Origin of the sequence: Mesorhizobium koreense (assembly GCF_031656215.1) — a bacterium.
GTDB lineage: Bacteria > Pseudomonadota > Alphaproteobacteria > Rhizobiales > Rhizobiaceae > Mesorhizobium_L > Mesorhizobium_L koreense.
This window is the reverse complement of record NZ_CP134228.1, coordinates 2,494,812-2,551,205: the sequence shown is the minus strand read 5'-3', so window position 1 is coordinate 2,551,205 and position 56,394 is coordinate 2,494,812. Positions and strand designations below refer to the sequence as shown.

Sequence of the window (56,394 nt, the reverse complement as noted above, 5' to 3'; positions counted from 1 at the left end):
GCCCTTGGCGACGATCTGGTCCACCCCCATTTCCTTCTCGACAAGGCATTCCAGGATTTCATCGAGGACCGGATAGGGCGGCAGTGAATCCTGGTCGGTCTGGTTCTCGCGCAATTCGGCGGACGGCGCCTTGTCGATGATGTTTTGCGGAATGACCTCGCCGGACGGGCCCAGGGCACCGGGGGGAACCTGCCCGTTCCGCCAACTGGACAGCGCATAGACCTGCATCTTGTAAAGGTCTTTCACTGGGTTGAAACCGCCGTTCATGTCGCCGTAGAGCGTGGCGTAGCCGACCGACATTTCCGACTTGTTGCCGGTGGTGACCACCATCGAGCCGAATTTATTGGAGATGGCCATGAGGATCGTACCACGAGCGCGGCTCTGCAGATTCTCCTCGGTGATGCCCTCTGTCGTCCCCTCGAAGAGTTGCGAGAGCGCGTTCAAAAAGCCCTGCACGGGGTCCATGATCGGCACGATATCGTATCGGCAGCCGAGCGCGCGGGCGCAATCCTCGGCGTCCTTCAGCGATTCCTTCGAGGTATAGCGGTAAGGCAGCATGACCGCATGGACCCGCTCCTCGCCCAGCGCATCGACTGCGAGCGCTGCGCAGAGCGCCGAATCGATACCGCCCGAAAGGCCGAGCACCACGTTCTTGAAGCCGTTCTTGTTCACATAGTCGCGCAAGCCCAGCATGCAGGCGCGGTAATCGGCTTCCTCCCGCTCCGGAATCTGTGAGACCGGCCCTTTTTCGCAATGCCATGTATCGCCATTGCGCTTCCAGCGGGTGACTGAAACCGCCTCCTCGAACTGGCTCATCTGGAAAGCAAGCGTGCGATCGGCCTGGATGGCGAAGGACGCGCCGTCGAAGACCAGTTCGTCCTGGCCGCCGAGTTGATTGGCGTAGATCAGCGGCAAGCCGCTCTCGATGACCTGGCGGATGGCGACCTGATGGCGCACATCGACTTTGCCGCGATAGAAGGGCGATCCGTTCGGCACCAGCAGAAGCTCCGCGCCGCTTTCGGCCAGCGTCTCGCACACGCCCATGTCGCCCCAGATATCCTCGCAGATGGGGATGCCGAGACGCACACCACGGAAATTGATCGGTCCGGGCACGTTGGGCCCGGCTTCGAACACACGCTTTTCATCGAATTCGCCGTAATTGGGCAGATTGACCTTGTAGCGCTCGGCGACGATCCTGCCGCCGTCGAGCAAGGCTACCGAATTATGGATGCCGGAGGAGCGTTTCAGCGGCGTTCCGATGATGACGGCCGGGCCGCCGTCCACCGTATCCGCGGCAAACTCGGTAATCGCGCGCTCGCAGGCAGCGAGGAAAGCCGGCCTGACCACGAGATCTTCCGGCGGATAGCCGGCGATGAACAATTCCGTGAAAAGGATGAGGTCCGCGCCCTGTCTGGCCGCGTCGGCGCGGGCGTCCCGCGCCTTGGCGAGATTGCCGGCGATGTCGCCGACGACCGGGTTAAGCTGGGCGATAGCGATGGCAAGTGTGTGGGGAGATGTCATGCGCGACGTGTAGCTTGACCGTCCGGATGTGGCAATTACCTACTCCTCGCCCCTCAGACGACTCCTCAAAGCCTCGAGCGAACGGTTTTCGCCGATCGACATCGCGAGGATGCGCGATAAATGAGCATAGGGCAGCCCGCTCGCGCCGGCCCAGCGGTTCATCTGCTCCTGGACCGTCGCCAAATCCTTTCGCGAGGACGGCGCCTCGGCAATGTCGAGCCCGGCATCGCGAAGGGCAAGCACCACGTCGGACGACAGGATGAAGGCGTCCCACCCGGTCCAGCGCAGGAAATACTGGCCCGTATTGCCGCCGAGCCGGGTCCCGTTCTTGCCGAGGAAGCCCATCAGTCCGATCTGGTCGTTCTTCGGCCAATTGGCCAGGAATTTTCCGAAAGAACCGTACTCGGCAGAGATACGGGTCACCAAAGCGGCATTGTCGCGTACCGCCCTGATCTTCTGCGGATTGCGTACGATACGCTTGTCCGAGGCCAGATCGTACCAGTAATCGTCCGGCTGGAAGAGCAGGCGTTTCGGCTCGAAGCCGAGGAACGCTTCCTCGAAGCCCGGCCATTTCTCGCGGATCACGCGCCAGACGAAGCCGGCCGAGAAGATGCGCTCAGCCATCAGCGAGAGAGCGCGGTCATCGGGCAAGCCGGCAAGGGACGCATTGTCGGGAACGGGCCCGAGCAGCGACTGAAGGACCGCATCGCCTCCCTTACGCCCGGCGGCGCGCGCCATGATCTTTTCGAAACTCATGATCGAACGCGCCATTACTGTCGTCTTCACCCGTTTCAAACAGCCGCTTTGCGGCTCCGCAAATTGCCTCTACTTCTGCAACATGCGCAAGAGGTTGCGTGGCCAGACGGTGGAAGGTGCGATCATGAAAACCATACCCGAACTCGCGTTTTACTGGTTGAAGCGCGGCCCGGACGCCCTTACTCACGGCGAGCGGAATGTCCTTCAGAGTACCATGGAAAGGCGCCCGGTCTCGCGCGACACGAACGAAGCCTATGAGCGGCATCTTTCCGTCGGAGATCGATTGGCGGACGCCATCGCCCGAATTGGCGGTTCCTGGAGCTTCATCGTCAGCTTCTGCGTGTTCCTGGCTATTTGGGCGCTCAGTAATATCTGGTTGGCGAAAGAGGCTTTCGACCCATATCCGTTTATCTTCCTTAACCTGCTCCTGTCGATGCTCGCCGCAATCCAGGCGCCGGTCATCATGATGTCGCAGAACCGGCAGGCGGAGCATGACCGCCTCGACGCCACGCATGATTACGAAGTGAACCTTAAATCGGAAATCGAGATCATGGCCCTGCATGAAAAGCTGGATCAGCTCCGCAACGACCAGCTTGTGACCATCCTCGATCGCATCGAAAAGCTGACAAAAGACATCCAGCGGCTCGAACGCGGCCGCAAGCAGCGAACGGCGAACTGACGGGAAAATCCCTACAATGGGAACCCGCCTACTCGCTCGGCGATTGCCAGTATCCACACGCCCGCGACAAGAGCCACGGCTAACAGCACGGCCAGCGAGCCGCAGTCCTTGGCGAGCTGGATATCGGCGTTGAACTCGCGCGACAGGGCATCGCATGCCGCCTCGACCGCCGTGTTCAGAACCTCGACGATCATCAGGACGACCAGCGAGCCAACCAGCAAGGCATAGCCTCGCCAGGTATCGGCAAGGAACCAGCCGACGGGAAGAGACAGGAGCAGGAGGACGACCTCCTGCTGGAAGGCGGTTTCGGACCGTGCGAGCCAGCCGAACGCCCGTGCCGAATTCCTGAACGCCTTGATCAGCCGCTGCATGGCTCCCTCCAAATGCTCCGATGCTCTATCGCCCATGGCCCTGAAAGGAAATGGCCAGCGAGCGAAGGCAGAAAGAGCGGCAATGCCACTCTCTTGCCATCATTCTTGCCTGTTCCATATCAGCAGCGAGAAAGGAATTCGAAATGTCGGCAAAAAGATTGGTGCTGGCGGTGGCTGCGGCGATACTCGGCTTCTCCCTTGCGGGATGCGTGGATGGTGGCCCCTACTATGGCTCTTACACCTATTCCGACTACGGTCCTTATTACGGCCCGGGATATTACGGCGGTGCGGTCTATGGTGGATATTACACCAGCTACCGTCGCCCTTATCGGCGGCACTACGATCGGTATTATCGCTCCGGACATTACAGTCATCGTTCCCACTATAGGCGCGGCGGTGATCGGGACAGTACCGTGTATCGCACTCGTGACCGAAGCCGGCGGGACGGACGAGATGATAGCTCACGTCGCACGGTCACCCGCAGTTCGGTCAGCCCTACATCCTACCGCGACGGAAATCATGGCAGCCGTCGGCATGTCCGTCGGAACGATGAGCGGCAGTGAGTTTATGACGGTATCGATTGGTCGTGCTGCGGAAGCTCGTCCGTGATCGTGTAGTAATCGCCCTTGTCGGCCACGAAGATATGGGAGACACCTTCCAGCCCGGAAGGCTGATTGAAGGAGCCGGCAAGGACCGACACGTAGTCCGATCCGTCACGTTTCCAGAAAAGCGTGGAGCCGCAGATTCGACAAAAACCGCGTTGCGCCTCCGGCGAGGACCGATACCAGCTTACGCTTTCAGCTCCCTCGATGACGATGTTCCCGTCCGGCACGTTCGTCGCGGCATAGTGGTGCCCCGTCTGCTTGCGGCATTGCGAGCAATGGCAGTAGATCACGCCGCGCAAAGGTCCGCGTGTCGTGAACCGTACCGCGCCGCACAGGCAGCTTCCCGTATGCCTTTCATTGTCGCTCAACGGTTCCTCCCCTTTTTGACAAGGCTACGCTCCTAAAGTGCGACAAGACCATCGCAAATTGCTGAACGTTGGAATCAGGCAAATGCGACAAAGACCAAACAAAAAGGGCGCCGTCGATGCGGCGCCCTCATTCAGTCGATCCGGTCGTTCTACCCGTTGACCGCAGTCTTGTGCGGTAATCCAACGCGATTCTTGTTTAGGAGTTCGGCCACCAGGAAAGCGAGCTCAAGCGCCTGGTCGGCATTCAGCCTGGGATCGCAATGCGTGTGATAGCGGTCCTGCAGTTCCTCCGCCGTAACCGCGCGGGCCCCACCGGTGCACTCGGTGACGTTCTTGCCTGTCATCTCTACATGGATGCCGCCTGGATGCGAACCCTCGGCGCGATGCACGTCGAAGAAGGTCTGCACTTCCTTCAGGATGCGCTCGAAGGGGCGCGTCTTGAAGCCGGCCGCCGTGATCGTATTGCCGTGCATCGGGTCGCACGACCACACCACCTTGCGGCCTTCCTTCTGGACCGCCCGCACCAGCTTCGGCAGGTGCTCTGTGACCTTGTCGGCGCCGAAGCGCGCGATCAGCGTCAGCCGGCCCGGCTCGTTTTCCGGGTTGAGCAGGTCGATCAGCTGGAGCAACCCGTCAGCCGTCAGCGAGGGGCCGCATTTCAGGCCGAGCGGGTTCTTGATGCCCCGGCAATACTCGATATGCGCGTGGTCCGGCTGGCGCGTCCGGTCGCCGATCCAGATCATGTGACCGGAAGTCGCGTACCAGTCGCCAGAGGTGGAATCGACGCGGGTCATCGCCTCCTCGTAGCCGAGAAGCAGCGCCTCATGGCTGGTGTAGAAATCCGTCTCGCGCAGCGAGGCGTTGCTTTCCGAAGTGATGCCGACCGCGCGCATGAACTCGATCGTCTCGGAGATGCGGCCCGCCAGCGCCTGATAGCGCTCTGCCTGCGGGCTGTCGGCGACGAAGCCCAGCATCCATTTATGCACGTTGTCGAGGCTGGCATAGCCGCCCTGCGCGAACGCCCTCAAGAGGTTCAGCGTCGCCGCCGATTGCCGATAGGCCATGATCTGGCGCTGTGGGTCCGGCACGCGCGACTTTTCATCGAACTCGATGCCGTTGATGATGTCGCCACGGTAAGATGGCAGCGTCGCCCCGTCCTTCGTCTCGCTGTCGGACGAGCGCGGTTTGGCGAATTGACCGGCTATACGGCCGACCTTCACCACCGGCTGCGAGCCGGCGAAGGTGAGCACCACAGCCATCTGCAGGAACACGCGGAAGAAGTCGCGTATATTGTCGGCGCCGTGCTCGGCGAAGCTTTCCGCGCAATCGCCGCCCTGGAGCAGGAAGCTCTCGCCGTTCGCTACGCTGGCAAGCGCGCGCTTCAGCTTGCGCGCCTCGCCCGCGAAAACCAGCGGCGGGTAGGTGGAAAGCTGCTTTTCGGTGGCAAACAGGGCGTCGGTGTCCGGGTAGGAGGGAACCTGCTGGATGGGCTTCGCCCTCCAGGAGTTCGGGGACCATTTCCCCGATGACCGCATGTTTGTCATTTTCGCACCCGTTACTTGCTCGACGGCTCCGCCGCCCCATTTCTCCGTCATTACGCCGGAAAACGGCCTCTTACACGATGCCAGGCCCCTATACTATGCCTTTTCCGCCGGCGGGCGAAGAACAAGTGTCGCGTCTTAAACGTATCGGCATTCAGCCGGCGGCCAAGCGCAGTCCGTGTTCGCCATAAAGTGCGTCGAAGAGAGCCCGCTCGGTATTCGAGAGTGTGACGGCGCGCGGATAGGCCGGCTTCTCGCGGTCGGGCCGGATCGGTATTTCCGTGAAGCCTGTCGTCTCGGTGAGAAAGCGACGCAGGCCCTCCTCCCCATGCATATGCAGAAAGCCCTGCATGACGGCATCGAGATAGGATTGCAGGATCAGCGGTGGATCGCGATGCGGCGGAAGCTCGGGATCGGCCTCATAGACATAGGCCGGGACATAGGCCGAAGCGCCACCTTCAAGTGTCGGAGAAATCTCAACTTCCCGCGATTCCAGCCGGACCCTGCGATAGCGCGCTTCCCGTTCGTCCACAGCGGCCAGATTCTCGGCGCGATCGACGATCAGGACGCCGTCGCAAACGCTGCCCGGCTCGCGTCGCACCGTCAACAGGGCAGCGGGAAATCCGGGCATATCGGGTCGTGGCCGCCAGATACGCCGCCAGCCGACGAGCCGCGCGGGGGCAATGGCGACAATATCCGTCCTGAGCGTCGCACGATTGACCAGTGAGCCGTAGCCGAAATAGGCGACATGCGTACATCCAGGATCAGTTCCCGCCGCGCCGGCAAATTGCTTTTCCATCACTGTTCCGAGACTGATAGACCAAAAGCTACGTTTCCGCCACATTCCCGATTGACTCGCATGGGAACGGGTATATCTACGCTTTGCTCGATTTTCCCACCTGTGGGAAGGGCACAACGAAAGGATCACGCCGCCATGCCTGGCGACAGTCACAGTCGAACGCAATCGCCGTCTGCGGCAGGCGCCTGATCCGTCTATCGGCTCGCGCACCGCCCGGACGGCAGTGGAGCGAGCCATGAATGAAATCCCGGTCATTGCCGGCGAAGTCCGGCTGGATATCGCCGAAACGTCAGCAAAGCAGCATGTCGCCGACCTGGTCGACGCGCTGAACGCCGACACGCGCGAGGAAGCGGCACAGATTATCGCGTCGCTCCCGTTCGAGCGCGCCGTGGAGGTGTTCGACCAGCCCGGCCTTGACGCGCCGGACGCGTTGATCCGCACCCTCCCTCACCCGCAGGCCGCCGCCATCCTGTCGGCGATGTCGGCCGACCGTTCCGCCGACGTCTTCCGCGAACTCGATGCCGTTTCCCGCGATGCGCTGCTCGAAGCCGTAGACGCGGACGCCAGACGAGCCGTGATCCGCATCCTGGGCTACCCGGAAGACAGCGCCGGCGCGATCATGACGACGGAGTTCGTCAGCGTACCCTCCAACTGGACCGTGAGCCGCACGCTCGACCACATCCGCAAGGTGGAACGGACGCGCGAGACGGTCTACGCAATCTACGTCACCGATCCGAAGAGCGGCAAGCTGGTGCGTTCGATCGGGCTTCGCCGCCTGGTGGTGAGCGACCCTTCCAGCCGCATCGTGGATATCGCCCGGAGAACGAGACCCATCGCCGTCAGCCCGCTCGCCGACCGCGAGAAGGTGGCGCAGTTGATCTCCAAATACGATCTGCTGGCGGTGCCGGTAGTGGAAAACGGGCACGTGATCGGCATCGTCACCGTGGACGACATCATTGATGCCATCCTCGAAGAGACGACCGAGGACGTCCAGAAATTCGGCGGCGTGGCGGCCCTCGACGAGCCCTACATGAAGATCGGCTTCTTCGAGATGATCCGCAAGCGCGGCGGCTGGCTGCTTGTGCTGTTCCTGAGCGAGATGCTGACGGCGACGGCCATGCAGGGCTACCAGGCGGAACTCGAAAAGGCGATCGTGCTGACGCTTTTCATCCCGCTTATCATGAGCTCCGGTGGCAACTCCGGCTCACAGGCGACGTCGCTGATCATCCGCGCCATCGCCTTGAGGGAGGTCGGCCTTTCCGATTGGTGGCGAATCGCCCTGCGCGAAATGCCGACCGGGCTGGTTCTCGGCGCCATGCTTGGCTTTGTTGCGATTTGCCGTATCGTCGCATGGCAATATCTCGGCCTTTACGACTATGGCCAGCATTGGCCGCTGATCGCGCTGACCGTCGGGATCGCTCTCGTCGGCATCGTCACCTTCGGCACGCTGGCAGGTTCGATGCTACCCTTCCTGTTGAAGGCGCTGCGCTTCGATCCGGCAAGCGCATCGGCTCCTTTCGTCGCAACGCTCGTCGATGTTTCCGGGCTGGTGATCTATTTTTCGGTGGCCCTTGTCATCCTGCGCGGCACGATGCTGTGAGCTTGCGCCGTCCGGCGGCGTTCAATCGACGCGCTCGCCATCCTTCACCCGAAAGGTCGGCGCGTACATGGTCACGAGTTCCTCCGCCATCGTCGGGTGGACCGCCATCGTGCGGTCGAAATCGTCCTTGGTGAGACCGGCCTTGATGGGGATGGCGAGAAGCTGCGCCGTCTCGCCGGCATCCGGCCCGAGAATATGGGCGCCGAGCACCTTGCGGCTCTTGGCGTCCACGACCAGCTTCATCAGCATCTTCTCGTCGCGTCCGGCGAGCGTATGCCGCATCGGCCGGAAGGAAGCGCTGTAGATCTCCAACTCGTCGAATTTCTTTGCCGCGACCTCCTCGGTCAGGCCGACCGTCCCGATCTCCGGCTGCGAGAACACCGCCGTCGCGATCGTATCGAAATCCGGACTGGTGGGGTTGCCTTTGAACACCGTCTCCACGAAGCACATCGCCTCATGGATTGCGACCGGCGTAAGCGGCACCCGGTTGGTGACATCCCCGATCGCCCAGATATTGTCCACGTTGGTACGCGAATATTCGTCGACGACGATCTCGCCGGTCTTCCCCGTCTCGACGCCAGCGGCCTCCAGCCCGAGGCCTTCGGTGTTCGGCACACGGCCGAGCGCCAGCATGACCTGGTCGACCACCAGCGTGCCGCCGTCCGACAATTTCGCATGCAGCCTTCCGTCGGGCGCACGGTGGACGCGCTCGAAAATGCTCTGGCAAAGGATTCGGATACCTTTCTTTTCCATCATCTCGTGCAGGCGGTGGCGAAGGTCGTCGTCGAAGCGGTTGAGGATTTCCTTGCCGCGATAGACCAGGGTCGTCTCGACGCCGAGCCCATGGAAGATGTTGGCGAATTCGACGGCGATATAGCCGCCGCCAGCGATCGCGATCGCCTTGGGCAGTTCGGCCAGATGGAAAGCTTCGTTGGAACTGATGCAGAGTTCGTGGCCCGGAAGCGAGGCGTGCGGGTTCGGGTGGCCGCCATTCGCCAACAGGATGCGCTCCGCCGTCACCGTCCGGTCCTGCGAGAGCAGCCGGATGGTATGCCGGTCAACCAGTTCGGCCCTCGTGTCGAAAATATCCGCGCCCGCCTTGTCCAGCCCATGGCGGTAGAGCCCTTCGAGCCGCGCGATCTCGCGATCCTTGTTGGCGATCAGGGTCGGCCAGTCGAAACGCGGCTCCGGCACCGTCCAGCCATAGCCGGCGGCATCCTCGAAATGTTCGGAGAATTGCGAGGCATAGACGAAGAGCTTCTTCGGCACGCAGCCGCGAATGACGCAGGTGCCGCCGAAGCGGTATTCCTCCGCGATGCCGACGCGCTTTCCGAGCGAGGCGGAGAGACGGCCGGCCCTCACCCCGCCCGAGCCGCCTCCGATGACGAAGAGATCGTAGTCGTATTTTGCCATCGGCTTTGCCTATCTACCGGAATAACAACGCCACGGTCTAAGAGGGTAAAGTCGAAAAGAAAAGCCCGGCGCTAGCGCCGGGCTCCGGAGAAAGGGAAGCGGATTCCCTTAATCTACTGCTTATTCGAATCGTCTTGCTTCGGCTGGTCGGTGCCGCCATTGGCCGCAGCGGGCGCCGGCGCTGCCTCCTTGATGGGATGCTTGGCAGCCATTTCCTTTGCCACCGCCTCCGCCAGATCGCGGGCAATGCCGCGCTGCCAGATTACTGCGGCGCGCCCAATCTCGGCCGTCACCTGAGGACCCTTTTCCAGAAGCGTCTTGCCGGCGGGGGAGTTATAAAACGTGGCGATTGCCTTCAACTCGTCCTCGGTGAAGGCCTTCGCATAGTCGGTCGCCGATTCGGTTTCCAGATCGGCGCGGCGCTGCGCGAGCGCGAGCGTCTGCTTGTCGACAATGCTGATGATGTCTTCCTGGAAATTGGGGTCCTTCTGGATAAGCTGACCCTTGAGCGCCTGGGCGGCCGCCGGCAATATCCGATCAAACGCATCCGTAGCGTGGATGGCGGAAAGAGCGTCCCGCGCGGCCTGCAAATGCGTCTCGGATATGTCGTCCGCATGGGACGGCACCGCGCTGACCGCCAGAAGGACAGCCGCCCCCGCAGCGGCAAGCATGTTGCGAAACTTACCCGTAGAAATCATGTGTGCTGGAACTCCCGATTGATCACTGGATGGCATGGAGGGTTCTGACCCCCTCGGCCCCCGCGACGATCGCGGTATCCGCCATCCCCAAAAACAAACCATGCTCCACGACGCCTGGAATGGCGAAGAGAGCGTTCGACAGCGCTCTTGTATCCGGAATGCGGCCAAAAGATGCGTCAACGATGAAATGCCCGCCGTCTGTAACAAAAGGCTCACCGTTCGTCATCCTCAATGTCAGCGGTCCGGCGAGGCCGAGCTTCCCGGCGGCTTCTTCGATCGCCAGCCGGGTCGCAAAGAGGCCGAAGCGGTTTACCTCCACCGGAAGAGGGAACCGGCCGAGCGTGTCGACGAGTTTCGAATCGTCGGCGATCACGATCATCCGGTCCGCCGCCGCGGCGACGATCTTCTCACGCAGCAGCGCCCCGCCACCGCCCTTGATCAGCGAAAGGCGAGGATCGATCTCGTCGGCGCCGTCTATGGCGAGGTCGAGATGCGGCGTCTCGTCGAGGTCGGAAAGCGGCACGCCGGTCTCACGGCAGAGCGCCGCTGTTCGCTCGGAGGTCGGCACGCCGATGATACGGAGCCCTTCTGCGACGCGGCCGGCCAGCAGGCGCACGAATTCCTCCGCGGTCGACCCGGAGCCGATGCCGAGCCGCATGCCCGTCTCGACATGGTCCAGTGCGGCCCGCGCCGCTTCGGTCTTCGCCGCTTTCGCGTCCATCAGCAGAAACCCCGATCCAGCTTCGGACCTATCATTTTTATTCGATCCGTCAAAGGTTTGTCGTGACGCACCGGGCGGTTGCTTGCTCTCGTCGCCCGGGCGCGTTATGCCCGCCCGCGTCTCGCGCAAGGATGGAAATCCGATGGCTGAACCTATCGTCGTATTCGACCTCGACGGCACACTGATCGACACGGCACCCGACCTTCTGGACAGCCTGAATCGCTGCCTGGATACGGTCGGCCTGAAGCGGACGGATCCCTCCGAACTGCGGCGTTTCGTCGGTTTCGGCGGGCGCGTCATGATCGAGCGAGCCTTCGAAGCTCACGGCAAACCACTGGTCGACGGTCAACTCGACCGGCTCTATGGAATGTTCATCGAGGACTATCTCGGCGGTATCCCAGGCAAATCGGCCCCCTACCCCGGCGTCGTCGACGCGTTGGACCGGCTCTCCACCGCCGGCTACCGGCTGGCAATCTGCACCAATAAGATGGAACGGCATTCGAAGCTGCTGATCGAGGCGCTCGGCCTGACCGATCGGTTTGCGGCGATATGCGGCCAGGACACCTTCCCCTACCGCAAACCCGACCCGCGGCACCTGTTCGGCACCATCGAGGCAGCGGGCGGAGACGTCGAGCGCGCCTTGATGGTGGGCGATTCGCGAACGGACATCGACACAGCGAAGGCTGCCGGCATCCCTGTCATCGCGGTCGATTTCGGCTATTCCGACCGGCCGGTGGGGGATCTCGAGCCGTCGAAGGTGGTCTCGCATTTCAATGAACTGACGGTTGGGCTTGCAGGCCGCCTCATCGACGCTGCGCGAAGTCCGGCCCGCGCCTGACCTCTCGGAAACCTTGAAATCTCTTAGCTAAGGAAGCGAAGCGATGGTGGGCGATACTGGGATTGAACCAGTGACCCCACCCGTGTGAAGGGTGTGCTCTCCCGCTGAGCTAATCGCCCGTTCGCGGCTGTCCGCCGAACGCCGCCGGATATAAGGTGCGTGGGCTTGGCAAGTCAAGCATACCCGGCGCAGCAATCATGAGTGGAAATAGGTCGGCGTGCACCTGGGTTATTGCCGACCGCCGGATTCAGCCCGCTCAGTCTCGGATTGAACCGCGGCATCAAAGGTTCGCTTGGCGCACTCAGGCTCGGCGGCCGCGCTCCAACGCGGACGGCGAATGCCTGGCCTGCCATTGCCCCTCGACGGAACCTGTCTCCGCCGTCTTGCCGAGATCGATGACACCGACCGTTTCCAGGTTCTCGAAGCTCAGATGGGCGTCGAACTTGCGCGCCAGCGCCCTCATGGCGAGATTGCCCGGATGTGTCGTGACGCGTAACTTCTCGTAGCCAAGGCCGCGTGCGTTTGAGATGAGCCTCTCGAACAGCGCGCTCCCGATACCCCTGTGCTGAAGCTCGTGCTCAACGCTGAAGGCGATCTCGCCGGTCGGCTCGGGCAGGTCCGGGCGCTCATGCAGTTCCGCTGCCCCGAGTACCTTGCCGTCCTCGACATAACCGATCACCGTCGTACCATCGTGAAAGGAGCGCTCGGCATAGGTCGAGATATAGGCGTCGTTGGTGACACCGTTGAAGCGGTCGTGACGGCTCTCGGCGTCGAGACGCAGCAAATGCTCGCGGAACCTTGGCAGGTCCGAAGGTCTGAGCTGCCTGACGACCCCGCGCCAGGGCTCATTTCTTCTGGGGTAACGTACCATCGTCGTTTTCTCTCAGGTTTCCTCCCGGAGCCTACGACTCTTCCAGACGTGATATTGTGCACCGCAATAAGGTTTGCAAGTGCCCTGCACAAAGCCCCTGACACACATTGACACTTGCCGCCTGGAAAGGTGCGGCAAGCTGGCTCAAGCGTCCAGCATTTCCTTCACCACCGTCGCCAGTTGCTTGAGCGAAAACGGCTTTGGCAGGAAGCCGAACTGGGCGTCCGCCGGCAGGTTTTTGGCGAACGCATCCTCGGCGTAGCCCGAAACGAAGATGAATTTGATGCCGGGATTCACTTTCCTGAGTTCGCCGAGCAAAGTCGGCCCGTCCATTTCGGGCATGACGACGTCGGACACGACGATGTCCACCTTGCCTTCGAGCGATTTGTACACCTCCAGCGCCTCGACGCCGGACGAAGCCTCATGCACCGTATAACCGCGCGAGGTAAGCGCGCGCATGCCGCCCATGCGCACGGCATCCTCGTCCTCGACCAGAAGGACGGTTGCGGAACCGGAAAGGTCGCGTGGCGTCTCTTGCGCCTTGGGCGCCACCGCCTGGTCGGCGGCAACTTCGGCATCGACCGCGCCCGCCTGGGCCACGTGACGCGGCAGGAAGATGCGGAAGGTCGTGCCCTTGCCCACCTCCGAATCGCAGAAGATGAAGCCACCCGTCTGCTTGACGATGCCATAGACCATGGAGAGCCCGAGGCCGGTACCCTTGCCGACCTCCTTCGTGGTGAAGAACGGCTCGAAGATCTTCTTCAGCACCTCGGGCTCGATACCCGTTCCGCTGTCCACGATCTCGACCAGAACATAGTCCGCCGATGTCAACTCGCGTTTGTTGTAGGCCTCACACTCGGCCGCGGCGACATTTTTCGTCCGGATGGTCAGGTCGCCGCCGCCCGGCATCGCGTCTCGCGCATTGACGGCAAGATTGACGACCACCTGTTCGAACTGGCCGATATCCGCCTTCACCGGCCACAGGTCGCGGCCGTGGTCGATCTTCAGGTGAACCTCGCTGCCGGTGAGCCGTGCCAGAAGCATCCTGAGGTCGGCGAGCACGTCGGTCAGGTTCAGCACCTCCGGACGGAGCGTCTGGCGGCGCGAGAACGCCAGGAGTTGACGCACCAGCGAGGCGGCCCGGTTGGCGTTCTGCTTGATATTCATGATGTCGGGGAACGACGGGTCCGACGGCCGGTGGTTGGTCAGGAGCAGGTCCGATGACATGATGATGGCGGTGAGCACGTTGTTGAAGTCGTGCGCGATGCCGCCGGCAAGCTGGCCGACGGCTTGCATCTTCTGGCTTTGCGCCATCTGGGCTTCGAGCGCCTTCTGCTCGGTCGTCTCGACCGCGTAGACGATCGCCGCCTCCTCCGCGCCCTCGGCCGCCGTGCCCTCGGCGACCGCGTTGACGTAAAAGCGGATGTTGCGCTCCTCGTCATTGGGCAGCACGGTGTCGATGGGGCTTATGTCGGCCTGCCGCTGGCGTGCCTGTTCGAGAGCAGCAGCGAACCGTTCCCGATCGCGCTCGTGGATCACGGCGTCGAGTTTGAGGTGACGATCCACCGCGTCGCGGTCGACGACACTCGAAAAGAGCGAAAGGAAGGGCGCGTTGGTCCGCAGGATGCGACCCTCGGCATCAACGCCCGCGATCGCCATCGGCGTCGAATTGAAGAAGCGCGTGAAACGTATCTCGGAAGCCCTGAGATCAGCGGAAGAATCCTCGCCCTGCGTGCGGTTAAGCACGATGGTGCGGCTGGCGCCGGGCGAACCGTCGCGGCCCGTAGCCGCGCGGTGCATGAAGCGCACCGGCAGGACGGCACCGCTGACGGTCGAAAGGTCGAGGTCGATCACCGCGTTGCGGGTAGAGCCCGGATCGGCCTTAACCGCGCGGATGAGCGCCATGCCGTCTCCGGCAACGATCTCCGCCAGGCTCGTCGCACCCGGAGTGAAGCTCGCCAGATCGATGCCAAGCCATTCCGCGAGCGTCGCGTTGATATAGGTGACACGACCGTCGGGATCGGCGGAGAAGAAGCCGGCAGGCGCATGGTCGAGATGATCGATGGCCTTCTGCAGATCGAGGAAGAAGCGCTCCTGCTCCGCCCGCTCGCGTGAGATGTCGGCAAGCTGCCAGGCAAGGAGCGGCTGGCGCCGGCCGGGCGCCTTGAAAGTGCGCGCGCCCACCCTGTACCAATGAGCGCCGGGTTCCAGGCCGGGCCGAATGGCCTGGGTCAGCCTGAACTCACCGTCGCCGGAGCGTCCGTCGGCGAGACCGGCAGCCAGACGGCTCACCACCGGCGCCGCCTCCGGATTGTCGGACAGCAGGTTCTCGACGGTACGGATATCGGCCGCCGAGGTACCGCCGGTGAGTTCCGCATAAGCCTTGTTCGCGTAGACGACCTGTCCCTTGGTGTCGGTCACTACGGCGCCCGCGTCCATCGAGCCCAAAAAGGCCTTGGACAACTCATCGGCCGTCGAACGGGGCGCGATCTGCACGAAGCCGATCGCCGTGGCGAAGAGATAACCGATCCCGATCATCGCCATGATGCCGAGCATGCCGAGCAGGAACGGATCGCCGAAGCGGTTGCGGAAAAGAACGAACAGGATAGCCGCGGCGGTCAGAACGGCGATGAAGATGACCAGCCGGGTTATCACGCCGGGCCCCATGCTCTGGTCGACCACCGATTCGGGATAGAATTCCGAGCGGGTTTCCCTGGCCATTTGCTCCCCTGCCTGTCGTCCCCTGCGGCCGTCCCCGAAGGAGTATGCCGGCCGACGCACACCCGCCGTATGAATCACATTCTCCCTATACCGAAAAGGCCCGCCGATGAAACCGGCATGAAAAACACATAATCCTCTGTCAGACGAAAACTTGCGGCGACCGTGGCCAGCATCATACTCTTGCAGCCTGATCAAGCACGATGGAGGCCCTCTTGGGTGAATGGTTGAACAATATCGCCGGGCCGCAATATGCGTCGGCCGTGATGTGGACCGTCGGAGCGCTGATCCTTCTGGTGATTGTGCTCTTCCTGGTCCGCGCCATCCGGGGCGTCTCGTCCGGCACCTTCGTCGCCGGCGGACGCAACCGCCGTGCCCGCCTGGCCGTCATGGACGCCGCCGCCATCGACAATCAGCGGCGCCTCGTGCTGGTACGCCGAGACGATGTCGAGCACCTGATCCTGATCGGGGGGCCGACGGATGTCGTCGTCGAACAAAACATCGTGCCGGGAGCAGCACTCCATACGCCGCCACTCCAGGCAGGAAGCAACCTGCCGAACGGCCGTGACAACCCTCCGGCGCCGCGCCCGTCACCGGCGGCCCATGAAGAGGCGCGCGCGCTCCGCGAGGAGCCCGCATTCACCTTCGAGGAGCCCGAACCGCAGGCACCGAAGCCCGTTTCCGCGCAGACGCAACGATCCGAACCCGCCATTTCGGCCGGCCCGCAAGTGCCCGTCGCGGCACAGCCGCCCACCCAGCGAGGCAGCGGCGGATCGGCCGCTCATTCGGGAAGCGTTCATTTCCTCGACCAGGCCAGAATTGGACCTGCGCCCCAGGCGGCAAGCGTGGCTCCCCTTGCTCCCATAGGCGAAAGGCCAAACGGGAGCGAAACAACGCGGTCGGCCGAAATATCGACGCCAAGACAGGAAGCTGCTCCGCCCGTCCTCAGCGAGGCGGATCGAAAGGTTGAACCGCTTCGTCACGAGGCGCGTGGCGGCGATCTGGACAGCGCATTACGGGAAGAACTGAAAGCGCCCCTCGTCAACGAGCCTGAGACACGGCCAACGGCCGAGCCGTCGCTCGAAGAGGAGATGAAACGGCTTCTCGGCGAATTGTCGGTGCCGGCGCGAGGCTGACGGTCGCGACCGGCACAACCTTCTCGCCGGCTCCTGCAATCAATCGTCGCGGTAGATTTTCTCGCGCCGCTCGTGCCGTTCCTGCGCCTCGATGGAGAGCGTGGCGATCGGCCGTGCGTCGAGGCGCTTGAGCGAGATCGGCTCGCCCGTCTCCTCGCAAAAGCCGTAGGTACCGTCCTCGATCCGTTGCAGCGCAGCATCGATCTTGGCAATCAGCTTGCGTTGCCGGTCACGGGCACGAAGTTCGATGGCTCTATCGGTCTCGGAGGAGGCGCGGTCAGCGAGGTCGGGGTGGTTGGCGTTTTCCTGCTGCAGGATTTCCAGCGTTTCGCGGGCTTCCCGGAGGATGTCGGTCTTCCATAGGACCAGCTTGGCCCGGAAGTAGGATTTCTGCCGCTCGTTCATGAACGGCTCGTTCTCGGAGGGTATGTATTTGGCGTCAACGAGTTCGTTCATTCGACTCACCCCACTGTTACAACCCGGCGCCTATATATTCGGCACCCCCCTGCCGCACAAGACGAAAAGACCAGCGCGCCCATCCATCTTTCCTGCCTATTCGGGTTGCCTCATGGATGCGTCAAATGGCCGAATTTGGGCAGTACCCGGCCACCTGTCCCGGGAACTTGCCAATACATCTTAAGGCGCATTGCGGGGTTACCATCGCGCGACTAACCCTTTTGGAGCCTCTGACAACCTGGAAGAACCGATGAACCGGCTCTACCTGCTTCGGCATGCCAAGGCGGGATGGGCCGACCCCGGCACCCGCGATTTCGACCGGCCGCTGACGGAACGCGGCAGGCGGGACGCGGCCGCGGTCGGCATGGCCATGCGCATCTCCGGCTTCGTCCCGGACCTTGTCTTGTGCTCGACCGCGCGGCGGGCGCGTGAGACATGGGAATGCGTGGCCGGCACGATCGGCCCCATGCCGGCATCGCCGGCCTTCGTCGACAGCCTCTACAGTTGCGATGCGGCGGGCTATCTCTCGATCGTGCGCAAAACCGCGGACGGCATGTCCTCTCTGCTCGTTGTCGGTCACAATCCGATGATCGAGGATGTCGCGATCGCTTGCGCGGCCGAAGGCGACGACACCGAACTCGCCGCGCTTGCTTCCGGCTTCCCCACTTCCGCGCTTGCCGTCATCCAGTTCCGGCAGCCGCTTGCCGAGGCCGCACCAGGAAGCGGTTCATTGACGACGTTCCTGACGCCCGCGATGCTGTGAAGCGAAGGCCCAGCCAGGTTGGACTTCGGCTTGCGCCCCCAACTGACTTCCGACAGTCAGGCAGCTTTCCAACCGGATCCGAATATTAAACCGGCCAGATGGGCTGCAACGGTACCCTTTGCTATTCTCGATGTGGGCACTTCCCTCGACGGAGGATAGAATGGTCAGTCCTACAAGCTACAAAGTCTGGATTGCAGCGGCGATCTCAATATGCCTCGGAGCCACGAACGGTTTCGCCGAAGATGCTCGTCCGGCCAAAATTGCCGTTGCGCATTTCGATTTCCTCGACACCTCGGGCGAGGTACAGGACGAAACAGCACGGCATGAAAAGCAGCTTCGCCAATTCGAAACCGAGATGCGGGAAACACTTTCACAGGACAACGCTATCGATCTCGTCGCGTTGCCATGCAAGTCGGATCGCTGCTCGCTGGGAGATCCGGGCATAGATCAACTCAAAAAACAGGCCAAAACGGCGAAAGCGCAGTTTCTTCTCGTAGGCGGCCTTCACAAGATGAGCACGCTGATCGGCTGGGCTAAACTCGTGGTCGTCGATCTGGAAAAAAGCGGTCGAACCTGCGACCGGCTTTTAACTTATCGTGGAGACACCGAAGAGGCTTGGCGTCGAGCGGCCAAGTTCAGCGCGGAAGATGTCATCAGGAACTGCTTTCGCTGACATTCGACTGCGTAGGTGGGCTGCGTGGGCAGAGGATCGGGTTGGTTCAACCGGCGATTCAGGCTTCAGGCACAACGCGGCCCTGAAACGAGCCCGCATAAGGTACTGGCGTGGCGTATCGGGGATCGCTGTGAAGCGCCCAGTAACGCTCGCGGACCTGTCGTGTCATCGAACCGGGCTTGCCGTTCCCCAAGGGTGATCCGTCGACGCGAGCGATAGGCATGATGCCCCCAGCCGTACTGGTCATGAATGCTTCGTCGGCATGCCTGAGTTCATCGGCCGTAACCGGGCGCTTCTCGACCGCCACCCCCATATCTTGCGCGATCTCCATAACCGTGCGCCGCGTGATCCCCTCGAGCACGCCACGATCGGGCGTAGCCATTCGCCCGCCGCTCACGACGAAGAGGTTGAAGCCCGGCCCTTCCAGGACGTGGCCGCCTGCATCGATCAGCACGGCTGTCTCGCCGCCCCGGTCGTAGGCTTCGAACAGCCCCGAAACAAAGTCGAGCCAGTGATAGTTCTTCACACGCGGATCGACAGCTTCCGGCGCAATCCTGCGGATGCCGCTGACCACGATGTTTATACCTTCTTCCTGCTTCTCAGGCGAAACGATCCAGACGAAGGGAATGGCGAATGCATAGAACCTGTTCTTCGCGTCTCTCGGGTCACGCGAGCCTGCCGGCGGTACTCCGCGGGTGCACATCATCTCGACATAGGCATCCTGCAGCGCCGAAAGACGGACGCACTCGAACAGGATTTCGCGCATCTCGGAGCGCGTAAGCGGCAGGCTCATGCGCAAGCTCGCCATCCCACGCTCGAACCGATCCATATGATCGTCCAGGCGAAAGAAGGCGCCCTGCCGGACATGGGCTACATCGTAGGTCGCATCCGAATGCAGCAGACCCCAGTCGAGTATGGAGATCGAAGCCTGCTCCACCGGCACAAACCGCCCGTTCACATAAGCCGCGCCCGAACCGAAATCTGATTTTCCACCGGCCATGTCGTCGTTCATTCCTGTGAGGAGATGGGCATTGCGCAGGATTTTCTCATGCGCGAACGTCTCCTGCCCATCCATAACCGAAATTCGACTGGCGGTCAGCGCCGCATCCCCCCTGCCGTCGCCAGCCTACCCGCCATTTCAAATCCACGCTTAATTCCCTATATCGGTTGGGATTTGACCAACGGGATTGGGCCTTGGCCTCGCTGACTTCCTTCGCCGACGAGGCGCTGATCGCGCTCGATACGCTGGCCGACCGTGCTTCGGGTCTCGTCGCGCCTTCGCTGAGGCTGGGCGTCACCGGACTGTCGCGGGCGGGGAAGACGGTCTTTATCTCCGCTTTCGTGCACAATCTCGTCCATGGCGGGCGCTTGCCCCTCTTCGAGGCGCAAAAGTCCGGCCGCATCGCGCGCGCCTTCCTGGAGCACCAGCCCGACGACGCGGTGCCCCGCTTCCAGTACGAAGACCATGTCGCCGCCCTTGTCAGCGAACGCGTATGGCCGGATTCGACCCGGGCTATCTCGGAACTTCGGCTCACCATCCAGTATGAATCCGCATCCGGCTGGGGGCGGCTGTTCTCGTCGGGAAAGCTCGCGGTCGATATCGTCGACTATCCCGGCGAATGGCTTCTCGACCTGCCGCTGCTCGGCAAGGATTTCCGCGCCTTTTCAGCCGACGCTTTCGAACTCGCCAACCTGCCGGTGCGCGCCGATATTTCCGAGAAATGGCGGCAGGAAGCGTCGGTGATCGAACCGGCGGCCCCATTCGACGAGATGACGGCGCGCAAGCTGGCGGAAATCTTCACCGCCTATCTCAGTGCCTGCAAAGCCGACCACCGTGCGCTTTCGACCCTACCGCCCGGCCGCTTCTTGATGCCCGGCGACCTCGACGGCTCGCCGGCGCTGACCTTCGCGCCGCTGCCCGACCTCGGTGACGGGCGCTTCCCTTCCGGCTCGCTCGCCGCCACGATGGAGCGGCGCTACGAGGCCTACAAGACCCATGTCGTGAAACCCTTCTTCCGCGAGCATATCGCCCGGCTCGACCGCCAGATCGTGCTGATCGACGCGCTGCAGGCACTGAACGCCGGTCCTGGCGCCATGGCCGATCTGGAACGCGCGCTCTCCGAAATCCTCGCCTGTTTCCGGCCTGGGCGTGGCAGCATCCTGACCGATCTCTTTTCACGCAGGATCGACCGCATCCTCGTCGCCGCGACCAAGGCCGATCATCTCCACCACGAAAGCCACGACTGCTTGCAGGCGATCGTCCGCCGGCTGGCGGACCGTGCGGCGAGCCGGGCGAGCCTTTCCGGCGCTACGGTGGACGTACTGGCAATGGCGGCGGTGCGCGCCACCCGCGAAGGCACGGTGAAGCAGGGCCGGGAAACTCTGCCTGTCATCATCGGCACGCCGCTTGCGGGCGAGACGATCGGCGGCGAGACGTTCGACGGTGAGACCGAAACCGCCATCTTCCCCGGCGACCTGCCCGCCGATCCCGAACGCGCTTTCAGTGAACCCATAGTAGAATCCGTCACAGGGAAGCCCGAAGAACCGCCGATCCGCTTCGTGCGCTTCCGTCCCCCGAAGCTGGAAAGGACTGCCGAAGGCGTGACACTTTCCCTCCCTCACATCCGCCTCGACCGCGCCCTCCAGTTCCTGATCGGAGACCGCCTCGCATGAACAGCGACCGAAAACCGGCCGCCTTCCGCCTGCCCTCCGATCCTGTGGAGCGGCCAGAACCCGAAGAGGAAGAGCGCGCCGCCGTAACGCCGGCCGTCCGGAGGCACCCGCGTGCGGTGAAAACTGCCTCCCCGCCGGTGATCACGCCGGCCGAAGAGGATTTCTTCGCGCTGGAGGAAACCGGAGCCGGCGACCCGCCCCCAGCCACCCCTCCGCGCCGACGTTCGCGCCTCGGCGCCATATTTTTCGGCGCGCTCGGCCTGCTCGTCTCGCTCGGTATCGGATTGTGGACGGATCGTCTGATTCGCGACCTCTTCAGCCGCTCGGATTGGCTCGGCTGGCTCGCCTTCGTGCTGGCCGCGATTGCGCTTCTGGCGCTCCTCGCCATCGTGCTGCGCGAGTTGCTTGCGCTCCGCCGCCTCGCCTCGGTCGAAAGGCTGCGCCATCGCGGCGCCGACGCCGTTGCCCGTAACGACACGAAGGAGGCTCGCGCCCTCGTCGACGAGCTGGTCGGCTTCGTTTCCGGCAAGCCCGAGACGGCCGCCGGCCGCCATATCCTCGCCGAAACCCGCGAGGACATCATCGACGGCGCCGACCTCGTCCGGCTCGCCGAGACCGAACTGATGGCGCCGCTCGACGCGCGCGCACGCACGCTGGTGCTTGATGCGGCGAAACGTGTCTCTATCGTCACCGCCGTTTCGCCGCGCGCGGTGGTCGACCTCGCCTACGTCCTCTTCGAGGCGGGCCGCCTGATCCGCCGGCTCTCGGAACTCTATGGCGGACGGCCCGGCACGCTCGGCTTCTTCCACCTTGCGCGCGACGTGCTTGCCCATCTTGCCGTGACCGGCTCCATCGCGGTCGGCGACAGCCTCGTGCAGCAGATCGTTGGCCACGGGCTGGCGGCGCGGCTCTCGGCAAGGCTCGGCGAAGGCGTGGTAAACGGCATGATGACGGTACGCATCGGCATCGCCGCCATGGAGACCGTCAGGCCGCTCCACTTTGCCGCGGTCAAGCGACCTCGCATCGGCGATTTCCTCTCCGAACTGACGCGATTTACCGCGAAGAAGGCCGAGTCGTCACAAAAAGCGGAAAAACAGGCTTGAAGTAGGCGTGACGCTCGCGCATTCTCGCGATGCAATATTCGCTTCGTCGGGTCGGACACGAGAAAAGAGACGAAGCATTAACCATTCCTGTTCATGGTTCCGCTCTTGCAGCGTTCCGTATCCGGGTGTCCTCGATGACGCGTAGTTTCCTTTCCGCCATCCTGACGGCTGCCCTGGCGGCGGCGATCTCACCGGCCATGAGCGCCACCGGAACCGCCTCGGAGAGGGACCAGAAATTCTTCCAGTCGATCGAAGGCCACTGGACAGGCCCCGGCGAGGTCGTCGCCGGAAAATACAAGGGCACGAAATTCACCTGTAACCTGGCCGGCAAGACGCCGGACCATAACGCCGGCATGGTGCTCGACGGCACCTGCCGCGTCGGGCTCTTCACGCAGAAGATGAACGCCACCGTCGAAGAGGTCGGCCGCGGCCGCTATCGCGGGACTTTCCTCGACGGCGCCAAGGGCAAGGGCCTCGATATCATCGCCGGCAATGTGAACGGTCGCACGGTCGTCTTCGCCCTTAATCGCAATTCCCTGAAAGGCACGATGGCGGCCAAGCTGCCCGACTCCGACACGATGATGGTTACCATCTCCGTCAAGGTGGAAGACGATCTCGTTCCTGTGATCGGGGTCAAGCTCAAGCGCACGGACAGTGTCGCGGTCGGCGCCGTGGCGCAGGACTGACAACCGGCACAAACGCGCCAGCCCTCCCCCACACATACGCGATCAAGGGCAGCCAATTCGGCCATGATGTTTCCGTGCGTCCTTCGAGGCTCCGCTTCGCGGAGCGCCTCAGGATGAGGGAGAACAGCATCTGCTTTCCTCATCCTGAGATGCGAGCGAAGCGAGCCTCGAAGGACGCACAGTCCGGCCGGCAGTGCTCAATCCATCGCCCGCCCCAGCACAACCATCTACACGTAAAAATTGTAATTCGCTACCACTGAATCACAGCCATAGCGCGATAATGTCGTGCGTGCAGGCAATGGTGCCTGCGGCTTCCGCTTCAGGCGGATATCCTCCCCCCTCCCGTCACTCCACCCCCTTGGCGGGAGGGGTCAGGTTCTCGGAGTTGGATTTGTGCGGTTCTGGCCCATCGGCATCGTCGTGGCCCTCCTTGCCTCCGGGCCCGCGCTTGCCGATCCGGGTTCGATCCGCGCCGCCGCCAATTCCGCGCTGACAGAAGCTACTTCAGGCAGGCCGACCAATGGAGCCAGCCTCTCCATCGAAGAGCATTACACGAGCAATGCGCTCGACAGCGACCTGGCATTCTCCGACTTCTACACCGAATTGCGCGGCTCGGTAACGCGCGTGCTGGATCTCGACGACGGCTATATCCGTCTTGCCGCGCAAGGCGAGGCGAGCCGCTACGACCGCATCTCCATAGAGGACGACCGCAGCCTGCTCCTGCTTGCGGAAGCCTACCGGAAATTCGGCGGCCGCTACGAACTGCGCGGCACGATTGCCTGGCGGACGGCCAGCATCGGCGATGATTTCCGTATCGCCGATCTGGCGATCGGCACGCGCACCCACAGCGACCTGTTCTCCGCCGCCGTGCAGTTCGGCGCCGATCTCGGCTCCGGCATAGGCCTCGTAATGACACTGAGCGACACGCTGGAGCGCTATGGTAAAGCCCATTTCCAGAACGATCTGATCGACGCGACGCAGATCGAACCGAACCGCAACCGCCTCCAATTCTCCGCCGGTATCGAGAAGAAAGTCGGCGGGCAGCAATTCGGACTGATGGCCAGCGCCGAAACGACCGATGTGGAACGGCTTGGCAACCCTCCGGTCGGTCGCTCCTTTTCCGAATTCACGTTGCGCGGCCTGACGCGCCTCATCGCCGCCGACGGGGTCAGGCTCGACCTGTCGCTCGGCGCTGCCGGGCTTTACGAGAAAGACGGAGGCTACGGTCGCATCCGACCGATCTACCGCGTTGAACTGATCAAGGCGCTGAAGGCCGGCGTCACGCTGCGCGGCTCCTTCGATGGACGCTACGATGCGATCGACACGGACGACACGCTCGCCTCCTATGTCCGCCGCCTCGAACTGGAAGCCAAATATCAATACACGCCAGAACTCGCCTTCGGCGCCGGTCTCTTCCATGAGAACAAGGAAAACCTCCTGCTCGGCAATGCCGAACGATCGAAGGGTCTTTATCTCGAGGTCGGCTACGACCCGTCGAAACACATCGCACTGGTCGCCCGCGTCGATTTCAGCCGCACCCGCTACACCGCCGTCGACACGGAAAAGGACGTGCTCGACAGCTATATCGGCATAGAAACAAAGCTGTAGCGGACGAAAAAGAGGCAGGGGGAAACGATCCCCCTGCCCCGTTCACGATTGCCGGACGCAGCAGCACGCCAGACTAGTTCGCTTGCGCGCGACCTGCCCTGCCCCGGCGTCTTTCAGCAGCGATGACAGCGATGGCCGCGGTCGCGGCTACCCCTGGAATTGCCGCTGAGGATACCGACACCGATCCCGCTCAGGATACCGTTGCCGGACAGGATACGGTTCCCCGACAAGATGCCGGAGAGACGGTTGCCGCTCAGGATGCCCGATCCGTTGAGGACCGAGATGCCATTGAGCAAGTTGACGTCGCCCAGCCCGACGGCCGGCGAGATATTCACCAGCCCGCTCGAATAGCTGTGGCCATGGCTGGAACCGCCCCAGCCGCCCGCTTGCGCGGACATAACCGGGAAAGAAACAGCGGCGACGGCAAATGCAATGATGAGCTTTTTCATCATAGTCTCCCTTGTGCTCACAGTGCTTCTTCCGCCTCAGGCAGTACCTCCAGGCGCAAGGGAAACATTATTACGGGATAATATGCAACGGTAAGTTTAGTATTTCATTCAGTACAACCGTTTTCTTTTCTTTAACCTTAATCGCTCCACTTTTCGATAAATTCTTCTATTTCAAGTTTCTGCAGGTCGGGAATGGCTTCGAAAAGCCTGTCCATTGGCCAATCCCACCAAGCCATTTCGGCGAGGCGCGCGGCCACACCCTCCGGAAAACGCGGGCGGATCAGCACAGCCGGCGCGCCGGCGACGATCGCGTAGGCCGGCACATCGCGGGAGACCACGGCGTTGGCCCCGATCACCGCGCCGTCCCCGATTGTGACGCCGGGCAGGACCACGGCGCCGTGCCCGATCCAGACATCGTGGCCGACCATGACCCGCTTTTGCCGGCGCCGCTCGCGGAATTCCTGGTCGACGCCCAGATATCGGAAATACTCGTTTGGCCGGTAGCTCACCTTATGCGTCGTTGGCCGCTCCAGCGGATGCTCGAGCGCGTTGACGCGCGTATTCGCGGCGATCGAGCAGAATTTGCCGATTTCCGTATAGATCGCCTCGGCGTGGCGCTCGAAATAGCTGAAATCGCCGACCGTCACCTCGCGCAATACGGTCCGCTCGCCGACCGCTGCATAGCGGCCGATCCGGCAGTTCTTCAATTCCGCCGTCGGATGGATACGCGGCTCGGGCGGCAGGAAGCGGAGGTCATCGGTCATGCCCGGCCTTTACGCCGCGCCGCAAGGACCAGCAAGGACCAGCAAGGACACAGGTATCGGCCCTACTGCTTCTTGTCCTTGGCCCAGTTCACCTGCTGGCCATAGAGCGGAACCGTCGAGATCGCCATTTTCGACGATCCGTTCTGCACCTGCCTGGAATGCGACAGGTAGATCAGCGTGTTGTTTTCCTTGTCGTAGATGCGGTTCACGACCTGCTTTTTCCAGATCAGGCTGATGCCCTGCTTGAAGACCTCCTCGCCACCCTTGCCCAAGTCGATGTCGCCGATGGTGATCGGGCCGGTCTGGTTGCAGGAAATGGCTGTGTTGGACGGATCCTCGAACCAGTTGCCCTTGTGCAGCCGGTCGACGATGCTTCGATCGAAATAGGCGACATGGCAGACGACGCCCTCCACCTTGGGATCCTTGATGGCCTCGACGACGATGTCGTTGCCGATCCAGTCGACTCCGACTTTGCCGACCTCCTGCGCCGTCGCGGGAACAGCCGCCAGAAATGACAGCGCAGCGGCAATGAACAGGAATCTTTTCATTTTCGCTCCTCAAATGCGCCCTTGGTCTCACCGTTCCGGCGCTGAGCACAATTGGGAAGAGAGCATGGCGGTTGCAAGAAGTTGACGGACGAAACCGTGCGCGTCGCCTTGCGGCATCGCGGCCCCTTTCCGGAACCGGTCCGACAGGACTATATATCGGCAATGAAGAACCGTATGGCCTTGTCCTCGCCCCGCCTTGCCGGAATGCTTCTTGCATTCGCGGCCTTCGCGGCAGTGTCGGGCTTCGCCTTCGCCATGTGGATGCGGCACGGGACGAAAATATTCCTCGCCATGGCGGAATCCGGCCTGTCCTGGTGTTTCTGAACGCCTGCGGGTCGTGGAATCGGAGCTTTTCCTGAAATGATGCGCGCAATCCTTGTCGGCATTCTCGTCCTGATGGCGGCGAGCGTCGGCTGGCTGACTTTCGACTGGTACCGCCAGCAGAACTCCGGCGAAGCCTACGGCGCGCCCTTCGCCCTTGTCGACAGTCACGACAAGCCGATCACCGAGGCTGCCTTCCGGGGACAGCCTTCGGTCCTCTTTTTCGGCTTCACCCATTGTCCGGAAGTCTGTCCGACCACGCTTTTCGAACTCGACGGCTGGCTGAAGGAACTCGGCCCGGAGGCGAAGGACATAAAGGCGTATTTCATCACCATCGACCCGGAGCGCGACACGCCAGAGGTCATGGATAATTTTCTCAGCAATTTCTCCAGCCGCATCACCGGCATTTCCGGCCCGCCGGACAAGGTGTGGGCGATGGCCAAGGCCTTCAACATCTATTTCCGCAAGGTGGAGACGGATGGCGGCGACTATACGATGGACCACACCGCTTCGGTCATCCTGCTCGACCGGAAGGGCGATTTCGCCGGCACCATCGCCTATGGCGAAAGCGCCAAGGCCGCGCTTGCCAAGCTGAAAAGGCTGGAGGCTGGCGCGTGAGGGAGCGTCTGGCGCGCCATCGCCTATGAGCCAGATCAAATACTCTTTCATCGCTTCCGGGCCGATGGCGCGGCAGGCCTACGCAATGCTGGAAGCGGCGTTCGAGGATGATGCCTGTCCGCTCGGTGTGGCCGAGGTGGACGAGGCCGCCGACCTCCACGAAGTCTCGCTCTACGCGGATAGCGACGACACCGACACAACGGAAGGGCGCATGCACGCTCTGCTCGACGGCCTTATCGGCCCGACCACCATACAGCGCGAGGTCCTGCCCGAGATCGACTGGGTCGCACACTCGCTTGAGGGGCTGAAGCCGGTGCGCGCCGCGCGCTTCTTCGTCCATGGCCGGCATGACCGCGACGAGCGCCGTCCCAACGACATCCCGATCGAGATCGAGGCGGGGCAGGCTTTCGGCACCGGCCACCACGGCACTACGGCGGGATGCCTCAAAATGATCGCCCGCGTGGCGGAGCGGGAAAAGCCGAAAAACGCGCTGGACCTCGGCACCGGATCGGCCGTGCTCGCGATCGGGCTCGCCAAACTCGCCCATATCCCGGTGCTCGCCACCGATATCGACCCGGTCGCGGTTCGCGTGGCGGAGGGGAATGTAAGCCTGAACGGAACATGCTCGCTGGTCGAAACCCGCGTCGCAACAGGTTTCCAGCATCCCGTTTTCGCTCAAAAAGGACCGTTCGACCTGATCGTCGCCAACATACTGGCAAGGCCGCTGATGCGGTTGGCGCCCGAGATGGCGCGGCATCTGGCACCGAACGGCTCGCTGATCCTCTCCGGCATCCTCGACCGTCAGCGCCGCGCGGTGCTGGCCGCCTATTCGAACCAGCGTTTCCGCCACATCGCCACCCTTCATCGCGAAGGCTGGGTCACGCTTCATCTGAAGCGCCAGTGAAACAAAAAAGGCGGCCCGGGAGGACCGCCTTTTTCGAGCTTCCGGGTTGCTTTGCCCTTAGAGATAAAAGCGCCCGCCTCGCTTATGCTTCAGCGCCGCATTCGCTTTCAATGCGTCATTGACATAGCGCTCGGCCTCGGCGGTACGCGCCGCGACGATCGCGTCGAAGGCACTGCGGAAGAAGCCGCGTCCTGCAGATTTCGTTGCCATTTCACGCTCCCATGGTTCGGTGCTTTGCTTCCATCGCAGGTAAGATGCGCCGACCTGTTCAGCTACGATCCTCTGTGCATTGCACCTATTCCCTTTTGCACGTGCGAGGGACGCAACTCCGCCTCGCATGTTGCAACCGCTGGCCGGCCCGACTACCGTCCGCGGCAGACGAGACCAACCGAAGCGTTCCCATGTTCCAGTCCTTCGATGTGAAATCCGACCCTTCTCAGGGCCCCGATCGTATCGCGCGACTGCGCGAATGGCTCGAAAAGGAAGGGCTCGATGGCTTCCTCGTACCGAGAGCGGACGAGCATCAGGGCGAATATGTCGCGGCGTCGTCAGAGCGGCTAGCATGGCTTACAGGCTTCACCGGTTCGGCCGGAGCCGCGCTGATCCTGAAAGGCAAGGCTCTTCTCTTCGTCGACGGGCGTTACACGCTGCAAGCGCGCCACCAGACCGACCCTTCCACCTTTTCCATCGAAAGCCTGATCGATAGTCCACCGGATAAATGGCTTGCTGCCAACCTCGCCAAAGGTGGCCGCATCGGCTTCGATCCGTGGCTGCACACCATCTCGGAAGCGGAGAAACTGCGCGCAGCGACCACCGAGCATAAGGGCGAACTTGTCGCGGTCGACAAGAATCCGATCGACGCGCTCTGGTCGGATCGGCCTGCACTGCCGCTGGAGCCGGTGGACCTTCAACCCGAGGAATATGCGGGCAGGCTGGCGAAGGAGAAACTCGCCGACATGGCGGAGGCGATCGCCAAGGGCGGCGCCACCCATGCCGTCCTCACCGACCCGTCCTCGCTTGCGTGGGCCTTCAACATCCGCGGGCATGACGTGCCGCATACGCCGCTCGCGCTCGGCTTCGCCATCATCGCCGCGGATGGCCGGCACGAGCTCTTTCTCGATGAGCGAAAGCTTTCCATCAAGGCAAAAGCCTATCTGACTCAACTGGCGGACTTTTTCGCACCGGACACGCTGGAAGGAGAAATGGTTCGACTGGCGAAGTCCGGCGCTTCGGTCGGGCTCGATCCGGCACTTGCAGCCGAAAAACTGCGTCTTCTGGTCGAGGAAAACGGCGGCAAGGTGGTGCACCTTCCTGATCCGGCGCGCCTCCCTCGCGCCGTCAAGAACGCGACCGAGATAGCCGGCACCCGTGCCGCGCATCGCCGCGACGGGGCGGCTGTCTCGAAATTCCTCGCCTGGCTTGACCGGCAGCGACCGGGCTCGATCGATGAAATCGCCGCCGCGCAAAGCCTCGAAGATTTCCGCAGGAAAACCGGCGAGGAGCTTCAGATGCCGCTCCGCGACATATCCTTCGATACGATCTCCGGCGCGGGGCCAAACGGCGCCATCATCCATTACCGCGTGACGACGAAGACGAGCCGGAAGCTCGGGGCCAACGAGCTTTATCTGGTCGATTCCGGCGCGCAGTACCAGGACGGAACCACCGACATCACGCGCACCGTCGCCATCGGCAAGCCGACCGGGGAAATGCGCGAGCGCGCGACGCTGGTGCTGAAGGGCATGATCGGCATTTCCATGCTGCGCTTCCCTTCCAGTACGCGCGGCGCCGACATCGACGCAGTGGCACGCATGGCGCTGTGGAAGGCCGGGCTAGACTATCAGCACGGCACCGGCCACGGCGTCGGCTCCTATCTTTCAGTGCACGAAGGACCGCAACGCATCGCCAAGTCGGGCACGGAAAAGCTGCTGGCCGGCATGATCCTGTCGAACGAGCCGGGCTACTACAAGGAAGGCGCCTACGGCATCCGCATGGAGAATTTGATCCTTGTCTCCGAGGCCGAAGAGGTGAAAGGCGGCGAGACCGCTATGCACGGTTTCGAGACGCTGACGCTCGCGCCCTTCGACCGGAGGCTGGTAAAGCCGGAACTGCTGACGGCGGATGAACTCGACTGGCTCAACGCCTACCACGCCCGCGTACTTGCGGAAATCGGGCCGCTGGTCGATGGCGAGACGCTGAAATGGCTGGAAGCCGCGACCACGCCGATCGCCTGACCTCGTTCACCCCATGAATTGCCTGAACACGATCAGCACGATCGCGCCGGCGAGGAACATGGCGAGCAGCCCCCGCTTCGATGCGACCAGTCCGGCGACTGCGATCGCGATCCATTCGGCGGAGCCGGCGGTGTAAACCACGTCGGGCGCCACCAACGTCGTCAGCACGGCGGCGGGAACCGCATCGAGCGCGGCCTCGAGCCTCGGCGGAATGCGCTCGAAACGCGAAAGCGCCATATGGCCGCCGATGCGGGTGAAATAGGTCAGCACCGCGCCGGCAAGTATAACCCATACCGTCGTGCTCACGGCTCGCTCCGCTCGGCGGTTTCGGCAAGGCCGCTCTCCGTCATCGCGGTCGGCGGAAGGAGCGCCGCCAGAGCGATCCCGGCGATCGCCCCGAGCGAAACATGCCATGGGGAACCGACAAATCGGTAGGCGAGGACCGAAGCCACGGCGCTGACGGCAACCACGGGCAGCCAGTTGGGCCGCTTGCGGAAACCCATGACAAGACCGAGGAAGTAAATCGGCAGCAGGAAGTCGACGCCGAGTGCCTCGGGGTTGCTGACAAGCCGTCCGAAGGTGGCGCCAAGCGCGGATTCGATCACCCATGCGAGATAGATCGGTAGGCCGAGCCCCATATACCAGCCGAACCCGAGCTTCCCCGTTTGCTCGATATCGCGTTCCGCTTCGGCATATTGCGGATCGGTCAGCAAGAAGAAGCCGGCCGCCTTCTGCCACAGGCTCCAGTGCCGGATATGTCGGCCGATGGCCGCGGAATAGAGCACGTGACGGAAATTCACGGCGAAGATGGAAAAGACGATGAGCGCCGGCGCGATCTTCTGGCCGAACAGTTCGATGCCCACCATCTGGCTGGCGCCGCCGAAAACTGTGAGACTCATCAGCGTGGTCTCCAGGACCGAGAGCCCGTTGTCGACCGCGAGCGCGCCGAACAGCAGCCCGAAGGGAAACACCGCCACAATGACGGGAACGCTCGCGCGCACCCCGCGCCAGAATTCGCTTCCCGCGTTCTCGCTAGTCATTTTCGTCTCCGGAAAGCGCGGCAAACTAGAGGCAGGAGAAGCGCCTGTCACGCCAATTGTTCTGATGAGAAAGTGAAAGGAAATTGAGGGGATAACGAGTTCGGCCCGACACTAGATCTTACCTCTCCCCACCCTCCCCTCGATCTTCCTGCCCCAGTCGAGTACCGGCCTGGCGCGAAGCGTGAAATCGATGATCTCGTCGGCCAGTCCCGGCCCGTGGATGCTGGCCGGGTCGATCCTGTGGCGCACGACGAAATGGCGGTTGCGGATCGCCGTCGCAAGCTCAGGGTCCGCGACATGCTCGAAGCCGCGCGGCATGCGCTTCAGCGCGCCCTCGCCGTCAAGTGCAAGGCTGCTCTTCTTCAAGGCGGCAACCATGGAGCGGAATTCCGCCGGCTTCTCCGCAATCGCCTTGCGCATCGCCGCGAGCAATTCCGGCTTCGGCTGCCACCACGCGACCGCCGCACGGCAGCCGTCGATGCCGAAATAGATGAAGAGCACGCCTTCTTCCATCTTGGTGCCGTCGGGCGACAGGATGGCCGAGACATGCTGGTTGTAGGGCCGCTTGTCCTTGGAGAAACGCACATCGCGATTGATACGGAAAAGCGATCTTTTCCGGTCGCCTCTGAGCCCGAGGCCTGCGGCGTCCAGCCGCTCCGTCAGCACCTCCACGAGATCGCCAAGCGGCTCGCGCAACTCGCTCTCGTAAAGCGCACGGTTCTCATGGAACCATTCCCGGCTCTGGTGGAAATCGAGCGCCTTGAGGAAGGGGATGGCTTTCTCGCCGAACCCTTTGAAAGCGGCAGCCATCAGACGGAACCCCTGACCCGCTCCAGCCAGGCATCCTCGTCGATCACCTCGATGCCGAGTTCGGTCGCCGTCTTGAGCTTGGAGCCGGCGCCTGGCCCGGCGACCACCAGATCGGTCTTGGCGGAGACGGAGCCGGCAACCTTGGCACCCAGCCGCTCGGCCATGGCCTTGGCTTCGGAGCGTGTCATCTTCTCCAGCGATCCGGTGAAGACGACCGTCTTGCCGGCGACCTCGCTGTCAGCGGAAACGTTGACGACATAGGGCTTTGGATGGACGTGCTCGAGCAAATCGTCCAGCACCTTGTCATTGCGTTCATTGCCGAAGAAGTCGATCAGCGCGCCGATCACCGTGTCGCCGATGCCGTTGATGGACGGGAAGACGGTGTGCGGGTCTTCCGCCGCCGCGGTCTCCTTGCCGACGCGGATGAATTCCTCGATCGTCGAGAATGTCCTCGCCAAGAGCGCGGCCGTGGTGTCGCCGACATGCCGGATGCCGAGCGCGAAGATGAAGCGGTCGAGTTCCGGCTTGCGCCGCGCGTCGATGGCAGCAAACAGCTTATCCAGCCCCTCGAAATTGCGCTGGTCGACGCTGCGGACGTTTTTCCGCTCTTTCCCCGATACAGCCTCGCGTTGCCGCGCCTGCTCCTCGCGCCGTTTTGCCAGTGCCTCCTGCGCCTCGACGCGTTTGTCTTTCAGCGTGAAGATGTCGTCAGCCGTGTCGATCAGGCCGGCATTGAAGAAAAGATCGATATTTTCGGCTCCCATTCCCTCGATATCCATCGCGCCGCGCGACACGAAGTGGCGCAGCCGCTCCACGGCTTGAGCGGAGCAGATCAATTCGCCCGTGCAGCGCCGGCGCGAATCCTCCTTGCCCGTCTTTTCGTTGACCTCGCGCGTCGCCGGCGAGCCGCAGACCGGGCAGACATGCGGGAAGTCGTATGGCATGGCGTCCTGCGGGCGCTTGTCGATGACGACGTCCACGATCTGCGGGATGACGTCCCCCGCCCTCTGGATCACCACCGTGTCGCCGACGCGGATGTCGCGGCCCTCTCGGATCGGCTGACCGTTGGAATCGAACCCCTTGATATAGTCCTCGTTGTGGAGGGTGACATTCTCCACCACAACGCCGCCCACTGTGACCGGGGCAAGCCGTGCCACGGGCGCGAGCGTGCCGGTGCGGCCGACCTGGATATCGATCCGGATGACCGTCGTGGTCGCCTGCTCGGCCGGGAATTTATGGGCGATGGCCCAGCGTGGCTCGCCGGTCACGAAACCCCACCGGCGTTGAAGCTCGAGCTGGTCGACCTTGTAGACGACACCGTCGATATCGTAGCCGAGCGAAGAGCGCTTCTCCTCGATCAGACGGTATTGGGCGATCAGTTCGTCGACCGATTTGGCCCGCACCATCAGCGGATTGACCTGGAAACCCCATTCGGCGAATTTCCACACCGCCTCGTACTGGGTCGGCGCCGGATCCGCGGTGGTATAGCCCCAGGCATAGGCGAAGAATTTGAGATTGCGGCTGGCAGTGACGGCCGGATCCTTCTGGCGCAGCGAACCCGCCGCCGTGTTGCGCGGATTGACGTAGTCCTGGCCGCCGGCGGCCGTCGAGCGCTCCTTCAGCGCCTCGAACTCGACATAGGTCATATAGACTTCGCCGCGGATCTCGATCACCTCCGGCCAGCCCGAACCCTTCAGCCGGTGCGGGATATCGGCGATCGTCCTGAGATTGGCGGTGATGTCCTCGCCGACGGTGCCGTCGCCGCGCGTCGCGCCCTGCACGAAGACGCCGTTCTCGTAGCGCAGTGACGCCGACAGGCCATCGATCTTGGGCTCGGCGGTGAAAGCGATGTCAAAATCCTTGTCGCGCTCGAAGAAGCGCTTCGCACGTTCGAGGAAATCGACCACGTCCTGGTCAGTGTAGGCCTTGGCGAGGCTCAGCATCGGCACGGCGTGGCGCACCTTGGCGAACCCTTCGGCGAGCGGCGCACCGACCGATCCTGTCGGGCTGTCGGCACGCTTCAGGTCGGGATAGCGCTGCTCGATGGCGAGGTTTCGGCGGCGCAGTGCATCGTATTCCGCATCCGATATGACCGGCGCGTCCTCGGTATGGTAGCGCTCGTCGTGGAAGGCGATCTCGTTCGCCAGCCGCTCCAGTTCGGCGGCCGCTTCGGCTTCCGTCAGCGTCTCTACCGGCTTCTCCGGCGTGTTATCGGGCTTGGGCGTCACGCAATCACCCTTTCGGCAAGGCTTCTCATACGGGCAGCGCGCGGGCGCACTGTGGATGAAATAACGGAGGCACGGAATGCATGCCATCCAAATCAGGAAGTCAATTCAGGTTCCTGCCAGTTCCAGACGAAAAACCGAACGTGGATCCTGTCCACGGCCCGCTTTCGATCAGGCACCGGCGCCGTTCTCCCTCAACAGCCTTCCCGCCGCGGCGCGCGCTTCGTCGGTCACGGTCGCTCCGGCGAGCATACGGGCGATCTCCTCCTTGCGGGCGCCATCCTCGAGGCTGGATACAGCGGTAGAGACACGGTTGGCATTGCCCGCCTTGGTGATGAGGTAGTGCGAACCGGCCCGCGCCGCGACCTGCGGTGCATGCGTCACCGACAGCACCTGCACGCGCTCGGCGAGCCGCGCCAGCCTCTGGCCGATCGCATCGGCGACCGCGCCGCCGACGGCCGTGTCGATCTCGTCGAAGACGAGCGTGGGCGCGGAGCCCCGGTCGGCGAGCGCCACTTTCAGCGCCAGCAGGAAGCGCGAGAGTTCGCCGCCGGAGGCTACCTTCATCATCGGCCCTGGGCGCGTGCCCGGATTGGTACGCACCCAGAACTCGACGCGGTCGATACCCGTCTCCGTCCGGTTCTCCGCCTCGCTGTCGATCTCCACGATGAACTCGGCGCGTTCGAGCTTCAACGCCGGCAGTTCCGCCATCACGGCGCGCGCCAGGGCCTCCGCCGAGGAGCGGCGCTCATCGGAAAGCCGGATAGCTTCCTTGTCGTAGAGCTCGCGGCTCGCGGTGTTTTCCTTCTCCAGCGCTCTAAGCTTCTCCTCGCCGGCATCGAGATCGGCAAGGTCGGCGAACATGGCGTCCCTGAGCTTCGCCAGATCGTCCACCGCGACATTGTGCTTGCGGGCGACAGCCCGCAGCGCGAACAGTCGCTCCTCGGCGCGCTCGAGCGCCTGCGGGTCGAACTCGGCGGCGCGCATCGCCTCGTCCACGGCGGACTGCGCCGCGTCCAGCGAAACCAGCGCCTGGTCGAGCGCCGCGACGATCGCGTCGAGCAGGCCCGGATTCTGGTCGGCCTTGCGTTGCAGGCGTCTGAGCAGGCTCGAAAGCTGCGGCGTCGGCGAATTCGCCCCCGACAGGACTTCGCCGGCATCCTGTATGTCGCCAGCGGTCTTTTCCGCCCGCATCATCGCCGCGCGTCTTTCGGCGAGCTCGCTTTCCTCGCCGGGCTGCGGATCGAGCCCGGAAAGCTCGTCGACCGATGCACGCAGGAAATCGGCTTCCCGCGCCGCGGCCTCCACCTTGGCGCGGTGGCGGGCGAGCGCCTGTTCGGCACCGCGCCAGCGCTGAAAGGCTTCGCGCACCGCCGAAACCTGCTCCGAATGCAGGCCGAAGGCGTCGAGAAGATCGCGGTGCGCATCCGCATCGACCAGCGCGCGCTCGTCATGCTGGCCGTGGATTTCCACGAGCGCATGGCCGATATCGCGCATCAGGCCGACACTCGCCGGCTGGTCGTTGACGAAGACGCGGGTGCGCCCGTCGGCGGTCTGAACACGCCTGAGGATGATATCGCCGTCGTCCTCGATGGCGTTGTCGCGCAGGATTTGCCGGGCGGGATGGGCGCGGGAAACGTCGAAAACAGCCGTCACCTGCCCCTGCGCCGCGCCATGCCGCACAAGTGAGGCGTCGCCGCGCGCACCGAGCGCGAGCGACAGCGAATCGAGCAGGATGGACTTGCCGGCCCCCGTCTCGCCGGTCAGCACCGAAAGGCCGGCGGCGAAATCAACGTCCAGACGCTCGATCAGGACAATATCGCGGATCGACAGTCTGGCGAGCATGGTATGGGGTGCTACCCCCCGATGACGGTATGGAAGGCCTTGGATATCCAGGAACTCTTGTTCTCGGACGGCGACAGGCCGCCCGACTGCAGGAGCGCGTAGGAATCCTTGTACCACTTGCTGTCCGGATAGTTTCGGCCGAGCACCGCCGCCGCCGTCTGCGCTTCCGACGCGATGCCCATCGCGTAATAGGCTTCGGTCAGCCTCGCCAGCGCCTCTTCGATCTGGTTGGTGTTGGAATAATTCTCGACCACGGCACGGAAACGCTTAATCGCAGCCAGATAATCGCGACGCTCCAGATAGTAGCGGCCGACCTGCATCTCCTTGCCGGCAAGCTGGTCGCGGGCAAAGCGTATCTTGGTCTTGGCGTCCTCGACATAAGGCGAGTCGGGATAGGTCTCGATCACCTTGTTCATCGCGTCGATGGTCTGGCGCGATTCCTTCTGGTCCTGCGTCACGTCCCGGATCTGGCGGAAGTAGCTGAGCCCGATGATATACTGCGCGTAGGCCGCGTCGTCGGTGGAGGGGTAGAGCTCCATGTAGCGCTGCGCGGTGGTGATGGCCTCGTCATACTTGCCCATCCGGTACTTCGCGAAGGCGCCCATGACCTCGGCCTTGCGCGAATACTCCGAATAGGGATGTTCCTTGTCGATAGCGTCGAACTTGGCGGCCGCCTCCTTGAGACGCCCGGCGTTCAGGTTGGCGAGGCCTTCATTGTAGAGCTGGTCGGCCGGATCGGTCGGGGCGACGAAATTCGCGAGCGCCAGCTTGTCCTTGTCGTTCTGGCAACCGCCAAGAACCATCGGCAGAGCCGCGAGCGACATTGCAAGCAACGCCAGCCGAAGCCGGCCGGTTGGAGCGGCACTTGTGATCAACACCATAGTCGTTCCAGAATCCTTCGGCGCAACATCGGGCTCTCAAGCGCCGTCATAAACCATAACGACACCGCTCCGGCAACGCTATCCCCGCGCATTCGCGCATTTTTGTGGCAGATAACGGATAGCGGCGGCGACAGCCCGGCTCAGATCGCCCAGGGAGCGAAGACCGGAGCGCTGACGGCAACGATCTCAGCCGAACGGCCGCGCTCGCGGCGCGTCGTCTCGACGATTTCGAATGCCGAACGGTCCGACAACAGCCGCCTAAGCGCCGCGGCGTTCAACCTGTGGCCGCCGCGATAGGAGCGGAAGCAGCCGATGAAGCGCGCCCCGGCCAGCGCCAGGTCGCCCATCGCGTCGAGCATCTTGTGCCGCACGAACTCGTCTGGATAGCGCAGGCCTTCCATATTGATAATACGACCGTCCTCGCCGATCACCACTGAATTCTCGAGCGACGCGCCGAGCGCGAAGCCGGCCGCCCAGAGCCGCTCGACATCCTTCATGAAGCCGAATGTCCGCGCCCGGGAAACGTCGCGACGGAACCGGTCCGCGTTGAGATCGAGGCCGAGATACTGCCGACCGATGGCCGCGCTCTCGAAGTCGATATCGATCTCGAAGCGGGTCCCGTCATGCGGCCTGAACTCGGCCCACGACGCGCCGTTCTCGATGCGCACCGGCTTCAATATGCGGATATAGCGCCGCTTCACTGCCTGCCGAACGATCCCCGCCTGATCGAACGCCTCGACCAGGAGGGCCGCACTACCATCGAGGATCGGCGCCTCCACCCCGTCGATCTCGACAACGACATTGTCGACACCAAGTCCGAAAAGCGACGCCATCACATGCTCGACGGTGGCGACATGCAGCCCGGCGGGATCGCCAAGCACCGTGCGAAGTTCGGTGCCGCCAACTTCGGACACCAGCGCACGGATTTCCCTGTGGCTGCCGTCGGCATCGCCGCAGTGAAAAACGATGCCGGTGTCGGCATCGGCAGGATGGAAATGGATGGAAACCGGCTTGCCGCTATGGACGCCTATCCCCGACAGGCTCGCATGCGACTTCAGCGTCGATTGGTATTCGTGCAGTTCGATGCCCATGGCCCGCACCAGCTAAGCTCGTTGCCCTGTCCGCGTTGTCGCGGAGATCTTTAGCTTTCGCCGGACGGAAAACCCCACATTCCCCTCGAAACCGACGCTTATTGCCGGCGAAGATAAATATGCGTGGGTGATACTCCAAATCACGGTTTCTTACTCCGTGTTACGCCATCACAAGGGAGAGGATTTCCTCCCAACCATCTGATTTTCATAGTTTTTCATAAAGACGGGCGGGAGTCGAGACTCCCGCCCGTCACGTTTTATCATCAATTGTAAGGATCGTCAGTTTGCCTGCCGGCGAAGGAAGGCGGGAATCTCGAGCTGATCGTCCTCATGAGTCGCATGCGTCTGCGGCACCAGCCTGCCATGCTCGTCGATCTGGCCGCGGCGCGGCGCATAGACGGCGGGATCCTGGCTGGCGAGGCGGCGTGCCTCCGGCACCGGCTGGCGAAGTTTCGGCTCGCGCGGTTGTGCCGGCTGCAGCCTGGCAGGCTCCTCTTCGCGCCGCGACAGACCGTGGGTAAGCCGCTTCAGGAGGCCCATCGGCCCGCGCTCGTCGTGGTCCACCGAAGCCGGCGACTGCCGCGCCTCAAGCTCCGCCCGCACGGCAGGCGGGAAGTCTTCGACACGCGGCATGCGCGGCGCGACGGCGGCAACATGCTGCGGCGCGCGCTCGTCGTGGTCGACGTGCGCCGCCGGCTGCTGCACCGGCGCCGCCGGCTGTGCCATCCGCGGCTGTTCGGCGGCGGGCGCCGGGAAGATGCGGCTCTGCGGGCGGAAGTCATCTTCAACATGCTGACGGGCGGCCTGCTGTCTCGGCACACCGGCTTCGGCAAGCCGGATCGCTTCGGCAACCGGATCTTCCGCGCGCGCGGGTTCGTGCGCCCTTTGCTGTTCCGGCGCGTGCGCGGCAACGGGTCGGCCTTCGCTGATCGTGGCCTGCTGCGCCGGTTTGGGCATCTGGCGGATCACGGCGGGAGCCGGCGAAATCTCGCTCGCCAGCTTGTCGATGCCGGTGGCGACCACCGAGACGCGGATGACGCCTTCGAGTTCTTCGTCGAAGGTCGCGCCGAGGATGATGTTGGCGTCCTGGTCCACTTCCTCGCGGATGCGGGTCGCCGCCTCGTCCACCTCGAACAGCGTGAGGTCGCGACCGCCCGTGATGGAGATCAGGAGGCCCTTCGCGCCCTTCATCGAGGACTCGTCGAGCAGCGGGTTGGCGATCGCGGCTTCAGCGGCAGCCATCGCCCTGCCCTCGCCCGACGCCTCGCCGGTGCCCATCATCGCCTTGCCCATCTCACGCATGACCGAGCGCACGTCGGCGAAGTCGAGATTGATGAGGCCTTCCTTGACCATCAGATCGGTGATGCAGGCGACACCCGAATAGAGCACCTGGTCCGCCATGGCGAAGGCATCGGCGAAGGTTGTCTTGTCGTTGGCGATGCGGAAAAGGTTCTGGTTGGGAATGACGATGAGGGTGTCAACGCATTTCTGCAGTTCCTCGATGCCGAGATCGGCGGTCTTCATCCGGCGCTGCCCCTCGAAATGGAAGGGCTTTGTCACCACGCCGACGGTGAGGATGCCTTTCTCGCGCGCCGCCCGCGCCACGACCGGCGCGGCGCCCGTGCCGGTGCCACCGCCCATGCCGGCGGTCACGAAGCACATATGCGTATTGGAGAGGTGATCGACGATTTCATCGATACACTCTTCCGCCGCCGCGCGGCCGACTTCCGGCTGCGAGCCGGCGCCGAGACCTTCCGTGACATGCGCGCCAAGCTGGATCAGCCGCTCGGCCTTGGTCATGGTCAGCGCCTGCGCGTCGGTATTCGCCACGACGAACTCCACTCCGCGAAGCCCCGCCGTGATCATGTTGTTGACGGCATTGCCGCCTCCGCCACCGACACCGAAGACGGTGATGTGTGGCTTGAGCTCAGTGATATCCGGCTTCTGCAGATTGATCGTCATGTCCTCGTCCTTTTTTCCCTTTGTCTGCCGCATCGCCGCTGCGGCCGCCTTTGGGGCTATCCCCGTGTTACTAGAAACTATCCCTCAACCACTGACTCATCCGGGAGAGCCGCCCGCCCGTGCCGGTCATGCGCTGGCTGAACGCCCGCGCCGTGAAGCGGCCTTCGAAACCCGCGACCTGCGGGTAGATCATCAGCCCGACCACCGCCGCGAAGGCCGGCCCCTTGGCCGCCTCCGGTAAGCCTGCAACGCCGAGCGGTCGACCGATACGCACGCTGCGGCCAAGGATGCGCCGTGCCGCCTCCGGCAGGCCGACAAGCTGGCTGGCACCCCCGGTCAGCACGACGCGTTTGCCGACATTGTTGCCGTAGCCGGACTGGTTGAGGCGGTCGCGGATCATCTCCAGCGTCTCGTCGATGCGCGCCCGGATGATCCTGGTCATTGCCGCCCTCGGCACCTGCAAGGCCGCTTCCGCCTCGTCGGCGGCTATCGGCTGCACCGTGAGGATATCGCGGTCGTCATTGCTGGCCGGCAGGGCCGAACCGTGCATGACCTTCAGCCGCTCGGCATCGTCGAGCCTGGTCGACAATCCCTTCGCCAGATCCAGCGTCACATGGTTGCCGCCGATCGCGATCGCGTCGGCATGGACGAACTTGCCCTCCGAAAAGACGGCGAGCGTTGTCGTGCCGCCGCCCATGTCGATGCAGGCCGCACCCATCTCCGCTTCGTCGTCCACCAGCGCCGACAGGCCGCTGGCATAGGGCGTGGCCACCATCCGTTCAACCGAGAGGTGACAGCGGTTCACGGCAAGCTCGAGATTGCGCAGCGGCGCCGCGACGCCGGAAAGCACATGCATGTCGACGCCAAGCACGTCGCCGATCATGCCGCGTGGATCGCGAACGCCGCGCTCGTCGTCCAATGAGAAGGCGACTGGCAGCGAGTGCACCACCTGGCGGTCGCCGGAAAGCGCCTGCCTGGCGCCGGCGGCGAGCACGCGCTTGATGTCGCTCTGGTCGACCTCGTGGCCGCCGAGGTTGATCCTGGCCGAGAAGGTCTCACTCTTGAGGCGCCCGGCGGAAAGATTGACGATCAGCGATTCGATAGTGAGGCCGGCCATCCGCTCGGCCGCGTCCACCGCCAGCCGGATCGCCTGTTCCGCACGGTCGAGATCGACTACGACGCCGGATTTGACGCCGCGCGAGCGCTGATGCCCAATACCGATGATGCGCATGCGATGCGTACGCCCCGGCAGCCGCTGGCTCTCCTCGCACGGCTTCAGCTTGGCGATGATGCAGCAGATCTTGCTCGAGCCGATATCGAGCACGGTCACGATGCCCGAACGATGGGCCGCCATGTCATTTTGTCCGCCGAGCAAGTTCATACGTCACGCCCCGACTTCTTGGCCTGCTTGGCCCGCTCCTTCACCGCCGCCGCGCGCGCTTCCGCAGCCTCCGGCGTCAACTGCACGAAGAGGCGGTTTTCCAGCCGCATGTCGACGGCGAGGATGTCGCGCGAAAGCAGGCTATGTTCCTGGTCAAGACGCGCCAGATCGGCGATCGCCTGATCCTCGTCCGTTTCGGGAAGCTTCACCGTCACGCCATTGTCGAAAGTGATGTCCCAACGGCGTCCGCCGACGCGCACATAGCCCTTCACCCTGCCGGCGAGATTGGGAAACCGGTCGATCTTGGCGACGATCCCAGCCGCGCCTGTCGCGGCCCCGATGCCAACCACCAGCGGCAGCGACGCGAACTTGCCGCCCGAAAACGGCGCGATGACCCCGCCATCCTTCTGGATAAGAGTGAGTTCGCTGCCGTGCTGCCAGATGGCGTAGGGCGTCTTTTCCTTGATGGCGATCTCGACGGTGCCCGGATAGATCTTGTGGACCGAAGCAGCCTCGACCCAGGGCAGCGCCAGAACCTTCTCGCGCGCAGCCTCGGCGCTGAACCCGATCTGCGATGTCCAGCCGTCGAGCCCCAGCGCACCGAGCACGTCGATCTCGGAGGTCTGGCGGTTGCCGACGATATGGACATTGTCGATGGCGAAGCCGGTGCGCGATGTCACGGCCTGGACGACGGCCGGCCACTGCCCGCCGATATAGGCGCCATAGGCCCCGGTCGCAGCAAAGAGAAAGGCCGAGGCGATCGTGGCCGAGAGGCGCGGAAAGGTCACATCGCCGCGGAACAGGCGTCCGGCAAAGCGCGCCGGCCCGCGCATGAAGCGCGGCAGGACCTGCGGGCCGGCAATCGCACCGGCGCGGCCGCCTATCACCGACATCAACGCAGACACGAAGCGTCCTCCACCATCCAACTCAATAGCTCGCCGAAATCGTGTCCTGCCTGAGCGGCGATCTCAGGCACCAGTGATGTCGGCGTCATGCCCGGTTGGGTGTTGATTTCCAGCCAGATGAGCTCGCCATTTTCGGAGTGGCGGTCGTCGTACCGGAAATCGGAGCGGGAAACGCCCCGGCACCCGATTGCTTGATGTGCCTTGAGCGACAGTGTCTGTATCTTTTGGTAAATATTCGGTGAAATTTTTGCAGGGCATTCGTGTTTTGATCCGCCGGCGACATATTTCGAATCGTAGTCGTAGAAGGAATGACCGACCGGAATGATCTCGGTGACGCCGAGCGCGACGTCGCCCATCACCGCGCAAGTCAGCTCCCTTCCATGGACGAAACGCTCGACCATGACGGCGTCGCCGTACAGCCATTCCGACGAGCCGAGGATCTGCGGCGGATGCGATTGGTCTTCGCCGACGATCACCACACCGAAGCTCGACCCCTCGTTGACAGGCTTGGCCACATAGGGCGGCTTCATCGGATGCTCGCATCCGATCGCGAAGCGGTTGACCACTTTCGATTCCGCGACGGGGATGCCGACCGAGCGCGCTACCCGCTTGGCCTGCTCCTTGTGCATGGCAAGCGCCGAGGCCAGAACGCCAGAGTGCGTGTAGGGGATTTCGAGGTATTCCAGCACACCCTGGATGGTACCGTCCTCGCCGAACGGCCCGTGCAGGGCATTGAAAGCCACGTTCGGCTTAAGTTTGCCGAGCACCGATGCGACGTCCCGGGAAACGTCGACGCGCGTGACACGATAACCGGCATTCTCGAGCGCATCGGCACAGGAATTGCCGGAAGAAAGGCTCACGGGCCGTTCGGAGGAAAATCCCCCCATCAATACGGCAACGTGCTTCTTCGACATCCCCTCGTCTTCCCCTCGGGCCTATCGGCCTTTTCTGTTCGCGCGGGGCCGCACGAAAACCTTCCGGTCTTCGACGAAAACCGCGATCCGACTGCCGCCTCCTACCGAATTGAATCCGAGTCTTCCGGCGGCTTGCCCCCAGACGGAAACGCGACCAACGCGCTAAACGACTCAAATCAGGAAACGCTCTCAACCCAAAGAATCAGAGAGTTGATTCCGTGGCAAGGGGCGATGATTCGCGCGGATTCACTTTTTTGAAAAAAATTGCAAGACGCGCCTATTCGGCGACAGGTCGGCAGCCGTTCTTGCCCCTATTCGGCAGCGTGCAGAGCGGCTTCGCCCTTGTCCACATGGTCGGCCTTGTCGCGGCGCGGCGGCAGGCCGAACTGGCGCGCATATTCGCGGCTGAACTGGGTCGGGCTTTCGTAGCCTACCGCGAACGCCGCGCTGGAGACGGAAGTGTCGCCCGCAAGGATTAGGCGCCGGGCCTCCATCAGCCTCAGGCGCTTCTGGTATTGCAGCGGCGTCGTGCCAGTGACCGACCTGAAATGATCATGGAAGGCCGACGCGCTCATGCCGGCGCCGCGGGCAAGTTCTGTTATTCGAAGCGGCTCGTTGTAGTCGCGTCGGATACGGACCGTCGCCCGGGCAATCCGCGCCGCCTGGCTATCGGTCCGTGTCAAGGCCCGCAGCATGGCGCCATGGCGTGCCGAAAGCAGCCAGTAATGGATTTCACGCACGATCAAGGGCGCCAGGATCGGCGCCGACTGCGGCTTTTCCGTCAGGTCGAAGAGCCTTCTCGTCGCATCGAGGATGGCCTCGTCCACATCTCCAGCCTCGATGGCGGCCGCAATTTCGCGTGCCGCGGGCAGTTCGCCGATTTCGGCCGCCAGTTCCCGCAGCAATCCCATGTCGAGTTCCAGTGCAAGGGCGACATAAGGTCTGGCGGTGCTCGCGCTCACGACACGTGCGAGCGTCGGCAATTCCATGCTGATGATGACGGACTGCCCCTCGGCGAATGTAACGGCGCGATCGCCGATCAGAGCCTGCTTGGCACCCTGCAACACAAGGCAGAAGACGGGCTGGTAGAGCACCGGCTTGAGGGCGCCGGGTGAGCGCTGCCGCATCACGCTCAGCCCGCCGACGCCGGTTTCGAGCGGCAGTTCGCCGGCACCATTCCGGTCGGCGAAGTCGAGAACACGCCGGGCAATGGCTTCAGCATCCATTTCGTCGCTCCGCAGGATCCGGCACGAATCTAGGCGTGAAAAGGCCAAGCTGCAATCCGATGACCGATTCATTCTGGAGGATCAGGCAACTCGCTCGGACGATATGGCAAGCGCTTTTCAACTCCCCGCCCTATTTCCCGACCATCGAACGAAGGAGACCGAAGATGACAACGGAAAACAGGATCGCACTTGTCACGGGCGGCAGCCGCGGCCTTGGCCGCAACACGGCGATCCATCTGGCCCGCAAGGGCGTGGACGTGGTGATCACCTACCATTCGCGTGAGGACGAAGCGGCGATGGTCGTCACGGAGATCGAGGCAATGGGCCGCCGCGCGGCGGCTTTACGGCTCGATACCGGAAAGACATCCGGATTCAATGAATTCACAGGCGCATTGAAAGCAGTACTCAGGGAGAAATGGCAGCGCGAGGATTTCGATTTCCTGGTCAACAACGCCGGCATCGGCATCAACAAGCCCTTCGCCGAGGTGACGGAAGCAGATTTCGACACGCTCATGAATATTCAGCTGAAGGGCGTGTTCTTCCTCACGCAGACGCTCCTGCCGGTGATCCGGGACGGCGGCCGCATCGTGAACCTTTCCTCCGGATTGGCTCGTTTTGCTCTCCCGGGATACAGCGCCTATGCGACGATGAAGGGCGGCGTGGAGGTCCTGACACGTTATCTCGCCAAGGAACTCGGCCCGCGCGGGATCACGGTGAACGTGGTGGCGCCCGGTGCGATAGAGACGGATTTCGGCGGCGGTCAGGTTCGCGACAATCCCGAGATAAACCGCTTCATCGCCTCGCAGACTGCGTTGGGGCGCGTCGGCCTGCCCGACGATGTCGGCGGCGCGATCTCGAGCCTGCTCGTCGGAGAGAACGGGTGGGTCACCGCTCAGCGTATCGAAATCTCGGGCGGCCAGATGCTATGATCGCCGCTGGTCGCTAGATCGTGGCGACGCGCTTTAAAGCATCCGGCCGAGGAATTCATCAATAGCGCGGCCTGGCTTGAATTCGCCGATGCGCTTGATTTCCCATTCGAGCCGGATGCCCGAATGCTCCAGCACGCGGGCGCGCACCGTTTCGCCGAGGAACTCGAGATCGTAGCCGGTGGCGCTGCCGGTGTTGATCATGAAATTGCAGTGCATGGGGGACATCTGCGCGCCGCCGATCATCAGGCCGCGGCAGCCGGCCTTGTCGATCTCCTTCCAGGCCGAGGTGCCGGACGGGTTCTTGAAGGTCGAGCCGCCGGTCTTCTCGCGGATCGGCTGCACGGTCTCGCGGTGATGCTGGACGGCGTCCATCGCTGCCTTGATGGCATCGCGATCTTCCGGGAGACCTTCGAGCACAGCGGAGGTGAAGATCAGGTCGCGCGGCGCCGAGGAATGGCGGTAGGCGTAGCCCATGTCAGCGTTCTTCAGGATATGCAGTTCGCCTTTGCGGTCGAGCGCCCTCACCTCGACGACGCGTTCGCGTGTCTCCACTCCGTTCGCGCCGGCGTTCATGCGGAGCGCGCCGCCGAGCCCGCCCGGAATGCCGTGATAGAAATGGAAACCGCCGATGCCGGCTTCGAGCGCCGCCGCCGCGATGCGCTTGTCGGGCGTGGCGGCGCCGGCGCGGATCGTCGTCGGCGAGACCGCCTCGGCCTCGCCGAAACCCTTGGCCGACAGCCTGACGACGAAGCCGCGTATGCCGCCCTCACGCACGAGAAGGTTAGAGCCGATGCCGACCACCATGATCGGGATTTCCACCGGTACAGCCTTCAGGAAAGCGGCAAGGTCTTCCTCGTCGGCTGGCTGGAAAAGCGCGTCCGCCGGACCGCCGGCTCGGAACCAGGTGATCTTCTCCATTCCGGAATCGGGCATGAGACGGCCGCGCAGACCGGAAAGCCGGTCGCCGAGCTTCGCAAGGAGCGCTTCGCCCGCCGTCAAGCAGCATCCTCCGTGGCCAGTTCATTGGGCAGGGCATAGGCCCATTGCGTGATGTTGCCGGCGCCGAGGAAGATCACGAAATCGCCCGGTTTCGCCAGTTGCCGGATGATCGGCGCGATCGCCTGCGGTCCTTCGATGAAGCGTGCGTCGCGATGGCCGCCGGCACGCATCCGCGCCACCAGCGCCTTGGCCGAGACCCCTTCGATCGGCTCCTCGCCAGCCGGATAGACCGGCGCGACGAGGACGGTGTCGGCCTCGTTGAAGCAGGAGGAGAAATCGTCCATCAGGTCGCGCAGGCGCGTATAGCGGTGCGGCTGGGCGATGGCGATGACGCGGCCCTTGCTCGCGTCGCGCGCCGCCCTCAGCACCGCCTTTATCTCGACCGGGTGGTGGCCGTAATCGTCGAAGATGCTGACGCCGTTCCAGGTGCCCGTCGGGGTGAAACGTCGCTTGACGCCGCCAAAGCCGGAAAGGCCCTTGCGGACCTGCTCAGGCGTGAGTCCGAGTTCGTGCGCGACGGCGATTGCCGCGGTCGCATTGGAAACGTTATGGCGGCCGGGCATGGGAAGCGCCAGCCGATCGATGGTCGTGACGGAACCCGTCTTGCGGTTGCGGATGATCACATCGAAATGCTGCGTCGTGCCTTCGAGGCTCCGATTGACGAAGCGCACGTCGGCCTGCGGGTTCTCGCCATAGGTGATGACGCGGCGATCCTCGATGCGCGAAACCAGCGCCTGCACTTCCGGGTGGTCGATGCACATGACCCCGAAGCCGTAGAACGGGACGTTCTCGACGAAATGGCGGAACGCCTCGCGCACCTTCTCGAACGACCCGTAATGGTCGAGATGCTCCGGATCGATATTGGTGACGACGGCGATGTCGGCCGGCAGCTTGAGGAAGGTGCCGTCGCTCTCGTCGGCCTCGACCACCATCCATTCGCCCTCGCCCATGCGCGCGTTCGTGCCGTAGGCGTTGATGATGCCGCCATTGATGACGGTCGGATCGAGCCCGCCGGCTTCGAGCAGCGTCGCCACCATGGAAGTGGTCGTCGTCTTGCCATGCGTGCCGCCGATGGCGATGGCCTGTCGGAAGCGCATCAGTTCGGCCAGCATCTCCGCGCGCCGCACGATCGGCAGGAGCTTTTCCCGCGCCGCGACGAGTTCTGGATTGTTCTTCTTGATGGCGCTCGAAACCACCACGACCTCAGCATCGCCGAGATTCTCCGCCCTGTGACCGACGAAGCAATCTATGCCTTTCGCGCGCAGGCGCTGCACATTGGCGCCGTCCGCCTGGTCGGAGCCCTGCACGCGGTAGCCTAGATTGACGAGCACCTCCGCGATGCCGCTCATGCCGATGCCGCCGATGCCGATGAAATGCACCAGGCCGATCGTTTCCGGCATCTTCATGCGCGCTGTCCCTTCCTGAAATCCGCTACGTCAACCCCTCCGGCAATAGCCTCTGTCAGGTCGGCGAGCAACCGCGCCGCATCCGGCTTGCCGGCCGAACGCGCGGCAGCGGCCATGGAAAGCAGCCGCGCCTTGTCTTCCATCATCGCGCCGATCAGCGCCGACAGACGCTCGGGCGACAGGCTGTCCTGGCGGTGGACTTCCGCGCCTCCCGCTTTGGCGAGCGCCGCCGCGTTCGCTGCCTGGTCGTGGTCGAGCGCATGCGGATAGGGCACCAGAAGCGCCGGGCGGCCGATGACGGCGATCTCGGAGACGGTCGAGGCGCCGGAGCGCGATACGACGAGGTGCGCGGCTGCCATGCGTTGGGCAAGATCGCTGAAGAAGGGAGAGACCTCCGCCGTGACGCCCATCTCGGCATAGGCCGCGCGTACGGCTGCCTCGTCCTCGGGCCGCGCCTGCTGGGTGACGGCGAGCCGCGCCCGTGCTTCCTCCGGCAATGCCGCGATGGCTGGCGGGACGGCTTGGGAGAAGAACTGCGCGCCCTGGCTGCCGCCGAAGACGAGAAGCCGGAACGGCTTCGCCCCGTCGAGCGAGGGATAGGCCGATTTCGCCGCCTCGATCACGGCAGGACGGACGGGATTGCCGGTGACGACCATCTTGTCGGCGGCAAGCCCCTCGCCTTCCGCCATGAAGCCGCCGGCGATTGCGGTGACGCGTCCAGCAAGCGCCCGGTTGGCGCGGCCCATCACGGCGTTCTGTTCGTGGATCAAGGTCGGAATGCCACGCCTCGTGGCGGCGAAAAGCGGCGGCAGCGTCGGATAGCCGCCGAAGCCGACGACGATGGCCGGCTTCTGCCGCTGCAGGACCGACGAGGACCGCACGAAGCCGCGCCACAATGTCCAGCCCGAGCGAGCCATGGCGAAGGGGTTGCGCGAACCGAAAGTCGCGGAAGGAATGGTATGCACCACCGCGGCCGGAAAGCCGCCGGCATAGCGCTCGGCGCGGCGATCGGTCGCCAGATGCACCGACCAGCCGCGCCGCGTCATCTCATGTGCAAGCGCCTCGGCCGGAAACAGGTGGCCGCCGGTTCCGCCCGCCGAAAGGAGGATCGTCCGTTCACCCATGCGGGGGCCTACTCTGCCGGCACCGCTGCCCCACGCGGGGAAAAGGCGATATGCGTCCGCTTGGACGGCCGTTTGCGCGTCAGCGCCAGCACCATGCCCATGGCAATGGCTTCGGCGATGAGCGACGAGCCGCCATAGGAGATAAACGGCAACGTCATGCCTTTCGCCGGCAGGAGTTGGAGGTTGACGCCCATATTGATGATCGATTGCAGGCCGAACTGGATGACCAGACCGGCGATCGCATAGCGGCTGAAATCGTCCTGTTCGCGAAGCGAATCCCTCAAGCCTTTCAGCACCACGAAGGCGAACAGCGCCAGCACGACGAAACACAGGATCAGACCGAATTCCTCGCCGGCCACGGCAAAGACGAAATCGGTATGGCTGTCGGGCAGCACGCGCTTGATGACGCCTTCGCCCGGTCCCTGGCCGAACCAGCCGCCGCGCATCAGCGCCTCGCGCGCCGTGTCGACCTGGAAGGTGTCGCCCTCGCCGGTCATGAAGTGGTCGATGCGCTTCGCCACATGCGGGAACACGCTATAAGCGGCGCCAAGCCCGCCGATCGCCGAGGCACCGAGCGCGATGATCCACACCCATGACAGCCCGGCCATGAAGAACATGACGCCCCATGTCGCGACGAGCAGCATGGTCTGACCGAGGTCGGGCTGGGCGACGAGAAGCGTCAGCGCAACTCCGAGCAGGATCATGGCGAGAAGATTGCCGGGAATATCCGGCTGGCGCGCGCCTTCCGCAAAGAGCCAGGCGCAGACGATGACGAAGGCCGGCTTCATGAACTCGGACGGCTGCACGGATATCCCCATCAGGGTGACCCAGCGCCGCGCGCCCTTGACCTCGACACCGAAATAGAGCGCTGCGAGCATCAGGAGCAGCGACCCGGCCAGCATCACGATCGCCAGCCGTCTTATCTGCCGCTCGTCGAGGAACGACACGCCGATCATGGCGATGAGTGCCGGGACCATGAAGACGATCTGGCGGATGACGAAATGATAGGGATCGAGCCCGATCCTGACCGCCACCGCGGGGCTTGCGGCAAAGGAAAGCACGACGCCGAGCAGCATCAGCGAAAGAAAGGCCGCGAGGTACCAGCGGTCGATCGTCCACCACCAATTGCCTACCGGCCCGCGATCCAGACGGCTAACCATCAGCGCATCCCTCCGATCATCTCGATATTTTCAAGCGAGGCGACCGCCGTGCGGAACGCCTCGCCGCGCACCTCGAAATTCCTGAACTGGTCGAAACTCGCGCATGCCGGCGAGAGAAGCACCACGACTTCGTTGGACGGGTCTTTCGCCGCGTCGCGCGCGGCATGCACCACGGCGGCATCGAGCGTACCGGAAATCTCGTAGGGCGCGGCTTCGCCGAGCGTCGCGGCAAAGTCGGGCGCCGCCTCGCCGATGAGATAGGCCTTGGCGATGCGCGGAAAGAAGCTCTTCAGCGACGAAATCCCGCCCTGCTTCGGCAGGCCGCCCGCGATCCAGTAGATGCGCGGGAAACTCGAAAGGGCGGGTGCCGCGGCATCCGCGTTCGTCGCCTTGGAATCGTTGACGAAGAGCACCTTGCCGCGTCGTCCTACCTGTTCCATGCGGTGCGCAAGGCCGGGGAAGCTCCTGAGACCCGCCTGGATTTCGTCCAGCGTCAGGCCGATGTCGAGGCAGGCGGCGGTCGCCGCGATCGCGTTCTGGGCGTTGTGCTGGCCGCGCAGCGAACCTATCCCCTCCAGTGAGACGACAGGCTGCATACGCCCGCTCCACGCCTTAACGATGGTCGGCCCTTCCGCGAACATGCCGTCGGCCAGCGCCAGTCGCTTTGAGACGCGTACGACGTCCCTGCCGGCATGCTCCAACCGGTCGGCGATTTGCGCGCAATAGATGTCGTCGACGCCGATGATCGCGGTCTGGCTGCCGGCGACCAGGCGTTCCTTGACATCGGCGTAATGCTGGATGGTGCCGTGGCGATCGAGGTGGTCCGGTGTGATATTCAAGAGAACGCCGGCGGTCGGGTCCATCGAGGGGGCGAGGTCGATCTGATAGGACGAGCACTCGACCACGTAGATGCGGTCGCGTGTCGGTGGATCGAGCGTCATGACGGCGCGACCGATATTGCCGCCCATCTGCGCATCGCGCCCGGACGAGGCGACGATATGCGTGGTGAGCGCAGTGGTGGTCGACTTGCCGTTGGTGCCGGTGATGGCGATGAAGGGCGCTTCGGACGCGCGCGCGCGCCGCTCGCGGGCGAAGAGTTCGATATCGCCGATGATCTCGACGCCGGCGCCCCGCGCCAGATCGACGCTCCAGTGCGGCTTGGGATGGGTAAGCGGAACGCCGGGCGAGAGGACGAAGGAGGCAAAGCCGCTCCAGTCGGCCTTTCTGAGATCGCCGACCGGGATGCCGGCCGCTTCGGCGGCGCTGATACTCTCCGGATTGTCGTCCCAGGCGGTGACGGACGCGCCGCCCTCGACCAGCGCATGCGCTGTCGCGATCCCCGACCCGCCGAGGCCGAAAAGGGCGATTGCCTTTCCCTTGAAGGAGGTGGCGGGGATCATGCTCTACCTCAGCTTCAGGGTCGAAAGGCCGATGAGCGCGAGCATGACCGCGATGATCCAGAAACGGATCACCACCTGGCTTTCGGTCCAGCCGAGCTTTTCGAAATGGTGATGGATGGGCGCCATCAGGAACACTCGCCGGCCCGTCATCTTGAAATAGCCGACCTGGATGATGACGGACAGCGCCTCGGCGACGAACAGGCCGCCGATGATGGCGAGCACGATCTCGTGCTTGACGGCGACGGCCACGGTGCCGATCAGCCCGCCCAGCGCCAGCGAACCGGTATCGCCCATGAAGATCGCCGCCGGCGGCGCGTTGAACCAGAGGAACCCGAGCCCCGCGCCGATGACGGCGCCGAGGATGACGGCCAGTTCGCCCGTTCCCGGCACGAAATGGATTTGCAGATATTCGGCGAAGACGGCATTGCCTGAAAGATAGGCGATGACGCCGAAAGAGGCTGCCGCGATCATCACAGGCACGATCGCCAGTCCATCCAGGCCGTCGGTCAGATTGACGGCATTGCCCCCCGCGACCATTACGAGAGCGCCGAAAGGAATGAAGAACCAGCCCAGATTGACAATCCATTCCTTGAAGAAGGGGAATGTGAGCGAGGAAGAAAAGGGCGGCTGACCTTCGCGCATGATGAACCAGGCGGCGATGCAGGCGACCACGAATTCGATGGCGAGCCGCGCCCGCCCGGAAAACCCGAGATAAGACTGCTTGGTGACCTTCAGGTAGTCGTCATAAAGACCGATCAGGCCGAAGGCGATTGTCACCAGGAGCACCGTCCAGACATAGACGCTTGTGATGTTGGCCCAAAGCAGCGACGAGCCGACGATGCCCGACAGGATCATCAGGCCGCCCATGGTGGGGGTGCCGGCCTTCTTGAAATGCGTCTGCGGGCCGTCGGCGCGGATCGGCTGGCCCTTGCCTTGCCGCACGCGCAGCGAAGCGATGATCATCGGCCCGAACATGAAGACGATCAGCGCAGCGGTGATCAGCGCCCCGCCCGTGCGGAAGGTGATGTAGCGAAAGACATTGAAGATGTTGACCTTGTCCGCAAGATCGACGAGTAAGGTTAGCATTAAATTCCTAATCCCCCGATTAAGCAGGCGCCGTCATTCCGGGCCCGCGGCCGGATAGCGTCGGATGAGCGCATCGACCAGCCGGGAGAATCCGACCCCGTTCGACGATTTGACCATGACGGCGTCGCCGGGACGGACCGTCTCGAGAACCAGAGGAATGATTTCCTCGACGTTGTCGCGATATTCCTTTTTCATCCCTTTCGGCAGGCTGTCGGCGAGCGCCTTCATCTCCTTGCCGGCGAGCAGCACCAGGTCGGTTCGCGTGCCGGAGAGCATTTCGGCCAGTTCCGCATGCAGCTTTGCCGAATGCGCGCCGAGTTCCAGCATGTCGCCGAGCACGGCAATACGCCGCCCCTTGCCTTTCACGTCCGTCGCATCGAGCAGCTTTATCGCCGCCTGCATGGAGGCCGGATTGGCGTTGTAGCTTTCGTCTATCAGCGTGATCTCGCCGTCAGGATGCTTCAACCGGTGGCGCATGCCGCGCCCGCGCTCCGCCGACAGGCCGGCAAGCGCGCCGGCGGCTTTGTCCAAATCGGCGCCGGCCAGATGGGCCGCGCCGAGCACGGCGAGGATATTCTGCACGATGTGCCGCCCAGGGACGCCGATCTCCGCCTCGATCTCATGGCCGGCGATGTTGGCGGTGATATGCGAGGCGGTGGCACCGAGATCACAACTCTCAAGCCGATAGTCCGAACGAGGATTTTCGCCGAAGCCTCTGATTTTTTTCACGCCCGCTTTTCGGGCAAGCTTCTGGAGCAGCGCGAAATGGTCATCGTCGCGGTTGAGGAGCGCGGTGCCGCCGGGCGCGACCCCCTCGAATATCTCCGCCTTGGCGCGGGCGATTTCGGCGAGATCCTTGAAATGGCCGAGATGGGCGGCCGCGATCAGCGTGACGATGGCGATATGCGGGCGCACCAGTTTCGTGAGCGGCCGGATTTCACCCGGATGGTTCATGCCGATCTCGAAGACCGCATAGTCGCAATCGGCCGGCATGCGCGCCAGCGTCAGCGGTACGCCCCAATGGTTGTTGAAGGATTTGTCCGAGGCATGCACCTTGCCGGTGGCCGACAGTGCGTGGCGCAGCGCCTCCTTCGTCGTCGTCTTGCCGGCCGAGCCGGTGACCGCGATGATCTTCGCTTGAGAACGGGCACGCGCCGCCGCGCCGAGTTTCTCCAGCGCCGCGAGCACGTCCGCCACCACGATCATCGGAATGCTGAGCCGCCCAAGCGCCGGCAGTTTCTCTTCCGCCACCACAAGAAGCCCTGCCCCCGCGACATGCGCCGCCGTGGCGAAGTCGTGGCCGTCCTGCCGTTCGCCCTTGATGGCGAAGAAGGCCTCGCCGCGCTGGAGCGTCCGCGTATCGATGGAAACGCCGGAGACGCCCTCGGGCAGCCGGCCGAACGGGCGGCCGCCCATCGCCTCGGCCATGGCTTCGGAGGTCCAGAGATCGCTCATGCGGCCGCGCCCCTCAAGGCCAGCCGGACCTCCTCATGATCCGAAAAAGGCAAGGTGCGGCCGGCGATGGTCTGGCCCTCCTCATGGCCCTTGCCGGCGACGATGAGCGTGTCGCCGGCTCCGAGTATGCCGATGGCCTTGCGGATCGCCTCACGGCGGTCGCCGATCTCGATCGCACGGGGTGCGGCCGCGAGGATCGCGGCGCGGATCGATGCGGGCTCCTCGGAGCGCGGATTGTCGTCGGTCACGATGACGATATCGGCGAGACGCGAGGCGATCTCGCCCATGATCGGGCGCTTGCCTCGATCGCGGTCGCCGCCGCAGCCGAAGACGACGACCACGCGTCCCGTGGTGAAGGGCCGCACGGCCGTCAGCACATTTTCAAGCGCGTCGGGCTTATGTGCGTAATCAACATAGACGGGCGCGCCGGATACGGAAGTCCCCACAAGCTCCAGACGCCCGGATGCACCCTTCAGACGTTCAAGCGCGCCGAGCGCGGCTTCGGTCTTCGTACCGGTTGCGATCGCAAGCCCGGCTGCGACCAGCGCGTTGTAGATCTGGAAATCGCCGGCCAGCGGCAAATCGATCTCGTGGATGGCGCCCGCCGCCTCGATCTCGGCACGCTGGCGGTAGCGCTCGTGCTCGACACGCTTCAGGGTGAGGAACGTGCCCTTGCGGCCGACGGTCAGCACGTCGAGCCCGGCATGCCGTGCCGCGTTCTCCGTCGCCTCCGACCATTGGTCGTCGGCGAAGATCACCGCCGGCGCGCCCTTCGGCAAGAGCGTCTCGAAGAGCCGCATCTTCGCCTTGTGATAGTCCTCGACGGTCGGGTGGTAATCCATGTGGTCGCGGCCGAGATTGGTGAAAGCTCCAGCCGAAAGCCTCACGCCGTCGAGTCGCCGCTGGTCGAGCCCATGGCTCGACGCCTCCATGGCGGCGTGGGTGACGCCGGCATCGGCGAGTTCCTTCAGGAGACGGTGCAGTGCCACCGGATCGGGCGTCGTCAGAGAGCCGTATTCCTCGCGGCCAGGTGCGGTGACGCCGGTCGTGCCGATGCTGGCCGCCGCCGTGCCGTCCTGTTCCCAGATCTGCCGCGTGAAGGAGGCGACGGACGTCTTGCCGCTGGTGCCGGTGACGGCAACCATCGTCGCCGGTTGCGCTCCGAAGAAGCGCGCGGCTGCAAGCGCGAGCGCAAGCCTTGGATCATCGACCACAATAACAGGGACCGACAGCGCGCCAACGGCTGCATCCCGCCCCGCGACGACCGCCACCGCGCCGCGCCGCACCGCGTCGGCGGCATAGGCCGCGCCGTCCGCCCTGCTGCCCGCCAGAGCAAAGAAGAGATCGCCGACGGCAGTGGCTCGCGAGTCGGAACCGAGCCCGCCTATCTCAAGATCGCCGGATGCGCCCCCGTCGAGAGGCAGGATGCCGGCAAGGTCCCTCAGCTTCATCATACTCCATTCGTTCCGGACATCCCTTCGGGAATCCCCTAGCCGGAATCAGCGATAAGAAACGAGCAAGGCCTGAGTATCGTGGCCGAATTCGGGCTCCACATCGAGCATCGGCGCGATGCGGCGGATGATGGCGCCGGCCGTCGGCGCGCAGTTCGCGCCCGCCGTCGCCGGCCAGCCGCCATAAGGCTTCGGCTCGTCGATGATGACCAGCACGATATATTGCGGATCGTCGATCGGGAAAGCCGCGAGAAAGGCGTCGAAGTTCTTGTCGTGGGCGTAGCGGCCGTTGACGACCTTGTCCGCCGTACCGGTCTTGCCGCCGACGAGGAAGCCCGGCACCGCCGCCTGGCGGCCGGAGCCCTTCTCTACGTTGAGCCGCATGAGATAGCGCATTTCGGCACTGGTCTGTGCCCGCAATACCCGATGCTCGACGGCCTCGGCCTGTTCCTCGGTGCGCGGTAGAAGCGTTGGTGGAATATAGATACCGCCATTCATGACCGCGACACCCGCGACCGCCGTCTGCAAGGGCGTGGTCGCAACACCATGACCAAAGGCGATGGTCATCTGGTTGAGCGGCGTCCATTTCGCGGGCGAAAGGGGCGTCGCGACCTCCGGCAGTTCGAGCGGCATCTTGGTCAGGAGCCCGAGCTTGGTCAGGAATTCCTTGTG

At 63.6% G+C, this 56,394-nt stretch carries 53 protein-coding genes and 1 tRNA gene (2 of these 54 running past the window's edge); 15 read left to right on the top strand and 39 right to left on the bottom strand.

The window, feature by feature from the left end:
• Positions 1–1,521: the 5' portion of an NAD+ synthase gene (locus tag RBH77_RS12100; RefSeq protein WP_311027842.1), read on the bottom strand. 153 nt of this gene lie to the left of the window's left edge; only the first 1,521 of its 1,674 coding nucleotides appear in the window; it begins with the start codon at positions 1,519–1,521; its stop codon lies off the left edge, out of view.
• A gap of 39 nt (positions 1,522–1,560) precedes the next feature.
• Positions 1,561–2,277, bottom strand: coding sequence for a DNA-3-methyladenine glycosylase I (locus RBH77_RS12095; protein WP_371832770.1), 717 nt, complete (start codon positions 2,275–2,277; stop codon positions 1,561–1,563).
• 121 nt (positions 2,278–2,398) lie between these two features.
• On the opposite strand from RBH77_RS12095, the gene RBH77_RS12090 reads away from it, so the two are divergent.
• Positions 2,399–2,956, top strand: a complete 558-nt coding sequence (locus RBH77_RS12090; protein ID WP_311032517.1) for a DUF1003 domain-containing protein — start codon at positions 2,399–2,401, stop codon at positions 2,954–2,956.
• A gap of 11 nt (positions 2,957–2,967) precedes the next feature.
• Here RBH77_RS12090 and RBH77_RS12085 read toward each other — a convergent pair whose 3' ends face one another.
• From RBH77_RS12085 to RBH77_RS12070, 4 genes are all read right to left on the bottom strand, one after another.
• Positions 2,968–3,327: a diacylglycerol kinase gene (locus RBH77_RS12085; RefSeq protein WP_311027841.1), complete on the bottom strand. Its 360-nt coding sequence runs from the start codon at positions 3,325–3,327 to the stop codon at positions 2,968–2,970.
• A 565-nt stretch (positions 3,328–3,892) separates the two neighbouring features.
• Positions 3,893–4,300, bottom strand: a complete 408-nt coding sequence (locus RBH77_RS12080; protein ID WP_311027840.1) for a GFA family protein — start codon at positions 4,298–4,300, stop codon at positions 3,893–3,895.
• Between the two features lie 149 nt (positions 4,301–4,449).
• Complete coding sequence (locus RBH77_RS12075; RefSeq protein ID WP_311027839.1) at positions 4,450–5,844, bottom strand: class II 3-deoxy-7-phosphoheptulonate synthase; 1,395 nt, start codon at positions 5,842–5,844, stop codon at positions 4,450–4,452.
• Between the two features lie 151 nt (positions 5,845–5,995).
• Positions 5,996–6,640, bottom strand: a complete 645-nt coding sequence (locus tag RBH77_RS12070) for a gamma-glutamylcyclotransferase family protein (RefSeq protein ID WP_311027838.1) — start codon at positions 6,638–6,640, stop codon at positions 5,996–5,998.
• Between the two features lie 235 nt (positions 6,641–6,875).
• Between RBH77_RS12070 and mgtE the strand changes: the two genes are divergently transcribed.
• A complete protein-coding gene (mgtE, locus tag RBH77_RS12065) occupies positions 6,876–8,240 on the top strand; it encodes a magnesium transporter (protein ID WP_311027837.1) in 1,365 nt (454 codons plus the stop codon).
• A 21-nt stretch (positions 8,241–8,261) separates the two neighbouring features.
• Here the strand turns inward: mgtE and gor are convergent, their stop codons facing one another.
• From gor to rpiA, 3 genes are all read right to left on the bottom strand, one after another.
• Entirely contained in the window at positions 8,262–9,653 is a 1,392-nt protein-coding gene (gene gor / locus RBH77_RS12060) for a glutathione-disulfide reductase (RefSeq protein ID WP_311027836.1), read from the bottom strand.
• A 113-nt stretch (positions 9,654–9,766) separates the two neighbouring features.
• A complete protein-coding gene (locus RBH77_RS12055) occupies positions 9,767–10,351 on the bottom strand; it encodes a DUF2059 domain-containing protein (RefSeq protein ID WP_311027835.1) in 585 nt (194 codons plus the stop codon).
• Positions 10,352–10,373: 22 nt separating this feature from the next.
• The gene (gene rpiA / locus RBH77_RS12050) at positions 10,374–11,072 is read right to left on the bottom strand and encodes a ribose-5-phosphate isomerase RpiA (RefSeq protein ID WP_311027834.1); all 699 of its coding nucleotides are present in this window, start codon (positions 11,070–11,072) and stop codon (positions 10,374–10,376) included.
• Between the two features lie 142 nt (positions 11,073–11,214).
• Here rpiA and RBH77_RS12045 point away from each other — a divergent pair, with 142 nt between their 5' ends.
• Positions 11,215–11,910, top strand: coding sequence for a phosphoglycolate phosphatase (locus RBH77_RS12045; RefSeq protein ID WP_311027833.1), 696 nt, complete (start codon positions 11,215–11,217; stop codon positions 11,908–11,910).
• A 44-nt stretch (positions 11,911–11,954) separates the two neighbouring features.
• Here RBH77_RS12045 and RBH77_RS12040 read toward each other — a convergent pair.
• The 3 genes from RBH77_RS12040 to cckA all read right to left on the bottom strand — a co-directional run bounded on the left by RBH77_RS12040 (position 11,955) and on the right by cckA (position 15,502).
• Positions 11,955–12,029 (bottom strand) — tRNA-Val (locus tag RBH77_RS12040).
• 182 nt (positions 12,030–12,211) lie between these two features.
• Positions 12,212–12,781: a GNAT family N-acetyltransferase gene (locus RBH77_RS12035; RefSeq protein WP_311027832.1), complete on the bottom strand. Its 570-nt coding sequence runs from the start codon at positions 12,779–12,781 to the stop codon at positions 12,212–12,214.
• 144 nt (positions 12,782–12,925) lie between these two features.
• Complete coding sequence (gene cckA, locus RBH77_RS12030; RefSeq protein WP_311027831.1) at positions 12,926–15,502, bottom strand: cell cycle histidine kinase CckA; 2,577 nt, start codon at positions 15,500–15,502, stop codon at positions 12,926–12,928.
• Positions 15,503–15,714: 212 nt separating this feature from the next.
• On the opposite strand from cckA, the gene RBH77_RS12025 reads away from it, so the two are divergent.
• Complete coding sequence (locus RBH77_RS12025) at positions 15,715–16,635, top strand: flagellar biosynthetic protein FliO (RefSeq protein WP_311027830.1); 921 nt, start codon at positions 15,715–15,717, stop codon at positions 16,633–16,635.
• A 39-nt stretch (positions 16,636–16,674) separates the two neighbouring features.
• On the opposite strand, the gene dksA is transcribed toward RBH77_RS12025, so the two are convergent.
• Positions 16,675–17,091, bottom strand: a complete 417-nt coding sequence (dksA, locus tag RBH77_RS12020; protein WP_311027829.1) for an RNA polymerase-binding protein DksA — start codon at positions 17,089–17,091, stop codon at positions 16,675–16,677.
• A gap of 250 nt (positions 17,092–17,341) precedes the next feature.
• On the opposite strand from dksA, the gene RBH77_RS12015 reads away from it, so the two are divergent.
• Both RBH77_RS12015 and RBH77_RS12010 read left to right on the top strand, forming a co-directional pair.
• Positions 17,342–17,854 carry a SixA phosphatase family protein gene (locus RBH77_RS12015; RefSeq protein WP_311027828.1) on the top strand — a complete coding sequence of 171 codons (513 nt, stop codon included), beginning with the start codon at positions 17,342–17,344 and terminating at the stop codon, positions 17,852–17,854.
• 160 nt (positions 17,855–18,014) lie between these two features.
• Positions 18,015–18,527, top strand: coding sequence for a DUF2380 domain-containing protein (locus RBH77_RS12010; protein WP_311027827.1), 513 nt, complete (start codon positions 18,015–18,017; stop codon positions 18,525–18,527).
• Between the two features lie 58 nt (positions 18,528–18,585).
• Here RBH77_RS12010 and RBH77_RS12005 read toward each other — a convergent pair whose 3' ends face one another.
• Entirely contained in the window at positions 18,586–19,602 is a 1,017-nt protein-coding gene (locus tag RBH77_RS12005; RefSeq protein ID WP_311027826.1) for an aminotransferase class IV, read from the bottom strand.
• Positions 19,603–19,721: 119 nt separating this feature from the next.
• On the opposite strand from RBH77_RS12005, the gene RBH77_RS12000 reads away from it, so the two are divergent.
• The 4 genes from RBH77_RS12000 to RBH77_RS11985 all read left to right on the top strand — a co-directional run bounded on the left by RBH77_RS12000 (position 19,722) and on the right by RBH77_RS11985 (position 24,597).
• Positions 19,722–21,200 carry a YcjX family GTP-binding protein gene (locus RBH77_RS12000; protein ID WP_311027825.1) on the top strand — a complete coding sequence of 493 codons (1,479 nt, stop codon included), beginning with the start codon at positions 19,722–19,724 and terminating at the stop codon, positions 21,198–21,200.
• A complete protein-coding gene (locus RBH77_RS11995) occupies positions 21,197–22,303 on the top strand; it encodes a YcjF family protein (RefSeq protein WP_311027824.1) in 1,107 nt (368 codons plus the stop codon). The genes RBH77_RS12000 and RBH77_RS11995 overlap by 4 nt, the downstream gene beginning before the upstream one ends.
• A gap of 134 nt (positions 22,304–22,437) precedes the next feature.
• Complete coding sequence (locus RBH77_RS11990) at positions 22,438–22,989, top strand: hypothetical protein (protein WP_311027823.1); 552 nt, start codon at positions 22,438–22,440, stop codon at positions 22,987–22,989.
• Positions 22,990–23,382: 393 nt separating this feature from the next.
• A complete protein-coding gene (locus tag RBH77_RS11985) occupies positions 23,383–24,597 on the top strand; it encodes a hypothetical protein (protein ID WP_311027822.1) in 1,215 nt (404 codons plus the stop codon).
• Between the two features lie 113 nt (positions 24,598–24,710).
• Here the strand turns inward: RBH77_RS11985 and RBH77_RS11980 are convergent, their stop codons facing one another.
• The 3 genes from RBH77_RS11980 to RBH77_RS11970 form a co-directional block, all read right to left on the bottom strand.
• Complete coding sequence (locus tag RBH77_RS11980; protein WP_311027821.1) at positions 24,711–25,046, bottom strand: hypothetical protein; 336 nt, start codon at positions 25,044–25,046, stop codon at positions 24,711–24,713.
• 137 nt (positions 25,047–25,183) lie between these two features.
• Positions 25,184–25,810, bottom strand: coding sequence for a DapH/DapD/GlmU-related protein (locus RBH77_RS11975; RefSeq protein WP_311027820.1), 627 nt, complete (start codon positions 25,808–25,810; stop codon positions 25,184–25,186).
• Between the two features lie 62 nt (positions 25,811–25,872).
• On the bottom strand, positions 25,873–26,358 hold the full coding sequence (locus tag RBH77_RS11970) for a CreA family protein (RefSeq protein WP_311027819.1): 486 nt from the start codon (positions 26,356–26,358) through the stop codon (positions 25,873–25,875).
• 81 nt (positions 26,359–26,439) lie between these two features.
• Here RBH77_RS11970 and RBH77_RS11965 point away from each other — a divergent pair, with 81 nt between their 5' ends.
• The 3 genes from RBH77_RS11965 to RBH77_RS11955 are packed head-to-tail and all read left to right on the top strand — an operon-like array spanning position 26,440 to position 28,201.
• Positions 26,440–26,682 (top strand): hypothetical protein, encoded by a 243-nt coding sequence (locus tag RBH77_RS11965; protein WP_311027818.1) that lies wholly within the window; start codon positions 26,440–26,442, stop codon positions 26,680–26,682.
• Between the two features lie 36 nt (positions 26,683–26,718).
• Positions 26,719–27,297, top strand: coding sequence for an SCO family protein (locus RBH77_RS11960; RefSeq protein ID WP_311027817.1), 579 nt, complete (start codon positions 26,719–26,721; stop codon positions 27,295–27,297).
• 25 nt (positions 27,298–27,322) lie between these two features.
• The gene (locus RBH77_RS11955; protein ID WP_311027816.1) at positions 27,323–28,201 is read left to right on the top strand and encodes a 50S ribosomal protein L11 methyltransferase; all 879 of its coding nucleotides are present in this window, start codon (positions 27,323–27,325) and stop codon (positions 28,199–28,201) included.
• Positions 28,202–28,258: 57 nt separating this feature from the next.
• On the opposite strand, the gene RBH77_RS11950 is transcribed toward RBH77_RS11955, so the two are convergent.
• Positions 28,259–28,411: a hypothetical protein gene (locus RBH77_RS11950; RefSeq protein ID WP_311027815.1), complete on the bottom strand. Its 153-nt coding sequence runs from the start codon at positions 28,409–28,411 to the stop codon at positions 28,259–28,261.
• A gap of 191 nt (positions 28,412–28,602) precedes the next feature.
• Here RBH77_RS11950 and RBH77_RS11945 point away from each other — a divergent pair, with 191 nt between their 5' ends.
• Positions 28,603–30,432 (top strand): aminopeptidase P family protein, encoded by a 1,830-nt coding sequence (locus RBH77_RS11945; RefSeq protein WP_311027814.1) that lies wholly within the window; start codon positions 28,603–28,605, stop codon positions 30,430–30,432.
• A gap of 6 nt (positions 30,433–30,438) precedes the next feature.
• Here RBH77_RS11945 and RBH77_RS11940 read toward each other — a convergent pair whose 3' ends face one another.
• From RBH77_RS11940 to RBH77_RS11885, 12 genes are all read right to left on the bottom strand, one after another.
• Complete coding sequence (locus RBH77_RS11940; protein WP_311027813.1) at positions 30,439–30,738, bottom strand: AzlD family protein; 300 nt, start codon at positions 30,736–30,738, stop codon at positions 30,439–30,441.
• Positions 30,735–31,472: an AzlC family ABC transporter permease gene (locus RBH77_RS11935; RefSeq protein ID WP_311027812.1), complete on the bottom strand. Its 738-nt coding sequence runs from the start codon at positions 31,470–31,472 to the stop codon at positions 30,735–30,737. Before RBH77_RS11935 ends, RBH77_RS11940 begins: the two co-directional genes overlap by 4 nt.
• 111 nt (positions 31,473–31,583) lie before the next feature.
• On the bottom strand, positions 31,584–32,282 hold the full coding sequence (locus RBH77_RS11930; RefSeq protein ID WP_311027811.1) for a DUF2461 domain-containing protein: 699 nt from the start codon (positions 32,280–32,282) through the stop codon (positions 31,584–31,586).
• A complete protein-coding gene (gene ligA / locus RBH77_RS11925; RefSeq protein ID WP_311032397.1) occupies positions 32,282–34,510 on the bottom strand; it encodes an NAD-dependent DNA ligase LigA in 2,229 nt (742 codons plus the stop codon). Before ligA ends, RBH77_RS11930 begins: the two co-directional genes overlap by 1 nt.
• Positions 34,511–34,678: 168 nt before the next feature.
• Positions 34,679–36,352, bottom strand: a complete 1,674-nt coding sequence (gene recN, locus RBH77_RS11920) for a DNA repair protein RecN (RefSeq protein ID WP_311032396.1) — start codon at positions 36,350–36,352, stop codon at positions 34,679–34,681.
• Positions 36,353–36,363: 11 nt separating this feature from the next.
• Positions 36,364–37,155: an outer membrane protein assembly factor BamD gene (locus tag RBH77_RS11915; RefSeq protein ID WP_371832876.1), complete on the bottom strand. Its 792-nt coding sequence runs from the start codon at positions 37,153–37,155 to the stop codon at positions 36,364–36,366.
• Between the two features lie 218 nt (positions 37,156–37,373).
• The gene (gene lpxC / locus RBH77_RS11910; protein ID WP_311032394.1) at positions 37,374–38,324 is read right to left on the bottom strand and encodes a UDP-3-O-acyl-N-acetylglucosamine deacetylase; all 951 of its coding nucleotides are present in this window, start codon (positions 38,322–38,324) and stop codon (positions 37,374–37,376) included.
• A 279-nt stretch (positions 38,325–38,603) separates the two neighbouring features.
• The gene (gene ftsZ / locus RBH77_RS11905) at positions 38,604–40,286 is read right to left on the bottom strand and encodes a cell division protein FtsZ (protein WP_311032393.1); all 1,683 of its coding nucleotides are present in this window, start codon (positions 40,284–40,286) and stop codon (positions 38,604–38,606) included.
• Between the two features lie 70 nt (positions 40,287–40,356).
• Positions 40,357–41,667: a cell division protein FtsA gene (gene ftsA / locus RBH77_RS11900; RefSeq protein WP_311032392.1), complete on the bottom strand. Its 1,311-nt coding sequence runs from the start codon at positions 41,665–41,667 to the stop codon at positions 40,357–40,359.
• The gene (locus RBH77_RS11895; protein WP_311032391.1) at positions 41,664–42,572 is read right to left on the bottom strand and encodes a cell division protein FtsQ/DivIB; all 909 of its coding nucleotides are present in this window, start codon (positions 42,570–42,572) and stop codon (positions 41,664–41,666) included. The genes ftsA and RBH77_RS11895 overlap by 4 nt, the downstream gene beginning before the upstream one ends.
• On the bottom strand, positions 42,560–43,486 hold the full coding sequence (locus tag RBH77_RS11890) for a D-alanine--D-alanine ligase (RefSeq protein ID WP_311032390.1): 927 nt from the start codon (positions 43,484–43,486) through the stop codon (positions 42,560–42,562). The genes RBH77_RS11895 and RBH77_RS11890 overlap by 13 nt, the downstream gene beginning before the upstream one ends.
• 311 nt (positions 43,487–43,797) lie before the next feature.
• Positions 43,798–44,712, bottom strand: coding sequence for an AraC family transcriptional regulator (locus tag RBH77_RS11885; RefSeq protein WP_311032389.1), 915 nt, complete (start codon positions 44,710–44,712; stop codon positions 43,798–43,800).
• A 164-nt stretch (positions 44,713–44,876) separates the two neighbouring features.
• Between RBH77_RS11885 and RBH77_RS11880 the strand changes: the two genes are divergently transcribed.
• Positions 44,877–45,641, top strand: a complete 765-nt coding sequence (locus RBH77_RS11880) for an SDR family NAD(P)-dependent oxidoreductase (protein WP_311032388.1) — start codon at positions 44,877–44,879, stop codon at positions 45,639–45,641.
• A gap of 33 nt (positions 45,642–45,674) precedes the next feature.
• Here the strand turns inward: RBH77_RS11880 and murB are convergent, their stop codons facing one another.
• The 9 genes in view from murB to RBH77_RS11835 are tightly spaced (at most 48 nt apart) and all read right to left on the bottom strand, a layout consistent with a single transcriptional unit that may run on beyond the window.
• Positions 45,675–46,640 (bottom strand): UDP-N-acetylmuramate dehydrogenase, encoded by a 966-nt coding sequence (murB, locus tag RBH77_RS11875; RefSeq protein WP_311032387.1) that lies wholly within the window; start codon positions 46,638–46,640, stop codon positions 45,675–45,677.
• Complete coding sequence (murC, locus tag RBH77_RS11870; RefSeq protein ID WP_311032386.1) at positions 46,637–48,046, bottom strand: UDP-N-acetylmuramate--L-alanine ligase; 1,410 nt, start codon at positions 48,044–48,046, stop codon at positions 46,637–46,639. The genes murB and murC overlap by 4 nt, the downstream gene beginning before the upstream one ends.
• A complete protein-coding gene (gene murG, locus RBH77_RS11865; RefSeq protein WP_311032385.1) occupies positions 48,043–49,170 on the bottom strand; it encodes an undecaprenyldiphospho-muramoylpentapeptide beta-N-acetylglucosaminyltransferase in 1,128 nt (375 codons plus the stop codon). The genes murC and murG overlap by 4 nt, the downstream gene beginning before the upstream one ends.
• 8 nt (positions 49,171–49,178) lie before the next feature.
• Positions 49,179–50,330: a putative lipid II flippase FtsW gene (gene ftsW / locus RBH77_RS11860; protein WP_311032384.1), complete on the bottom strand. Its 1,152-nt coding sequence runs from the start codon at positions 50,328–50,330 to the stop codon at positions 49,179–49,181.
• Positions 50,330–51,730 carry a UDP-N-acetylmuramoyl-L-alanine--D-glutamate ligase gene (gene murD / locus RBH77_RS11855; RefSeq protein ID WP_311032383.1) on the bottom strand — a complete coding sequence of 467 codons (1,401 nt, stop codon included), beginning with the start codon at positions 51,728–51,730 and terminating at the stop codon, positions 50,330–50,332. Before murD ends, ftsW begins: the two co-directional genes overlap by 1 nt.
• A 3-nt stretch (positions 51,731–51,733) precedes the next feature.
• On the bottom strand, positions 51,734–52,816 hold the full coding sequence (mraY, locus tag RBH77_RS11850; protein ID WP_311032382.1) for a phospho-N-acetylmuramoyl-pentapeptide-transferase: 1,083 nt from the start codon (positions 52,814–52,816) through the stop codon (positions 51,734–51,736).
• A 33-nt stretch (positions 52,817–52,849) separates the two neighbouring features.
• On the bottom strand, positions 52,850–54,271 hold the full coding sequence (locus RBH77_RS11845) for a UDP-N-acetylmuramoylalanyl-D-glutamyl-2,6-diaminopimelate--D-alanyl-D-alanine ligase (protein WP_311032381.1): 1,422 nt from the start codon (positions 54,269–54,271) through the stop codon (positions 52,850–52,852).
• Positions 54,268–55,722 carry a UDP-N-acetylmuramoyl-L-alanyl-D-glutamate--2,6-diaminopimelate ligase gene (locus RBH77_RS11840; RefSeq protein ID WP_311032516.1) on the bottom strand — a complete coding sequence of 485 codons (1,455 nt, stop codon included), beginning with the start codon at positions 55,720–55,722 and terminating at the stop codon, positions 54,268–54,270. Before RBH77_RS11840 ends, RBH77_RS11845 begins: the two co-directional genes overlap by 4 nt.
• A 48-nt stretch (positions 55,723–55,770) precedes the next feature.
• Positions 55,771–56,394: the 3' portion of a peptidoglycan D,D-transpeptidase FtsI family protein gene (locus tag RBH77_RS11835; RefSeq protein WP_311032379.1), read on the bottom strand. It continues 1,089 nt past the right edge of the window; 624 of the gene's 1,713 nt are visible here — the last part of the coding sequence; the start codon falls outside the window, past its right edge — the gene reads right to left on this strand; the stop codon is at positions 55,771–55,773.

Bases quoted from the DNA above. Each gene is read 5' to 3' on its own strand.
- RBH77_RS12095 (WP_371832770.1), bottom strand. From the start codon at position 2,277: ATGAGTTTCGAAAAGATCATGGCGCGCGCCGCCGGGCGTAAGGGAGGC.
- RBH77_RS12085 (WP_311027841.1), bottom strand. From the start codon at position 3,327: ATGCAGCGGCTGATCAAGGCGTTCAGGAATTCGGCACGGGCGTTCGGC.
- RBH77_RS12075 (WP_311027839.1), bottom strand. From the start codon at position 5,844: ATGACAAACATGCGGTCATCGGGGAAATGGTCCCCGAACTCCTGGAGG.
- RBH77_RS12070 (WP_311027838.1), bottom strand. From the start codon at position 6,640: ATGGAAAAGCAATTTGCCGGCGCGGCGGGAACTGATCCTGGATGTACG.
- mgtE (WP_311027837.1), top strand. From the start codon at position 6,876: ATGAATGAAATCCCGGTCATTGCCGGCGAAGTCCGGCTGGATATCGCC.
- gor (WP_311027836.1), bottom strand. From the start codon at position 9,653: ATGGCAAAATACGACTACGATCTCTTCGTCATCGGAGGCGGCTCGGGC.
- RBH77_RS12055 (WP_311027835.1), bottom strand. From the start codon at position 10,351: ATGATTTCTACGGGTAAGTTTCGCAACATGCTTGCCGCTGCGGGGGCG.
- rpiA (WP_311027834.1), bottom strand. From the start codon at position 11,072: ATGGACGCGAAAGCGGCGAAGACCGAAGCGGCGCGGGCCGCACTGGAC.
- RBH77_RS12045 (WP_311027833.1), top strand. From the start codon at position 11,215: ATGGCTGAACCTATCGTCGTATTCGACCTCGACGGCACACTGATCGAC.
- RBH77_RS12035 (WP_311027832.1), bottom strand. From the start codon at position 12,781: ATGGTACGTTACCCCAGAAGAAATGAGCCCTGGCGCGGGGTCGTCAGG.
- cckA (WP_311027831.1), bottom strand. From the start codon at position 15,502: ATGGCCAGGGAAACCCGCTCGGAATTCTATCCCGAATCGGTGGTCGAC.
- dksA (WP_311027829.1), bottom strand. From the start codon at position 17,091: ATGAACGAACTCGTTGACGCCAAATACATACCCTCCGAGAACGAGCCG.
- RBH77_RS12015 (WP_311027828.1), top strand. From the start codon at position 17,342: ATGAACCGGCTCTACCTGCTTCGGCATGCCAAGGCGGGATGGGCCGAC.
- RBH77_RS12010 (WP_311027827.1), top strand. From the start codon at position 18,015: ATGGTCAGTCCTACAAGCTACAAAGTCTGGATTGCAGCGGCGATCTCA.
- RBH77_RS12005 (WP_311027826.1), bottom strand. From the start codon at position 19,602: ATGGATGGGCAGGAGACGTTCGCGCATGAGAAAATCCTGCGCAATGCC.
- RBH77_RS11995 (WP_311027824.1), top strand. From the start codon at position 21,197: ATGAACAGCGACCGAAAACCGGCCGCCTTCCGCCTGCCCTCCGATCCT.
- RBH77_RS11990 (WP_311027823.1), top strand. From the start codon at position 22,438: ATGACGCGTAGTTTCCTTTCCGCCATCCTGACGGCTGCCCTGGCGGCG.
- RBH77_RS11980 (WP_311027821.1), bottom strand. From the start codon at position 25,046: ATGAAAAAGCTCATCATTGCATTTGCCGTCGCCGCTGTTTCTTTCCCG.
- RBH77_RS11975 (WP_311027820.1), bottom strand. From the start codon at position 25,810: ATGACCGATGACCTCCGCTTCCTGCCGCCCGAGCCGCGTATCCATCCG.
- RBH77_RS11970 (WP_311027819.1), bottom strand. From the start codon at position 26,358: ATGAAAAGATTCCTGTTCATTGCCGCTGCGCTGTCATTTCTGGCGGCT.
- RBH77_RS11960 (WP_311027817.1), top strand. From the start codon at position 26,719: ATGATGCGCGCAATCCTTGTCGGCATTCTCGTCCTGATGGCGGCGAGC.
- RBH77_RS11955 (WP_311027816.1), top strand. From the start codon at position 27,323: ATGAGCCAGATCAAATACTCTTTCATCGCTTCCGGGCCGATGGCGCGG.
- RBH77_RS11950 (WP_311027815.1), bottom strand. From the start codon at position 28,411: ATGGCAACGAAATCTGCAGGACGCGGCTTCTTCCGCAGTGCCTTCGAC.
- RBH77_RS11945 (WP_311027814.1), top strand. From the start codon at position 28,603: ATGTTCCAGTCCTTCGATGTGAAATCCGACCCTTCTCAGGGCCCCGAT.
- RBH77_RS11935 (WP_311027812.1), bottom strand. From the start codon at position 31,472: ATGACTAGCGAGAACGCGGGAAGCGAATTCTGGCGCGGGGTGCGCGCG.
- RBH77_RS11930 (WP_311027811.1), bottom strand. From the start codon at position 32,282: ATGGCTGCCGCTTTCAAAGGGTTCGGCGAGAAAGCCATCCCCTTCCTC.
- recN (WP_311032396.1), bottom strand. From the start codon at position 36,352: ATGCTCGCCAGACTGTCGATCCGCGATATTGTCCTGATCGAGCGTCTG.
- RBH77_RS11915 (WP_371832876.1), bottom strand. From the start codon at position 37,155: ATGGTTCTTGGCGGTTGCCAGAACGACAAGGACAAGCTGGCGCTCGCG.
- lpxC (WP_311032394.1), bottom strand. From the start codon at position 38,324: ATGGGCATCGAACTGCACGAATACCAATCGACGCTGAAGTCGCATGCG.
- ftsZ (WP_311032393.1), bottom strand. From the start codon at position 40,286: ATGACGATCAATCTGCAGAAGCCGGATATCACTGAGCTCAAGCCACAC.
- ftsA (WP_311032392.1), bottom strand. From the start codon at position 41,667: ATGAACTTGCTCGGCGGACAAAATGACATGGCGGCCCATCGTTCGGGC.
- RBH77_RS11890 (WP_311032390.1), bottom strand. From the start codon at position 43,486: ATGTCGAAGAAGCACGTTGCCGTATTGATGGGGGGATTTTCCTCCGAA.
- RBH77_RS11885 (WP_311032389.1), bottom strand. From the start codon at position 44,712: ATGGATGCTGAAGCCATTGCCCGGCGTGTTCTCGACTTCGCCGACCGG.
- RBH77_RS11880 (WP_311032388.1), top strand. From the start codon at position 44,877: ATGACAACGGAAAACAGGATCGCACTTGTCACGGGCGGCAGCCGCGGC.
- murC (WP_311032386.1), bottom strand. From the start codon at position 48,046: ATGAAGATGCCGGAAACGATCGGCCTGGTGCATTTCATCGGCATCGGC.
- murG (WP_311032385.1), bottom strand. From the start codon at position 49,170: ATGGGTGAACGGACGATCCTCCTTTCGGCGGGCGGAACCGGCGGCCAC.
- ftsW (WP_311032384.1), bottom strand. From the start codon at position 50,330: ATGGTTAGCCGTCTGGATCGCGGGCCGGTAGGCAATTGGTGGTGGACG.
- murD (WP_311032383.1), bottom strand. From the start codon at position 51,730: ATGATCCCCGCCACCTCCTTCAAGGGAAAGGCAATCGCCCTTTTCGGC.
- mraY (WP_311032382.1), bottom strand. From the start codon at position 52,816: ATGCTAACCTTACTCGTCGATCTTGCGGACAAGGTCAACATCTTCAAT.
- RBH77_RS11845 (WP_311032381.1), bottom strand. From the start codon at position 54,271: ATGAGCGATCTCTGGACCTCCGAAGCCATGGCCGAGGCGATGGGCGGC.
- RBH77_RS11840 (WP_311032516.1), bottom strand. From the start codon at position 55,722: ATGAAGCTGAGGGACCTTGCCGGCATCCTGCCTCTCGACGGGGGCGCA.